Raw genomic sequence first — 56,946 nt, forward strand, 5'->3', positions numbered from 1 at the left:
TCCACCAACACCGGCTACATCCCGGTCAAGAAGTCCGGCTTCGACTTCATGAAGTCCTCCGGTTTCTATGACAAGGCTCCATACAAGGGCCGCGAAGTCGCTATCGCCAGCCTGACCGCTTCCGAGCCGACCCCGATCACCCGCGGCGTCCGCCTCGGCAACTTCACGCAGATCCGCGCCGAATTCGGCAACCAGATGCAGGCCATCTTCGCCAATAAGGTCAGCGTCCAAGAAGGCATCGACAACCTGGTCAAGAACGGCAACGCCGTCCTCGACCGCTTCGAAGCCACCTACAAGGGCAAGCAGCTGCCGTAAGCAGCGCAAGCTCGCGACAGACAGCGTCCGCCGGGAACCCCGGCGGACGTTCGTTATGAGAGCAAGCGTGGCATCGGGATACCAAGCCGGAAGAGACAATGGAAAAGCGTATAACTTTCAGCAAATGGAGCGTCGGCATTCTATTCGCGGTGCCGCAGCTGCTCCTCATCTTCACCTTTTTCTATTGGCCGGCCGGTCAGGCGGTCTTCTGGTCACTGACGCTGCAGCAACCCTGGGGCGGCGGCAACATCTGGGTCGGTCTCGACAATTTCAAGTCCATTCTTGCCAATGCCGACTATTGGAACTCAGTCACGATCAGCATCATTTTCGCGGCCATCAGTACCACTATTTCCATGGGGGCCGCGCTGATACTCGCGGCTCTGACCGACCGGCAGCTGAGAGGCTCAAAATTCTATCGCGTGGTGCTGATCTGGCCCTACGGCATCGCAGCTCCCGCGTCGGCAATGGCCTTCCGCTTCATCCTGGCGCCCGAAGCAGGCTTCATGTCCGTCGTCAATCACTATTGGCCAGGCTTCTGGGACCCGGGCCTCGATGGCACGGCCGCGATGGCATCGATCATCGCCGCTTTCTCCTGGAAATATATCGGCTACAGCTTCATCTTCTTCCTCGCAGCCTTCCAGAGCATTCCCCGCTCTCAGATCGAGGCGGCTGCTATGGACGGCTCGGGCGTGCTTCGTCGCTTCTGGGATATCCAGCTCCCATTGATCACACCGACGATCTTCTTCTTGCTGGTCATCAACATCACCGAGAGCTTCCAGGATTCCTACGGCGTGGTCGACATTATGACCTCCGGTGGCCCGCACAACTCAACCAATCTCATGGTCTACAAAATCGTTTTCGACGGCTTCAAAGGCCTCGATTACTCAGGTGCGGCGGCGCAGAGCATTGTCCTGATGTTGCTGATCATCGTGCTTACCGTCTTCCAGTTCCGCTTCATCGAGAAGCGCGTGCATTACCGTTGAGGCCGACATGATCGAGCGCACACCCATTCTTAATTTCTTCACGCACCTGATCCTGTTCATCGGCTTCGTAGTCGCGGTGGGGCCCTTGGCCATCGTTGCCATCGCCGCGTCCCACAATCTCGCCGACGTCAACAAAGTGCCGATGTCACTGGTCCCCGGCTCAGACTTCTGGGCCAACATGCAAACAGCCTGGACGACTGCCAATCTCGGCCCCAAGCTGCTGAACAGTTTCATTTTCGCTGGGGGTGTCGCGATAGGAAAGGTGTTCATTTCGGCGATCACCGCCTTTTCGCTGGTCTATTTTCGCTATCCGGGCCGCCATTTCATTTTCTGGCTGATCTTCATAACGCTAATGCTGCCGCTCGAAGTGCGTATCGTGCCGACCTACGCAGTCGCGGCGAACGTCCTATCGCCCTTTCAAGGGCTTCTCGACATCACCGGCGTCACCTGGCTCATTCAAAAACTCACAGGCATCGAGGTCTCGCTGAATCTCGGCCTGCTCAACTCCTACCCTGGTCTGATCTTGCCATCGATCGCGACGGCGACGGGCACGTTCCTGTATCGCCAGTTCTTCCTGACGATACCGGATGAGCTGACGGAGGCCGCTCGCATGGACGGCGCTGGAGCGCTGCGTTTCTTCATCGACGTCCTCATACCGTTGTCGCGCACAAACATGGCCGCGCTCGGCACTATCATGTTCCTATGGGCCTGGAACCAGTATCTGTGGCCGTTGCTGGTCACAACAGATCCGGCATATATGACTGCTGTGATCGAGCTCAAATCGCTCATCCCGAACGTCGGTGGCCTTCCGGAGTGGCATATCGCCATGGCCGGTACGCTGATCGTCATGATCCCACCGCTTGCCATCGTCGTGCTGATGCAGCGTTGGGTGGTTCGCGGCGTGATCGCCACCGAGAAGTGACCTTGCTAACCTGCCGCGCGGCATTTGTGAGCGCGGCAGTTTTTTAACGAGAGCATATCGATCTGCATCGTGCAGTAACATCCCGAGCTAGACCGAGCCTTCTCTCCTCTTTGTAACAGATCAAAACCCATGATGCATCGACTTGGCTCCCGTCCGATGCCTTGCAATGCCTGCTTTCGTGTCATTGCCCGCAATCGCCGCCGGCTGACATTCCACGGGATATCCGCTCGTGAGCGGTCTCTGCCATCGGCAAGCTCCGTCGACCTACACAAATAAAAAGCCCGGAAGTCGGGAAAACTTCCGGGCTCAACTACTGAAAATTTATGTTTGAAATCAGCTCGCCAGCACCTTGAGCGGCGTGACGGAGGCAACGGCGTCTAGCCGCAGCCCGGTATCCTGGGCAAATAGATGCGTGTGCTGCTGCGGCAGTTCCAGCGCTACCGACTGACCGGTCTGGCCCGTCGTATGATCGGCAACGGCGACGGCAAAGCTTGAACCGTTGATATCGCAATGGATGACGCGGCCGGCACCGAGTTCTTCGACGAAATCGACCGTTGCCGGGATAGCACCGAGCGTGCCGGCAGGAACGAGGCGTGCATGTTCCGGCCGGATGCCGAGGGCGACCGGCTGGCCGGCATGGCGCTTGCCGATGTTGGCGTCGATGGCGATCGGAATGCCGTCGAAGATGAATTGCTCGCCATTGGCCGCGAAGGTGCCTTCCAGGAAATTCATGGCCGGAGAGCCGATGAAGGAACCGACGAAACGGGTGCGCGGCGTGTTGTAGACCTCGAGCGGCGTGCCGACCTGCTCGACATTGCCCTTGTACATGACGACGAGCTTGTCGGCGAGCGTCATGGCTTCGACCTGATCATGCGTCACGAAGACCGATGTTGCCGACAGGCGCTTGTGCAGCCGGCGGATTTCGACGCGCATCTGCACGCGCAGCTTGGCATCGAGATTGGAAAGCGGTTCGTCGAAGAGAAAGACCTTCGGCTCGCGGATGATGGCACGGCCCATGGCGACGCGCTGGCGCTGACCGCCGGAGAGTTCGGCCGGCTTGCGAGCGAGGAAATCCTCGAGGCCGACGATCTTGGCGGTTTCCTTGATGCGGCGATCACGCTCTGCGCGCGGCACGCCGGCAACCTTGAGCGCATAGCCCATGTTGGCGGCGACATCCATGTGCGGATAGAGCGCGTAATTCTGGAAGACCATGGCGCAGCCGCGCTCACGCGGCTCGAGCTTGTTGACAACCTTGCCGTCAATAATGATCTCGCCCGAGGTGATGTCCTCAAGGCCGGCGATCATGCGCAGCAGCGTGGACTTGCCACAGCCGGAAGGTCCGAGGATGACGACAAATTCGCCCGATCGGAAATTCAGGTCGACGCCATGAACGACCGGGTTGCGTCCATAGGCCTTGCGAACTTGTTCGATGCGGATTTCCGCCATTTTAATCTTCCCCGCCTGTCCATTCTCGGCACGTCAATCGGGTGGACTGCTAGCGAATTTGCATTACAGAACAGTGACAAGCATTCCTATATCATAAGCGGCATCCAGTTTTCCTTACGAGAGTTGCGTGTGGCATCCGCTTATGTAACGCGCGGTAGTGGAACCATTTGACGGCTGGCACCGTATAAGGGTTTTCGCCTTTATAAGACATGCGAGACACAACAGAGGATGGGCGATCGGCCAGGACCATGACGACACCGACAAAAGAGCCGAGCCCCGTTCTCCTATGGTTTCGCAAGGATCTCCGCCTCGACGACAACCACGCGTTACAGGCGGCGGCAACTTCAGGCCGCGCGGTAATTCCCGTCTATATTCGCGAGCCGGGCGTGACGGAGCGCGGGCCGCTTGGCGGAGCGCAGGAATGGTGGCTACATCATTCGCTCGCCGCCCTGCAAACCGCCCTCGATGGCCTCGGGAGCAGGCTTATCCTCCGCCAGGGCAATGCGCTGACGGTGCTCGAAAAACTTATTGAGGAAACCAAGGCTGAGGCCGTCGTCTGGAACCGTCGATACGACCCGGCCGGGATCGACGTGGACACCCAAATCAAGAAGGCGTTGCGGAGCAAGGGTATCGAGGCCAACAGCTTTGCCGGCCAGCTGCTGCATGAACCGACACGCCTGCGCACGGGCGCAGGCGACCATTACAAGACTTACACGCCCTTCTGGCGCGCATTCGAGCAATCCGGCGAACCGCCGTTTCCGATAGAAGCGCCGGCAAAGCTCCTCGCACCCGGCCGCTGGCCGCAATCGGACACGCTCGCCTCTTGGTCAATGCTGCCCACCAAGCCGAACTGGGCATCAGAATTTACGGACATGTGGAAGCCGGGCGAAGCCGCGGCGCAAGAGAAGGTGAAGGACTTCATCGATGGCGCCATCGATGATTATGCGGTCGGCCGCGATTTTCCGGACAGACCGGCAACCTCCCTGCTCTCGCCGCATCTGGCGCTCGGAGAGATTTCGCCTGCCCGTATCTGGCATGCGACGCGCCGACTGGCCGACAATATCGCCAAGGATAACGTCGTCCGCTTCCGCAAGGAGCTGGTCTGGCGCGAATTCTGCTATCATCAGCTCTTTCATTTCCCGAAGCTCAGGACAGAAAACTGGAACGATCGCTACGATGATTTTCCCTGGCTATCCGATACCAAGCTGCTCACAAGCTGGCAGCGCGGGCAAACCGGTTATCCGATCGTCGATGCCGGCATGCGGCAGCTTTGGCGCCATGGCTGGATGCATAATCGTGTCCGCATGATCACCGCTTCCTTCCTGATCAAGGATCTGCTGATCGACTGGCGTGACGGGGAAGCCTGGTTTCGCGATACGCTCGTTGATGCCGATCCGGCCGCCAATACGGCAAACTGGCAGTGGGTTGCGGGCTCCGGCGCCGATGCCTCGCCGTTCTTCCGCATCTTCAACCCGGTGCTGCAGGGCGAGAAATTCGATCCGGAGGGCGGCTATGTCAGGACCTTCGTGCCGGAGCTAGCCACCCTCCACCGCAAATATATCCATCGGCCGTTCGAGGCGCCTGATGACGTGCTCAAGCGTGCGGGCATAGAACTCGGCAAGCACTATCCTCGGCCGATCGTCGATCATGCCATGGCGCGGCAGCGCGCACTCGCCGCCCATGCATCGCTCAAAGATGGCGGATAGGCGCTATTCGGCCGGATGCGCGGTTATGCGCGGCCCTACCGATCTGCGCTTGCTGCCGCTCCCGAGAAAATACCTGAGCGCCTTGAAATAGAGGCCGTAGGGCAGCAACTTCAACAGTTTTGCCCGATAGACCAGGCTCTTCGGGAAACTGATGTCGAAGGATGGGGATTTCAATCCGGCGGCGATCGCATCAGCCGCCTGCTGTGCCGACACGATATCAGGCATCACGACCTTGTTCTGTGCCGTCAATGGCGTGTCGACATAGCCTGGAGTTATGAGCTGGATGTGGATGCCCATGCGGTCGAGCTCGAAGTTCAGGCTTTCGGCCATGTTGATCAGTGCGGCCTTGCTGGCCCCATAGGCCGCACCGCCGGGAAGTCCGCCATATCCGGCAACGGAAGATACAAGGGCAACCTGGCCATATCCCCGAGCCCGCATATGCCGCACCGCCGGAACGAGACAATTGACGACACCGTGAAGATTGACGGCAAAGCTGCGCTCGAAGACTTCGTGATTGAGGTCTTCTCCCCGGGCTGGCAGATAAATCCCGGCATTCAAAACTGCCAGAGCAACAGGGCCATGCTGGTATTCGATCGCGGCGACAGTGTGCTCCATATCCTCCGTGTCGGATACATCGCCATCGAGCACGACGATGCTGCCGGCAAGCGCGCTGGCCTCTGCCTGCAGCGCCAGAAGCTTATCGTGGCTGCGAGCCGTAACGGCAACCTTATATCCCTCTTCAGCCAGTTTCAGCGCAAGCGCGCGGCCGATACCGGAACTGGCGCCGGTGATCCAGACCACTCCATGTTCAGGACGTGCGATGAACGGGCTCATGGCTCTTCTCCTTGGCTGGCGGCCGCCTACATCAAACGCTTTCAACAGCGACCGTCGTGGCATTTTAGAAATAGCGTATCATTGTGGCCGCTTTCGGCCAGACTGACGGCTTCATCGGGAAAACAATGTCACCAATTGGAGACTGCGGGCTTGGATGAAAGAGAGAGGCCAAGAGACCCGCCAAGTCGAATTTTGCGAGGCAAAGGAGTAGCAAGGAACAGAATTTCTTGCCTATGCCGCCTTGTGAAGGGAAAAGACCGTTCTTACAGTAGTTGCGAACAGAAGGCAGATTCCGATGACCGTCCATCCCTCCGTCCTAGAAGCAATTGGCAATACGCCGTTGATCAAGCTCAAGGGCGCCTCAGAGGCGACGGGCTCGACCATTCTCGGCAAGGCCGAATTCCTGAATCCCGGTCAATCGGTGAAGGATCGCGCCGCGCTCTACATTATTCGCGATGCCGAGAAAAAGGGGCTACTGAGGCCGGGCGGCGTCATCGTCGAGGGTACGGCCGGCAATACCGGTATCGGCCTGACGCTGGTTGCCAAGGCACTCGGCTACCGTACCGTCATCGTTATTCCTGAGACACAGAGCCAGGAAAAGAAGGATGCGCTGAAGCTGCTCGGCGCCGAATTGGTTGAGGTTCCCGCCGTTCCCTACAAGAACCCGAACAACTATGTGAAGGTTTCGGGCCGGCTGGCCGAACAGCTCGCAAAGACCGAGCCGAACGGCGCGATCTGGGCCAACCAGTTCGACAATGTCGCCAACCGTCAGGCCCACATCGAGACGACCGCCAAGGAGATCTGGGCCGACACCAACGGCAAGATCGACGGCTTTATCTGCTCGGTTGGCTCCGGCGGCACGCTGGCGGGCGTCGCCATGGGGCTGCATGCCTTCAACAAGGACATCAAGATCGGCATTGCCGACCCGGAAGGTGCCGCGCTCTATGAATTCTACAAGAATGGCGAGCTGAAATCCTCCGGCTCCTCGATCACCGAAGGCATCGGCCAGGGCCGCATTACAGCGAACCTGGAAGGTTTCACGCCCGATTTCGCCTATCAGGTCACCGATGCCGAGGCACTTCCTTACGTCTTCGATCTGGTTGAACACGAGGGCCTGTGCCTCGGTGGCTCTACGGCCATCAATATTGCCGGCGCGGTTCGTCTCGCCAAGGATCTCGGTCCCGGGCATACGATCGTGACCATCCTGTGCGATTACGGCAATCGCTATCAGTCCAAGCTCTTCAATCCCGACTTCCTGAAGTCGAAGGGTTTGCCGCTGCCAAGCTATTTGGAAAAACGGGCTGAAATCGCCGTCCCATACGAAACAACAGCGTGATCATATGACCGTCCATGCCCTTTATCGTGACGATTTCTATCTCTCGACTGCGGAAGCCGTCGTCACCGCGATCCACGAAGATGGGGGCATCGAGCTCGATCAGACCTGCTTTTACGCAACCTCAGGCGGCCAGCCGGGTGATACAGGTTTCCTGGAGCGCGGCGACGGCTCTAGGATCATGCTCGGTCAAACGAAGCATGGGCCGATCAAGGACATCATCATCCATGTTCCACTCGAGGGCCAGCCATTGCCCATCGTGGGCGAGAAGCTGGTGCTGCACATCGACTGGGCGCGGCGCTACAAGCTGATGCGCATGCATACGGCCTGCCATCTTCTTTCGGTGGTCTGCCCCTATCCGATCACGGGCGCGGCAGTCGGCGAAGATGAAAGCCGCGTCGATTTCGACATGAGCGAGACGATCGACAAGGATGAAGTAACGGCGAAATTGATGGCGCTCGTCAACGAAAACCATCCGGTTTTCGTCCGCTGGATCACGGATGAAGAATTGATTGCCAATCCCGGTATCGTCAAATCCAAGAATGTGCGCCCGCCAATGGGCCTCGGTCGTGTCAGCCTTGTCTGTATCGGCGAGGATTCGGCCATCGACAGCCAGCCTTGCGGCGGCACACATGTGTCGGAAACGCAGGAGGTCGGCGCGATCCACATCGCCAAGATCGAGAAGAAGGGCAAGGAAAACCGCCGCTTCCGCATTCGCTTCGGCGCGCCGACCGACGAGAATTGACCGGGCAAGCGCCTATATCTCGATATCAAGACCAATAAACCATAGCAGGGAGTGATCATCATGGCAGCGGACAAGAGCCGTTTCGTCGTATCCGCCGACTGGCTGCAGGCCGAGCTGGGTGCCAAGGATCTGCGCATCCTCGACGCGTCCTTCTATCTGCCGGCACAGAAGCGCGATGCCGATGCCGAATATGCCAGCGGCCATATTCCCGGCGCCGTCCGCTTCGACCAGGACAAGATCGCGGATCATTCGACCAACCTGCCGCATATGGTCCCCTCGCCCGAATTCTTCGCGTCCGAAGTCGGCAAGCTCGGCATCAGCGAGAGCGATCGGATCGTGGTTTATGATGGCCCGGGCCTGTTTGCTTCGCCGCGCGTCTGGTGGCTGTTCCACATCGTCATGGGTGCGCCGAATGTTTTCGTGCTCGACGGCGGTCTGGATGGTTGGAAGGCCGAAGGGCGGCCGCTGGAGACGACGACGCCCAGCTTGGCGCCGGCAACGTTCAAGCCTAAGTTCAACGGCAGCCGCGTCGTCTCGTTTGAAGAGATGCGAGAAATCGTCGACAGCCATTCCGTGCAAATCGCAGATGCCCGCAGTGGCGGCCGTTTCGCAGCGACCGAGCCAGAGCCGCGCGAAGGCATGCGCTCGGGCCATATGCCGGGCGCGAGAAGTCTGCCATCCGGCGTCTTTGCTACGAATGGCAAGTTCAAGTCGCTACCGGAATTGAGGGAAACCATCGAGAAGGCCGGCATCGATCTCGACAAGCCTGTGGTGACGACCTGCGGGTCCGGCATTACCGCCGCCATCATCACGCTGGCCCTCGAATCCCTCGGCCACGGTAACAATAAGCTCTATGACGGCTCATGGTCGGAATGGGGCAGCCGGGCGGATACGCCCATCGTCACAGGTCAAGATTGAGCGTATCGATCGTGAAGACGCCCTCCTCCATCAAGGTTCATATCACGCGCCTGGAAATGACTGCGCCGCCCAAGGCCAGCCTGCCGGTGCCGGTCAATATCCAGACTGCGATCATGCGGGCGCCTGGCATTCCGCTGCCCTTCTATCGCTATCTCTATCGCCAGGTGGGCGCTCGCTGGCATTGGGTGGAGCGTCTGCGCCTCTCCGACGAGCAATTGACCGCTATTCTTCACGACCAACGCAACGATATCAGCGTGCTTTACGTCAATGGCGCGCCGGGTGGATTCTTCGAATATTTCCGCAGGACGAGGAGACGATCGAGCTTAGCCATTTCGGCCTCATCGAACACGCACTCGGCCTCGGTATCGGCAAATGGTTCCTGCTGCAGTCGCTCTACGCCATATGGACGCTGAACCCGCAACGGATCATCACGACCACGAACAATCTCGATCATCCCAGGGCGCTGCAGCTCTATCAGATGTTCGGCTTCTCACCGATTTCGACCGGCGAAGGCATCGTCCGGCCGCTGAGTGACAAGGAACTGCTTGAGCTCGCCAAGAAGAGCTAAGGGTTAGCTTTCGGCAGGAATCGGGTGGTTTCGCTTCTTGTTCGGGCGCATCACATGGCAAGTCTCGAAAGGAGCTTTGCCATGCCTTCCATCGCCTTTGCAGCCATGCCCACCTCCGATGCCGAAGTTCTGTGGAACGGCGGCGTCGATGCCTATGGTCACCGGCCGGAGACCATGATTTCCGATGGTCCCGGCCATCCCTGCCGCCACTGCCTGCGCAATATCGATGCCGGCGAGGAGCTGCTCGTCTTCGCCTATCGCCCCTTCCCGGAATTGCAGCCCTATGCGGAGACGGGACCTATCTTCCTGCACAAGACGCCATGTCAGCGCTACGAAGCAGAAGAAATCCTGCCGCCGGTGCTGACGACCAGCAAGGATTTCATCGTGCGTGGTTATGGCAAGAACGACCGCATCGTCTATGGGAGCGGTGCTGTGACGCCGACCGGCGATATCCCAGCCTATGCAGCTTCGCTGCTTGAGCGGCCCGACATAGCCTATGTCCATGTCCGCTCGGCCCGCAACAATTGCTACCAGTGCCGGATCGATAAAATGGGAGCGCCGGCATACGCGGATGCCGGCGCCTCCATCTGACGTGCACGCGTTGGGCTTTACGCGACGTTCAGAATGCTTTCGGGTGCAACGGCTTCATAGCCGAGCGCCTCGGCCACTGGCCGGTTGGTGATGCGGCCCTTGTGGACATTGAGGCCATTGCGGAGGTGCTTGTCTTCCGCGATGGCGCGCAGGCCACGATCGGCCAAGGCGAGACCGTGATAGATCGTGGCGTTGTTGAGCGCATGGGCCGAGGTGACGGGAACCGCGCCCGGCATGTTGGCGACGCAGTAGTGCACGACGCCTTCCACCACGTAGGTCGGATCGGAATGCGTCGTCGCATGCGAGGTTTCGAAACAGCCGCCCTGGTCGATAGCGACATCGACGATGACCGAGCCCTTTTTCATGCCCGACAGCATTTCGCGCGTCACCAGCTTCGGCGCGGCGGCACCGGGGATCAACACAGCACCGATGACAAGATCGGCGGAAAAGACCTCTTCCTCCAGAGCCTGGATGCTGGAATAGCGTGTATGGACGCGGCCGTTGAAGATGTCGTCGAGCTGACGCAGGCGCGGCAGCGAGCGATCGAGGATGCTGACGTCGGCACCGAGGCCGGCTGCCATCTTGGCCGCATGCAGGCCGACGACGCCGCCGCCGATGATCGCCACCTTCGCCGGCAGCACGCCGGGCACGCCGCCGAGCAGGATACCGAGGCCGCCATTGGCCTTCTGCAGAGCGGTTGCACCCGCCTGGATCGACAGGCGGCCGGCGACTTCGGACATCGGCGCCAGCAGCGGCAGGCCGCCGCGCTCGTCGGTCACGGTCTCGTAAGCAACAGCGGTCACGCCCGAGGCGAGCAAGCCCTTGGTCTGTTCCGGATCAGGGGCCAGATGCAGATAGGTGTAAAGAAGCTGGCCTTCGCGGAGCTGTGCCCATTCCGAGGGCTGCGGCTCCTTGACCTTCACGATCATGTCGCACTTCTCGAAAATATCCTTGGCGCTTGCGGCGATCTTGGCGCCGGCAGCCGCATAGGCGTGGTCATCGGCACCGATGCCGGCACCGGCCTTTGTCTCGACCCAGACTTCGTGGCCATGGGCGACATATTCGCGAACGGATGCCGGCGTCAGCCCGACGCGGTACTCGTGGTTCTTGATTTCCTTGGGGCAGCCAACGCGCATTTCATTCCTCCTCGAATGCTTTTGCGTCTTTCATTTTCTCCAAGTGAAATCAGACCACCACCGTCCCGCAATGTCCTTGCAAAGACGATTTGCGCTGCAGTCATTTTTCGTGATTTATTGCGCAAATAGGAATTTCTTCGAAAGATCTTCGAATGTCCGACCTCGATGCCATCGATCATTCGATTCTGCGGATGCTGCAGCAGAATGCCAGGATCACCAATGCGGAACTGGCCGAGAAGGTCGGTCTTTCCCCCTCCGCCTGTTCACGCCGGCTCGACATCCTGGAAAAGAGCGGCGTCATCGACGGCTATCACGCGCATCTCTCGCACAAGGCGCTTGATTACAAGATGATCGCCTTCGTGCACATCTCGCTATCCGGTCAGTTCGCTAAGACGCTTTCGGAATTCGAAACGGCGGTGAAGCGCTGCCCCAACGTGCTCTCCTGCTACCTCATGTCGGGGGAATACGACTACATACTCCGGGTCGCCGCGCGGGACCTCGAAGACTATGAGCGCATCCATCGCGACTGGCTCTCCGCCCTGCCCCATGTCGTGAAGATCAATTCCAGCTTTGCACTGCGCGAGATCATCGACCGGCCGAATGTCGGCTTGTGATCTTCGTCAGCACATATCCAGCAGCAATGCGCGATGATCGGACACCTCTGGCTCCGCGACAGGATCGAAACGGATGACCTCGACATTCGATGTCACGAGCATGTAGTCGGCAAAACGCGGCTGCTTCTTATAATGCGAGGTGCGCGTGTCGTCATGTCCCCGTGAAGTGACGAGATCGACAAGCCCCAGGCTGCCGAGGATCTCGAAGGTCTCGCTATCCGGCAGCACGTTGAAGTCACCGCAAACCACCAGCCGATCGCCCTCTTGCCGAACCTGGCGAATGATCTCAACCAGCGCTTGCGCCTGATGGCGCCGGGCCGGCGTATCGCCCTTGCCTTCCAGATCCCGAAGGCCATGCATATGAGCAATGGTGACGGGATAGCCGCGCTCATAGTGGAAAAGGCGGATGCAATGGGCATTGCGGGAGCGCGGATGCGGTCCATAGCCATCAGCAGAAAATTCGCCGTGAACGAAACCGGCTCCCTGGCCGATGATCGGATAGGTTCTGCGCACGAAGGTTGCCATTCCGAATTCAGAGTCCAATCGCGTGTCACCGTCGAAGAGATCGCCTCGCGCGACGGGGAGGAAGAAGGCATCATAAGCCGGCAAAGCAGCTTTCAGCTCCTCGAAAAGATTGGCACGCTGCGGAAGCTCGATTCCGTGATCGCGATAAACCAGCCATTCGGATTGTGCGTTGTGTGTGCGGACCACTTCCTGCAGGCACAGAACATCCGCCTCGACATCGACGAGATAGGGTATCAATGGCTCATGCAGCCGCCCGCCCCATGCATTCAAAGAAACGATACGCATATCCCGCACCTCTCATAGTCACATGGCCGATCGCAGCGGCCATCTCGATACGGTACCGATTCGGGACGCCCGGCTACAATTTTAGCGATTATGCTAAACATCCCGCAAGGCACATCTGATATCCAAATCGAGAAAAAGACGGATGAGCCGGGATAACATCATGCAGTTCTCTTCGAAATCTCCCGTTCAGGGCAATCTGAAAATAAAGACACGCGGCTCGCCGCGCCATCACGCGCGGCTCATGGGGCAGGTTCGCTACTTCACCAAGCTTGTCGCCGGCCGCGTCGTCGATATTTCGACAAGCGGCATCGCGCTCGATCTGCAGGCGCCGCTCTATGCAGCGGCGGGCAGCAAGGTTCGCGTCGAGTGCGACGATATCGGCCTACTGGATGGTTTCGTGCGCTGGGCTCACAACGGCCGCATCGGCATCGAGTTCGATCGCTCGTCCAATGCCTCGGCTAAGGTCGCCTCCTATTTCCGCTTTTTCCACAAGGACATAAAGCCGGTTCTCAAGCGCTGATCGAATGTCGGCGCAAGCCGGCTACGATCCACAATAAGCCTGTCACATTCCTGGTGCACACCTTCAAAAATCGTCCTAATCTCGCTCGCCCGAGAGATGATCGACGGACCATAGCCCCATCGTTGAAGGAGTGCCTTATGTCTTCCATTCTGGATTTGCCCAGCATGTCGCGCCGTTCCCTGCTGCAAGGCCTCAGCGCCACGGCGGCGCTGATCGTGCTGCATCCTTTCGCAGCCCGCGCTGCGAGCAATCAGGCGCATCTGCGCCTCATGGAAACGACCGACATTCACGTCAACGTCTTCCCCTATGACTACTATGCCGACAAGCCGAACGACACGATGGGCCTGACGCGTACCGCAACGATCATCGACAATATCCGCGCCGAGGCCACAAACTCGCTCCTGATAGACAATGGTGACGTGCTGCAAGGCAATCCGATGGGCGATTACATGGCCTATCAGCACGGCATGAAGGATGGCGACGTCCATCCGGTCATCAAGGCGATGAACACGCTCGGCTACTCTGTGGGCACGCTCGGCAACCACGAATTCAACTATGGCCTCGATTTCATGTTCAAGGTGCTGGCCGGCGCGAATTTCCCGTTCGTCTGCGCCAACCTGACCAAGGGCAAGCTCGCCTCCGATCCCACCAAGGACGACCTGTTCTTCAAGCCCTATCTGATCCTTGAAAAGAAGATCAAAGACGGCGCCGGCAATGAAAGCCCGATCAAGATCGGCTTCATCGGCTTCGTGCCGCCGCAGATCATGCTTTGGGACATCAAGAATCTCGAAGGCAGGGCGCAGACGCGCGATATCGTCGAAGCCGCCAAGGCCTGGGTTCCGGTCATGAAGGCCGAAGGCGCCGATATCATCATCGCCCTCTCCCATTCCGGCATCGACGGCAGCGGCCCGAGCGAGAAGATGGAAAACGCTTCGCTTTACGTCGCTGCGGTCGACGGCATCGATGCCGTCTTCACTGGCCACCAGCATCTTGTCTTCCCCGGCCCAAAGACCTGGGATGGCATCAAGGACGCCGATCCGGTCAAGGGAACGCTGCACGGCAAGCCTGCCGTCATGGCCGGCTTCTGGGGCTCGCATCTCGGCCTCATCGACCTGCTGCTCGAAAAGGATGGCAAGAGCTGGAGGATCGTCGACTTCACCTCCGAAGCACGCCCGATCTACCATCGCGACGACAAGAAGAAGGTCATCGCTGACGTCACCGACAAGAAGGAAGTCGTCGAAGCCGCCAAGGCCGAGCATGAGGCGACGCTGACCTATGTCCGCACGCCCGTCGGCAAGACCTCTGCGCCGCTCTATTCCTACTTCGCGCTGGTCGCCGACGATCCCTCTGTGCAGATCGTCAGCCAGGCGCAGATCTGGTACATCAAGAACATACTGAAGGAGACGCAGTACAAGGACCTTCCGGTTCTGTCGGCTGCAGCGCCCTTCAAATGCGGCGGGCGCAACGGCGCCGACTATTATACGGACGTTCCCGCGGGCAATATCGCCATCAAGAACGTCGCCGATCTCTACCTTTATCCGAACACCGTCCAGGCCGTTGTCATCAATGGCGCGCAGGTCAAGAATTGGCTGGAAATGTCGGCCGCGATGTTCAACCAGGTTCAGCCGGGTGCCAAGGATGCGGACCTGATCAACAGCAGCTTCCCGTCCTACAACTTCGACGTCATCGACGGCGTGACCTACCAGATCGATGTCTCGCAGCCGCGCCGCTTCGGCGATGACGGCAAGGTTCTGAATGCCGATGCAAACCGCATCCAGAACCTGCAGTTCGATGGAAAGCCGATCGACCCCGCACAGAAGTTCTTGGTCGTCACCAACAACTACCGCGCCGGCGGCGGGGGCAACTTCCCGGAAATCGCGGCGGACAAGGTCGTCTACCAGGCGCCGGACACCAACCGTGACGTCATCGTGCGCTATGTCCACGAGCAGGGCACGATCAACCCGACCGCCGACGGCAACTGGACCTTCAAGCCGCTGGCGGACACGACCGTGCGGTTCCAGAGCTCGCCGAAGGCAAAGGATTTTCTCGATCAGGTCAAGAGCGTCAAGATCGAAGACGCCGGCGAAGGTGCCGACGGCTTCCGCAACTACCGGCTAGTGCTGTAAGCACGAATGCTATCGTCCTCTCCTCTCATTTGGGGAGAGGACTTTTTCACTCCGCCGCCAGACGCTTGTCTCCCGGATGGAACATCTCGACAGCAGACTTGAAGTCCTCCTGATTCGGGCATCGCGACAGACGATCACGGAAAGCTTCGATCATCCAGGCAGCCGCAGGGCCAGGGGGATTGTCCACCTTACGGATGGCATAGAGCGGATATTCACTCTGGTCGTAGGCATCGAGAGCCAAAGGCACCAGCCGTCCCTTCTGCAGGTCCTCCATGATGAACGAGGCCGGCAGGCCGCCCCATCCCAAACCACCGCGGATCAGCTGATGCTTCGTGGCGATATCGCTGAGATGCCAGATCTTGTAGGACAGGACGTTGAAATCCTTGCCATTGGTGAGATTTGACGCGTCGGTGACAACCAGTTGCACTTCTTCGCGCACGTCGGCAAGCGTCAGCGGCCGTCCCAGCAAAGCGAGCGGATGCGTCGGAGCGGCAACCGGCATCATGAAGGAATGTCCGATGCGCTCGATAACCAGGGCATCATCCTGCTTCAACACCGAGCCGCCGATACCGATCGTAGACTTGCCGCTGGCAACCAGCTCCAGCATCGAACCAAGTTCGCCGGTGTCGAGGCGCAGGGAAACATAAGGGAAGCGATCGCGAAATTCCCGCAGCACATCGACCGTGGCATGCACCGGCACCATGACGCTGATGGCAACAGCCACCTCCGCCTCAAGGCCGCTCTTCAGGCCCTTCACGCGTGCGCGCATCACCTGCAGATCGGAAAGAATGCGGCGCGCATCCTCCAGCATTACTCTGCCCGCATCCGTGAGCTTCGGCTGGCGCGAGCCGGAGCGCTCGAACAGCGGCATTTCGAGCTGAGCCTCCAGATTGGCAATCGTGTAGCTGATGACCGACTGTGCGCGGTTCAGCATTCGTGAAGCGGCCGAGAAGCTGCCTGACTCGGCGACGGTCAGAAAGACCTGCAATTGGTCGAGGGTGGGATTGGGGAGCATCTGCCATCCATTCTATCGATAATTCCGATCCATATTATCACAGTTTTTCTCGATAGCACTGACGACTTATTTATGGAGGCGAACGTGATCGGACTCTCCCAGCCGATTTAGCAACTCATTGAAAAGGAAAACGGATATGTCCTCCATTCTGCTTCTGACCTCCAGCCCGCGTCCGGACTCGCTCTCCACGAAGATCGCCACCGAACTGGCCGAGAAGATCAAGGCCAACAATCCGGGCAAGACGCTCGTCAAGCGCGACCTCGCTGCCGACAACCTGCCGCATATCGATGGCCCCTTCACCGCCGCCATCCGCACGCCGGCCGACGCCCGCACGCCCGAGCAGCAGGAACTGGTCAAGGTTTCCGACGCACTCGTCGACGAGCTGCTGGCAGCCGACACGCTTGTTATCGGCACCGGCCTCATCAACTTCAATATCTATTCCTCGCTGAAGACCTGGATCGACAACATCGCTCGCGCCGGCCGCACCTTCACCTACACGGAAACCGGCCCGAAGGGTCTGGCGACCGGTAAGAAGGCCTATATCGTGCTCGCTTCCGGCGGCGTCTACTCCGAAGGCCCGGCTGCCCCGCTGAACCATGCCGTTCCCTACCTGAAGTCGGTTCTCGGCTTCATTGGCATCACCGATGTCGAGACCGTTTACATCGAAGGCGTTGCTTTTGGTCCGGAAGCTGCCGAAAAGGCCGTCGGTGCCGCCCAGGCCCGCGCGTCGGAGCTGGCTCTCGCCGCTTAAGCGACTGCATTTTTTTGATGATGACAGGCGGCCGGCTTCAACCGGCCGCTTTGCTATTCCGCCTGCGGCAGCGCCTTTACGAACCGCTTTACGGTCTCCAGAATTTCGGTCGAAAGAGCCTCGTCATCCGCCACGCGCGCAAGGCCGAGCGCGCCGGTCATCATGCAGGAGGCGATGATCGCTTTGCGTCTTGCTTCGGCTGTCTCCGGTTTCGGCATGCGCGCCGTCATCGCATCGAAATTCCGTCGCAGGCCTTCCGTCGCAACGGCCCGGACCATATCGCTGCTGCGCGCCATATCCGCCGTCAGCGCCGCATAGGCACAGCCCTCGCCGCAATGATCGCGGTGACGTTCGCTGAGATAGGTATCGACATACTCGTTGAGCGAGATGCTTGCGGGATCGATCCCCTTTTCCTCCTGCTGTCGCCGCCACGACCCGATCGCCGATTCCACGGCTTCCGCGACCAATTCGTCGCGAGAGGCGAAATGCTTATAGAAGCCGCCGACTGTAAGCCCCGCCTCCTTCATGAGGTCGGCAACGCCGATCCCTTCCAATCCCTTCTCACGCAAACGCTTGGCAGCGAGCGTCACGATGCGTTCGTGCGTCTTCTGCTTTTCCAATTGTGAGCGGCCCATCGAAAATCCTTTCGTGCCCGGCTTGACAAAATGGATTACGATCATAATCCTTATAGAGAACGATCATAATCCAGATCGTGACAAAAGCCAACAGGAGCTACGAACATGCGTCTCAAGAACAAGGTTGCCGTCATCACCGGTGGAAATAGCGGTATTGGCCTTGCCACCGCCCGCCTCTTCCTCGCCGAAGGCGCCAAGGTCGCCATAACGGGCCGCAACGCCAAGACACTGGCTGCGGCGGCCGAGCAACTCGGCGGCGATGTGCTGGCGTTGCAGGCCGACACCACCGATATCCCGGCCATGGAAAAGGCTTTTGCCGAGGCTGCGGAGAAACTTGGGAAATTTGATGTGGTCTTTGCCAATGCCGGCATTGCCGGGGATACGCCGCTCGGCAAAACCACGCTTGAGCAGTTTGAAACCATCGTTCGCGTCAATTTTACCGGCGTCTTCTTTACCGTGCAGGCCGCCTTGCCATATCTGAACGACGGCGGCTCCGTCATCCTGAACGGCTCCGTCCATGCCGTTCTCGGCATTCCCGGCGCTTCGGCCTATGCCGGCACCAAGGGCGCCGTTCGCGCCATGACACGCAATCTTGCTTCCGAGCTTGCGCCCCGCGGCATCCGCGTCAATCAGGTGACGCCCGGCGCCACCAAGACGCCGATCTGGGAACCGCGCGCCAGCACGCCGGAGGCGCTGGATGCGCTGCAGGCCCGATTTGGCAGCCTCAGCCCGCTCGGCCGCATGAGTGAAGCCGACGAAATCGCGAAAGCTGCACTCTATTTCGCCTCCGACGATTCCGCCAACGTGACGGCCATCGAGATCACGGTCGACGGCGGCGCGATCAACGCCCCGTCCGGCGCGAAGCTCTTCCGCACGGCTTGAAGCCTGCGAATTATCAGCCATCAATTTTCAATGAGTGTTATGGGCCGCCAAAGCAGATGCAGAGGCGGCCTTGCGTCTGATGCATGTTAAAGGAGTTTGGCTGCTTCAGACCTGGCGAACCTTTTCGCCGTCGCCGAAGAGGCCGGCGCCATTCTGGTCGATGATCTGCTGGCCCTTGCGGAAGGTCGATTCCACGGCATCATCAGACGAGGTGAAGACATCGGCGCGGATGAAATTGCGCACCAGGATCTCACCATTTACATCCTTCTCAATCCGGCCCATGAGGCGGAACTGATTGCCCTCGCGCTGCGGCGTCGCATAGATCGTGCAGCCGGCATGTACCTGAGGTTCGACGCTAACAGTCGAGCCGCCGGATTTTTCAGTGCCAGCCTGCGATGCGCCACCGGTGAAAATCGAAAGGATATTTGAAAAGAACGAAGCCATGGATCGCCTTTAGCATGAAGGTTGCAAGGTCGCAAAGTCAAATGATCAGGTTTGCCAGGATCTCGTTTTCGGTGATGTCCTCGTAGCCCATGCCGGAACTTTCAAAATTGGCGATAAGCTGCTTGAAATTATCCGGATTTTTCGTCTCGATGCCGATCAGGATGGAGCCGAAATTGCGGGCGCTCTTCTTCAGATATTCGAAGCGGGCGATGTCGTCTTCCGGGCCGAGCATGTTGAGGAAATCGCGAAGCGCGCCGGGACGCTGCGCCAGACGCAGGATGAAGTATTTCTTCAAGCCCGCATAGCGCATGGCACGCTCCTTGACATCAGGCAGGCGCTCGAAATCGAAGTTGCCGCCGGAGACGACGGCAACGATGGTCTTGCCGCGGATGCTGTCGCGATCGAGCTTTTCCAGCGCCGTGATCGCCAGGGCGCCGGCTGGCTCCAGCACCACGCCTTCCACATTCAGCATATCGGTGATGGTGACGCAGATGGCGTTCTCCTCGATGAGCTTCACCTGCTCGGCCGCAAAGTCCTTCAGGGCCGCGAAATTCAGCTCGCCGATACGACCGACGGCAGCGCCATCGACGAAATTGTCGACCTTGGCGAGCGTGACCACTTGCCCCGCCTCGATGCTGCGGCGCAGGCTCGGCGCTCCGGCCGGCTCGGCGAAGGTGAATGCATCACGCGGGAGCTTATCGGCAAAATAGCCGGTAATCCCGGCAGCTAGGCCACCACCGCCGACGGGAAGAAGGACGTGATCGGGGATAACGCCATCAGGCAGCTGCTCGGCGATCTCGGCAGCGACCGTCGCCTGTCCCTCGATGATATCGGCATGATCGAAGGGAGGCACCATGACGCCGTCGATGCTCTCGACGTGATCGCGCGCGGCCTGATAGCATTGATCGAAGAAATCGCCGAAGAGCTTGATGGTGATGAACTCACCGCCGAAGATACGGGTCTTGTCGATCTTCTGCTGCGGTGTCGTCACGGGCATGTAGACCACGCCGGGCACACCGAAATGGCGGCAGACGAAGGCGAAGCCCTGGGCGTGATTGCCGGCGGATGCGCAGACGAAGGTCTTTCCCGTACCACCCTCGGCAATCACCTTGCGAAAGAAATTGAAGGCGCCGCGGATCTTATAAGAGCGAACCGGTGTGAGATCCTCACGCTTCAGCCAGATGTCGGCGCCATAGCGCGCGGAAAGATGCTCGTTCAGCTGCAGCGGCGTTGCGGGAAAGAGGCCACGCATGGCCTCTGTGGCTTCGAGAACAGTCTGGTTGTCCACGGCTTGTCCGTCCTTCTTCAATCACCCCCGCTATGACACAGGAAAGATGAGCAAAGAAAGCCTCTTTATCGCGCTTTCGGTCCTGCAATGGCAAGATTGGCCGCACCGAACAAGTCATTAACCATTTATGCCCCTGACTGTCGAAACCCCTAAATCTGTGAATTGACAGCCAAGCTCCCCCTGCGTCCAATATGACACAGCCATCATGATGATGGTTAGAGGCCCGCCTTAAATCCGATCGTCGGCTACGGCGGGCTTCGCTTATCCATGCTGGCATTAACTTATACTTGCACATAAGATTGAGAATCGCGCAAAAGATGTTTATCCCAGTTTTGTTCAAGGGGAGAACATCGTCATGCGCCTTATGCGCCCAGCTATAATCGCTTTCACTCTTGCGGTGCTTGCTTCCTGCGCCTCGCAGGAAAAAAGCTTCGAGAAGAACATCCCCATTATGAAGGAAAGCCCGACGGCACGAGCGCAGGTCATCGACAAGTGCATGTCGCAGCGCCTGCCACCGGAAACGCTGGATGAAATCGCTTTCTACGTCAAATCTCAAAGAAGCGACGCAAAGCGGCTCTTTTGTCAGCGACTGATGAACGGTGTGGTATCGGGAAAGATCAGCTATGCCGATTTTAAGGCCATGTTCCAACAGAAGAAGGTGACACCGGCGCTTGTCAGCGTTCTCAAGGGTCGCTGAGCCGAGCATGTCAGGCTGACGCCGATCGGCTCCCTCCTGCAAAACAATCCTTGACTGAATCGCTCAAGTGCTTGATGGGGAAAGGCGCGCGGACGTGGCGAAACTGGTAGACGCAAGGGACTTAAAATCCCTCGGCCTTTGGCTGTACGGGTTCGACCCCCGTCGTCCGCACCAAAAATCAAATTTCATCAAAATCCCAATGAAAAGAGGCGCAGCCTTCGCCGCGCCTCTCTCAATCGATATGCAGATTCAAATCAAGCCGTGAGCTTGGCAGCGATCTTGGCGACGTGCGCGCCTTGATATTTTGCCGCTTCCAGCTCGATTTCGGAAGGCTGGCGGGAGCCATCGCCATTGGTGATCGTCGAAGCGCCGTAGGGCGAGCCACCCTTGACTTCTTCCGTGCCCATCTGGCCCTGGAAAGCATAAGGGAGGCCGACAACGGCCATGCCGTGGTGGAGAAGCGTCGGAATGAAGCCGAGGATGGTGGATTCCTGGCCGCCGTGCTGGGTTGCGGATGAGGTGAAGACCGAGCCGACCTTGCCGACGAGCTTGCCGCCGAACCACAGGCCGCCGGTCTGATCCCAGAAATTGCGCATCTGCGAGGCGACCGTGCCGAAGCGCGTACCGGCGCCGACGATGATAGCGTCATAGTCTGCCAGTTCGTCCGGGGTTGCGATCGGGGCTTCCTGATCGAGCTTGAAGTAGGATGCCTTGGCGACTTCTTCCGGAACGAGTTCCGGTACGCGCTTAACGGTGACGTCGGCGCCGGTGGACTTTGCACCTTCTGCGACGGCATAGGCCATCTTCTCGATGTGACCGTAGGAAGAATAATAGAGAACCAGAACCTTAGCCATAAGAACGTCTCCCGTTTGTTGGACGCGTTGAATGTCGGGGAATCTTGTATCAGCGATGCGACAAGGGCGCAGCCCCCACGCTCAGAACGCACTGTTCATCCTGCGTAGACGCAATTTCATTTGCAATATTTGCCGGGACCTGCGGTCGAGTGAAAACGAGCGTTTGCAATCGCTGCAAACAGCGCTACCTATCTCGAACACTTTTGAACGCGCCGACTGCGCATTGTCCTGGATATCTTCATGTCGAACGAAATCATTGTCACAGCCGCCATGCTGGCCATCGGCGACGAACTGCTCTCCGGCCGGACCAAGGACAAGAATATCGGCCATCTTGCCGATGTGCTGCTGCTGGCCGGCATCGACCTGAAGGAAGTCCGCATCGTGGCCGACGATGAAGATGCCATCGTCTCGGCGCTGAATGCCTTGCGCGGCCAGTATGATTACGTCTTCACGTCCGGTGGCATCGGCCCGACCCATGACGATATCACCGCCGATGCCGTCGCCAAGGCCTTTGGCGTGCCCTGCGAGCACGATGCCGAAGCCATGCGGATCATGGGCGAAATGTACGCACGGCGCGAGATGGAATTCACCGAGGCTCGCCAGCGCATGGCCCGGATGCCTGTGGGATCGAAGCATATCGCCAATCCGGTCTCGACTGCGCCCGGCTTCAACATCGGCAACGTCTACGTCATGGCCGGAGTGCCGCAGGTTTTCCAGGCGATGCTCGACAATGTCATACCGACGCTAAGGACCGGCGCAAAGGTGCTATCAACAGCGATTTCCTGCCCCTATGGCGAAGGCGAGATCGGCACGCCGCTCGGCCTCATCCAGAAGGCGCATCCTGAAACCAGCATCGGCTCCTACCCGCGCTATGTCGGCCAATTCTTCTCGACCGAGATCGTCGTCAGGGGCCGCTCGGCGGAATTGGTCGAAAGTGTCGCAGCGGAAGTACGCGCAATGATCGAAGCCATCCGACAGTCGAAAGCCAAGGAAAATCAGTCGGCTGAGGCCTGACCTTTAACGAAGGTGTGTACGTTCCAGGGAACTCTGAGACCATTCGGAGCATTATCTTGTAGCGGAATGCTGATATCATGATCCGATCCAACCCTTCCGCATGGGAGATCTCTTCATGTCCTACAAAACGATAGTGACCGTTCTCGACAATCCCGACAATACGCGCATCGCTGCCGCGTTTTCGGCGGCGCTCGCAAAGGAGCACGGCGCCCATGTCGTCGGGCTTCATGCGGAAATCGTCTCGACCGTGCCGCTGGTGGCGCCGATGGAGATTCCGGACCCCGTTGCGGTTCAGGCACTTCAGGATGTCGCCCATAATCAGGCGGTCGAAATCGAACGGGTGTTCCGCTCAAGAATGGAAGCCGCTGGTATCGACTATGAATGGCACAGCTTTGCCAGTACGGTCGGCTACGGCACCGAACCGCTGATCGAAAGTGCCCGCAGTGCCGATCTGCTGGTGGCCGTGCAGCCGGACCCGTCGAAATATGCCGATACCCAGGTCGATGTCGAAACCTTCCTGTTCGACAGCGGCCGGCCGGTCCTGTTGATCCCCTATATTCTCAAGGAGCCGAAGCCCGTCCGCCGCGTGCTGATCGCCTGGAACGGCTCCAAGGAAGTGGCCCGCGCCACCTTCGACGCCCTGCCCTTCCTCAAGGCTGCGGATTCGGTCGAGATCCTTTCCGTCAGCACGTCGGAAAAGGACCCGCATCCGTCCAAGGAAACCGGCGTCCGGATAGCCGCGGCGCTGACGCGCCACGGTGTTCGCGCCAAGTTCGAAACGGCAGCCTGCACCGGCAAGTCGACGCCGTCGCAGGTCATCGAAAACCGCCTGGCGGATGACAGCATCGACCTGCTTGTTATGGGCGCCTATACGCATTCCTGGCTATGGCAGATGATCTTCGGTGGCACGACGCGCACTCTGCTGCAATCGATGACAGCAATGACGCTGCTGGCCCGCTGAGCGGCTGAAAGCTCAAATCCTGTGTCAACCGGTGCAAATGTGCATCGGTTGGCCGCTTCGCGGCTATTGCCTTTTGCCCGTAAATCCAGCAGAAAGCAGCGACCGATGACAGAATTCCCGCCAGGGAACCGTTCGCGCGGTCGAAGGGGCATGATCCCGAAAAGCCCAGGCTTTCCCGGATAAGATCCCGTTCAGGCAGATAGCAAGCGAATCGCGTTCCGGATTTGGTTCTTGGTCCGCGCCCGCCGCGGGGTCTGCTCAGGGTCACCGGCGCTGCCGGTGCGTCGTTATTCCATGCCCCGGAGCTTTCTGCCATGTCCCTGCCCGATAAAGCCTTTCCCGTATCCTGGGATCAGTTCCATCGCGATGCGCGCGCGCTTGCCTGGCGGCTTGCCGGCCTGAACCGTGAATTCAAGGCAATCGTCTGCATCACCCGCGGCGGCCTCGTGCCGGCGGCCATCATCTCTCGCGAGCTCAATATCCGGCTGATCGAGACGGTGTGTGTCGCTTCCTATCACGATTATTCCAGCCAGGGCGAAATGAACCTGCTCAAGGGCATCGCACCGGAACTATCGGTCAATGGCGGCGAAGGCGTCCTTGTCATCGACGATCTCACCGATACCGGCAAGACGGCTCTCGAAGTCCGCGCCATGCTGCCCAAGGCGCATTTCGCCTGCGTCTACGCCAAGCCGACCGGCGTTCCCACGATCGACACCTTCATCACCGAGGTTAGCCAGGACACCTGGATCTACTTCCCCTGGGACATGGGCTTCACCTATCAGGAGCCAATCGCCAAGGGCCATCGCGGCTGATCTCCCGCTGCCGGCACGCGAATCAGTCACGATTCACGCGCCGTCGCGAAATGCGATTCGAATAGTGGTAATAGAGGTGGGCGCTACGGCGCCCACTAGATTTAGTGGGCATCACAAAGGCGAGAAAGCGTGAGATTCAAGGCTTTCCGCGCGAATCATGATGCGCCACGGCATGAATTTGCGGCGCTGCCAATGGCATCGAGGTCACGGTCACAATTTTGTCGCTTTCGACACCGCCGGTGATGATACTTGCTGCACCAACGGTCGCGCGAAGGGCGAGCATCCCTCCTCAAGCTCTTGAATCTCTTAGCCTACTGGCATTTCCCCAGTTTCCACAGGCGAGCCCACAAGATATTGTGGTTAGCAATCCATTACAAACCACCCCTTGACGGAATCGGGTCTTTCAAAGTTAATGGACGACGTTGCGGCGGCGACTGGACCAGGCGGGGTTACGAGGACTGGTTCTCAATTCGAAATCGGATTTGGATTCAACGCGATTCACCTGTGCAGGTGGCCCGCCGTGAGGGTTTTTGTGTCGATCTCGAGCTGCCGAAAAAATACATGCGGGGACTGGCGGCAATAAGCTGTTAATACTATATTTAGTGTTTGCAGCCACCATCACCACAAGATACAGGAAAGACATCTCCGGGTGACACCTCCTGTCAAAGAGCGGATCGGAAGCTGGCTGCGCGTTGAATTCGCAATGCCGGAATGAGAATTTTTGCGCCCTGTTTTCATGCAGGCGCATACCAACGAATGAAGGATTGGGACCATGCGCATCGAACGTCGTTTTACGAAGGCCGGCCAGTCACCCTATGCGGACATCGAATTCCGCAAGGCGACGAGCGAGATCAAGAATCCTGACGGTTCGATCGTGTTCCGCCTCGAAAATATCGACGTACCCGCGCAGTTTTCGCAGGTCGCGGCCGACATTCTGGCGCAGAAATATTTCCGCAAGGCGGGCGTGCCTGCCAAGCTGAAGAAGGTCGAGGAAAACGACGTTCCTTCCTTCCTGTGGCGTTCCGTGCCCGACGATGCGGCCATGAAGGACCTGCCGAAGGATCAGCAGAGCGGTTCCGAAACCGATGCGCGCCAGGTCTTCGACCGTCTCGCCGGCACGTGGACCTACTGGGGCTGGAAGGGCGGCTACTTCTCGTCCGAAGAAGACGCCTCCGCGTTTCGCGACGAGCTTGCCTATATGCTCGCCACCCAGCGCGTCGCGCCGAACTCCCCGCAATGGTTCAACACCGGCATGCACTGGGCCTACGGCATCGACGGCCCCGGCCAGGGCCACTATTATGTCGACCCCTTCACCGGCAAGCTCACCAAGTCCAAGTCGGCTTATGAGCATCCGCAGCCGCATGCCTGCTTCATCCAGTCGGTCGAGGACGATCTCGTCAACGAAGGCGGCATCATGGACCTGTGGGTTCGCGAAGCCCGCCTCTTCAAGTATGGCTCCGGCACCGGGTCGAACTTCTCGATGCTGCGCGCCGAGGGTGAAAAGCTTTCCGGCGGCGGCCGTTCTTCCGGCCTCATGAGCTTCCTGAAGATCGGTGACCGCGCTGCCGGCGCTATCAAGTCGGGCGGCACGACCCGCCGCGCCGCCAAGATGGTTGTCGTCGACATCGACCATCCGGATATCGAGGACTACATCAACTGGAAGGTCAAGGAAGAGCAGAAGGTTGCCGCCCTCGTGACCGGCTCGAAGATCGTCGCCAAGCATCTGAAGGCGATCATGAAGGCGACCGTCAATTGCGAAGGCGACAATGACGATTGCTTCGACCCAGCCAAGAACCCTGCCCTGAAGCGCGAGATCCGTGCTGCCAAGAAGGATCAGGTTCCGGAAAACTACGTCCAGCGCGTCATCCAGTTCGCTCGCCAGGGCTACAAGGATCTCGAATTCAAGACCTACGACACGGACTGGGACTCGGAAGCCTATCTGACCGTATCCGGCCAGAACTCCAACAACTCCGTCTCCATCAAGGACGACTTCCTGCGTGCCGTCGAGAATGACGGCGACTGGAACCTGACCGCCCGCAAGGACGGCAAGGTCGTCAAGACGCTGAAAGCCCGCGACCTCTGGGAGTCCATCTCCTACGCCGCCTGGGCATCGGCCGATCCGGGGCTGCATTTCAATACGACGATGAACGACTGGCACACCAGCCCGGCTGCCGGCCCGATCCGCGCATCCAATCCGTGCTCGGAATACATGTTCCTCGACGACACGGCCTGCAACCTCGCCTCGCTGAACCTGATGACCTTCAAGGACGCAGCGACGAAGCGCATCAACATCGCCGACTACGAACATGCCGTCCGCCTCTGGACCGTCGTTCTCGAAATCTCTGTCATGATGGCGCAGTTCCCCTCGCGCCGCATCGCAGAACTTTCCTACGAATACCGCACGCTCGGCCTCGGCTATGCCAATATCGGCGGCCTGCTGATGTCGTCGGGCATTCCCTACGACTCGGACGAAGCCCGCGCCATCGCCGGCTCGCTGACGGCGATCATGACCGGCATCGCCTATGCGACCTCGGCCGAAATGGCGTCCGAACTCGGGACCTTCCCGATGTTCAAGCCGAACCGCGAAAACATGCTGCGCGTCATCCGTAACCATCGCCGCGCCGCCTACGGCGAGACCTCGGGCTATGAGAGCCTGTCGGTCAATCCGGTGGCGCTGATCCATTCCGACAATCCGGACCAGGATCTCGTCGCCCATGCCAAGGCTGCCTGGGACAAGGCGCTGGAGCTCGGCGAAAAGCATGGCTACCGCAACGCCCAGGCAACCGTGATCGCGCCGACCGGCACGATCGGCCTCGTCATGGATTGCGACACGACCGGCATCGAGCCGGACTTTGCCCTGGTGAAGTTCAAGAAGCTCGCCGGCGGCGGCTACTTCAAGATCATCAACCGCGCCGTTCCGGAAGCCCTGCGCACGCTCGGCTATTCCGAAAGCCAGATCGCCGAAATCGAGGCCTACGCTGTCGGCCACGGCAACCTGAACCAGGCTCCGGCCATCAACCCCTCGACGCTGAAGGCCAAGGGCTTCACCGCTGAGAAGGTCGATGCCGTCAACGCTGCGCTGAAGAGCGCCTTCGACATCAAGTTCGTCTTCAACCAGTGGACGCTCGGCGCCGACTTTCTGAAGGGCACGCTGAAGGTTTCCGACGAGCAGATGGCCGATATGAGCTTCAACCTGCTCGACCATCTCGGCTTCTCCAAGAAGGACATCGAAGCCGCCAACATCCATGTCTGCGGTGCAATGACGCTGGAAGGCGCTCCGTTCCTGAGACAAGAGCATCTGGCCGTCTTCGATTGCGCCAACCCCTGCGGCAAGATCGGCAAGCGTTACCTCTCGGTCGAAAGCCATATCCGCATGATGGCGGCCGCTCAGCCGTTCATCTCGGGCGCCATCTCCAAGACGATCAACATGCCGAACGAGGCGACTGTCGAGGATTGCAAGAACGCCTACATGCTCTCCTGGAAGCTCGGCCTCAAGGCCAACGCTCTTTACCGCGACGGCTCCAAGCTCAGCCAGCCGCTGAACGCCTCGCTGATCGAGGATGACAGCGACGAGGATGCGCTGGAAGAATTCCTGCAGGCACCGGTAGCGGCCCAGGCCGTCACCATCACGGAAAAGATCGTCGAGCGCGTGATCGAGAAGGTCGTGCGTACGCAGGAAAAGCTGCCGAGCCGCCGCAAGGGCTATACCCAGAAGGCCAAGATCGGCGGTCACACCATCTTCCTGCGCACCGGCGAATATGACGACGGCCGTCTCGGCGAAATCTTCCTTGATATGAACAAGGAAGGCTCGGCTCTGCGCGCCTTCATCAACAACTTCGCGATCTCCGTCTCGCTCGGCCTGCAGTATGGCGTGCCGCTCGAGGAATATGTCGACGCCTTCACCTTCACCAAGTTCGAGCCGGCCGGCATCGTCACAGGCAACGACGCGATCAAGAACGCCACGTCGATCCTCGACTACGTGTTCCGCGAACTGGCGATCTCCTATCTCGGCCGCCACGATCTCGCTCATGTCGACACGTCCGACTTCAACAACACGGCGCTCGGCCGCGGCGTTTCCGAAGGCAAGGCCGATGTTGTCTCAAAGGGCCTGACCCGCGGCTACAAGCCGACGCTGGTTCCGACCGGCGGCGAGCGTCCGGCAGCCGAAGCCAAGGGCGCCGCATCAGCCGCCCCGGCCCGCGCCGCCTCCCTCGGCACGGTGACGGCTTTTGCCGGCAACACGGTCCGCAAGCTGGAACCGGCAAGCTCGGTCTCGACCTCAGAAGTCGTCGCCTTCAAGCGCGATTATGAGGAGCGTGCGAAGGAACTGGCCGAAGAGATCGCAGAGGAAGTCATCTCCGAATCCGCGACGGGCCTCTTCACCGATAACGCGGCAAGCGAGGCTGCCAACGCAAAGACGGAAGCCAAGAAGCTCGAATCCGAACGCCGCGCCCGCTCCATCATGCAGGGCTACACCGGCAACATGTGCACCGAGTGCCAGAACTTCACGATGGTTCGGAATGGAACTTGCGAGAAGTGCGACACGTGTGGGGCGACGAGCGGCTGCAGCTGAGTATTGGCACAACAAGAGCCTGGGAAGCCAGTGGATTGTCCCAAAACGGTTGAGTGTGTTTCAATCAATAATTTTCCGGGCACTTCGGTGCCCGGAAAATGCACCAAAGAACAAAACAGGAATCCGCTATGACAATTCAGCAGGTTGCTGTCGGCGAATGCTTTTAACGGCACCGATGTCGCTGTTCGTGCGTTGGCGCAACGCACATTTCTTCAGCTCCATTCTGACAACAACCCTCTATCGGCTACGGCATCTTTTGGTATCAGCACCGGCATGCCGGCGCAGTGGCGGACGCTGCCGATCCCGTTGCAGCAGGCGCCAAAGGATTTGCCTTCGATGGCTGGAAAGTAGTTGCCTGCCTTCCGCCGCTATGGCTGGAGCATGCGAGGCCTGATCCGCATCAATGCAGCGAATTGAAATGCGAGGCATCCCGTCCGTTCAGCTCGCGCCATTGCAGAGGCGTCAGCCCCTCCCAGTCGCGAAAGGCGCGATAGAAGGAACTGCGATCCTGATAGCCCAGAAGACACGCGACCTCGTCGATGTCGGTGGACGGGTTGGACAGCAGTTGCCGTCCGAGTTCCTGGCGCGCTTCCGACAGAAGCTCGCGGAAGGTCTTACCCTCTTCGGTGATACGCCGTTGCAGCGTTCGCTCGCTCATGTTGAGATCCTGCGCTATCTGCGACAACTCCGGACGTCCGCTTGCAAGCGATCGCTTCAGGACGACTTTCACCTGGTCGCCAACGGAACTGCGGGCCTGCAGCTCACCCATGGCGGCAGCAAGTGCCGGCGTGAGGATTTCCAGGAGTTCGGGATTGTGGCCCGGAAACGGCCGGTCAAGATCGGCCGATTTCAAGACGAGCCTGTTCTGCAGAGCACCATACTTCACGGGACACCCGAAAAAGAGCTGGTACAGATCGCTCTTTGGCCCGGAGCGCATGAACTCGACCCGAACCGGTGTCAGGGCTTGGCCGGTTCCGCGGCGACCAAGCTCGACCAGGAAGGCGAAGGCAACGTCGATGGCGATCCCGGGCTCAAGCTCGGTCGCGTAAACCCAGTTGCTTGCGATCGAAACCTCGCCTTTGTCCTCATGGAAACTCAACTGCTCGGGCGTGCAGAGCCGCTTGAAGCGCGCGACCCGGTAAAGCGCATCGCGATAATCCCTGGCGTGAAAGGCAGCCAAGGTCGATGGCGGATGAACTGCCGTGTCTGCCTCGCGGACGAGCCGAAGTCCGAGTGCAGGCTCCGGCATCAACTCCTCGAGCGCCCTGAAGATCGAAAAATACTGCGAGGTCGTCACCATGCCATTCTCGCCCAGATGCAAGGTGGCGGGCAAACGGGCCTGACGCAGAACCGCAGACGGTGGCAAGCCGACCCGCTCGACCGCACGCCAGAAGGCCTGCGGCACCTTGCATTTGTCTGCTGGCATCACACTCATCTCAGTCGATCCTCTAAGCCCGATCTCGCAGAAGTACGCTCGTCTGTCATCCGCTGGCGGGAATGTTAGCGCATCTGGCTCATGATGATGCGATCAAACATCCGATCACCGAGCCATTTACGGATCGCAATCATCGGCTTGGCATATTTGCCGGCGACATACCGCGTCCGCGGCCTTTTCGCATGCACGGCAGCCGAGACGACATCAGCGATCACTTTCGGATCCGTGCCGCGCCCATGACCATAGGTCGCCCTCGTGGTCTTGGCGACCGCCTGCGAGACCTTGGCATACGCGCCTGCTCCGGAACGTTTCACGAGACCGTCGGCGACCACATCACCGAATCCCGTCTCGATGAGGCCCGGTTCGACGACAACGACGTCGATGCCGAACGGGGCCAGTTCCAACCGCAGGCTGTCCGACCAGCCCTCAAGCGCATGCTTGGTGGCATGGTACCACGCGCCGAGCAACGTATAGATCTTGCCGCCCATCGAGGTGATGTTGACGATGGTGCCGGAGCCCCTCTGGCGCATCGCGGGCAAGAGAAGCTGGGTCAGGCGCGCCGGGCCGAAGACATTGACTTCGAACTGATATCTCGCCTCGTCCATGGCGATGTCTTCGACAGGACCATACAGTCCGAAGCCTGCATTGTTGACAAGAACATCGACGCCGCCGCTTTCTGCCAGGATGGTGCTAACGGCAGCGTTGATCTCGTCATCGTCGGATACGTCCATCTGCAGAGCGCGTGCACCAAGGCGTTCGAGATCCAGCATCTTATCGACGCTGCGCGCCGCTACATAGACCCTGAAGCCATCGCTGATGAGGCGTTTGGCGATTTCCTTGCCCATGCCGGAGGATGCGCCGGTCACGAGCGCTGTTTTCTTGCGTGTATTGCTCATATCTGCCTCTCTGTTCGCAAGATCACAAATAGAAGCTCGCTGGCGGCAGATCATTGGCGAAACATGCCATCACTGTTGCATATTACGCCAATCGCGTTAATTAGCATCGCCAGCGCCTGCGGACGAAACGGGTCAGGCACTAGTCATGCGCCAGGATATCGCCAATGGGATGGGAAGCGCTCGGGCAATGGGGTGAGGACGCGGTTCGCCTCGAACCACTCACCGGTGGAGTTGCCAACGATGTATGGAGCGTTCGCATCCATGGACGGATTGCCGTCGCTCGTCTCGGCTTCAGAACCGACGCTGATCTCGCCTGGGAAACGGAGCTACTCCAATACCTCGACCGCGAAGGCATGACCGTTCCGACGCCGATCCCGACGACGGATGGCCGGCTCTTCGTGGATGGTCTGGTGGTAATGAAATACATGGAGGGCGGGCCGCCCGAAACGGGGGCCGATTGGCGTCGCGTTGCCGAGACGCTCCGCAAGCTGCACCGATTGACGCGAGGCTGGCCGCAGCGTCCCGGTTGGAGATCGTCAACCGACCTTCTGCATGTCGAAACCGGAACGAGGGTCAACCTTACCGCAATGCCATCCGAGGGCGTCACCCGATGCCGAGCAGCTTGGGCGCGGCTCGTCGGGCGTCAGACATGCGTCGTCCATGGAAATCCTAACAACCCTGGCAATATCCGCATGACTGCAGATCGCGTCGCTTTGATCGACTGGGATGAGTCACATGTCGACGTTCCAGACCTCGACCTCGTGTTGCCCGACAACGCTGCCGATCTTGACGATGGTGCATATGATATCGCCGCACAGGCATCAGCCGCATGGGAAGCTGCTGTCTGTTGGCAGGACGAATACTCGGTCAAGCGGCTTGCCGAAGTTCGAGCGGTCTAAGCGGTTTCGGCGGATTGCGAAGCTCCTGCACAAGCGTTCGGCTTTATGAGCACTCGTCCCTACATCCAATTGCCCGATTTCGGCCACGAAACCGGCGGGAAATGATCCATTTTCATTGAAATTGTTGCTGCAGCAACATGCAGCAATATTCGGTCTGCCGAGCCTCAAACCCGTCATGCACGGTGCCCGGCCTTTCGACGCATTTTATCGCTGAATCTGGCCCTCGGGGCATCGGAGATAGCAGTTCAATCGTGTGAGGCACCGCTTTGAAAATCGGCAGCGATATCGCGAGCATTCAATATCTGCGGGCCATCGCCGCGATTTCCGTTCTTTGCTTCCATGTCTGCGAAACATATGGCCTGGAGTTCAAGAGCGGAGCAGCTGGGGTCGATATATTCTTCGTCATCAGCGGCTTCATCATGTGGGTCACGACCGACGGAAGATCGCTCGGTCCGCAGGAATTCATGTGGCGCCGGCTCATCAGGATCGTGCCGCTTTACTGGATCGCGACGGCGGCAACCTTCATCGTTGCCGTGCTGAAGCCGCAATTCTTCTTCGACACGAATTCGAGCATCGAGAACTTGATTGGCTCGCTGTTTTTCGTGCCCTTCATGAAGGACGAAGCCCTGCACCCTGTCGTCGAGCAGGGATGGACGCTGTCCTACGAGATGTTCTTCTATCTCATTTTTTCAATTTCGCTGCTTGTGCCGGAATTCAGGCGGCTATGGTTCCTGATGGTGGCCCTGGTGACCATTGTGATTGCGCATTACCTGCTGCCTCCCGGCTACCTCAGTGTTTTCACACAGCCGGTCATTCTGGAATTTGCCGCCGGCATCATCATCGGGCGCCTGTGGAAACAGGGTTTTCGACTGCCTTTTCCCGCCGCCGTCGGCTTGATGATCGTCGGCGTTGTGCTGCTTGTGGCGAGCGACCCGCTGATCCATTTGGAGCGGGCGGTACGCTGGGGCATACCGGCAGTGTTGCTGCTGTCAGGCGCTGTTTTTGCCGAGCGGGAACGAGGCGTGCCACAGCTGGCGTTCCTGCATTTCCTGGGGGATGCCTCCTATTCCATCTATGTTTGGCACGTCCTGACCGGCATCCTGGTCACTGCACTGCTTTTGCGCATCGGAGTGCCGCACGATATGCAGCCGATGCCTATCGCATTGGGTTCGCTGGCCTTTGCCATCGTTTGCTACCTGGGCATCGAGCGCCCGATACAGCGAAAAATCCGATCATCGCGCCCGCAGCCGGCCTATCGCAGCTGACGCATGAAAATAGACGGCGGGATCACGATGGGGATCGACCACTCGAGAAAACTTACGGCACCGCTCCGGATAGTTTTGCAGTCCCATCGATAACCGGGCAAGACGGCGGCACCGGTCGATCGAACAGAACGGCAATGCCGCAATCCGAGGCGAACATCCCTTCATCATCATGCCCCACGCCGGGTACCTCGACGACCTTCTGATCGAGATCGGAAGGATGCCGCTTCTTCATATAGTCGAAATAGGTGAGCCCGCGTGCAAGCCGATACGGCCCTTGCGCCATCGCCCCGCAGGAGCGGTCGATGAAATGGGTATAGGGATTCGTGTCCGCCTGCCCCAGCAGATAGACCACGTTGCGCGCGGCATATCTCGTTTCGAGAAGCTTCGGGTCCTGTGACGATACGTATGGTGGTGCGCCGGCGAGTCCGTATCGCCATTGCGTCGCCTTCGGGCAGGAAGCCAGCCCTGCCTGCTGATCCGGTAAGGCCGGCCGCTCGTTGTCGAAATAAAGATAGCTCGAGGGATTGGCCACGAGATAGCGGACGGCGATGCCGGCGCTCGTCAGATTTTCCGCCTCCCGTCCGGCGACGGCATAGCGCTGGACCAATTGTGCTCCGGCCGAATGCCCCATCACGACAATGGTCTTCAGCGAAGGGTACAGGCGACGGTCAGCGAAATGCTGCAGCAGGGCATCGAGCGCGGCGAAAGAACTGATCGGCGCCGGCTGGCGGGCGGGTTTTCCGGCTTTCCAGCCATTCTGCGTCCAGGCCAGCGTCTGCGCAGACAGCGAGAAAGCGTTCAAATCCGGTCTTATCAGGAATTGCGGCGCAACCACCATCGTACCGTCAGCGAGATCGCCTGCCTTTGCGAGCACCTCCTGCCCGGTCGCATAATAGGCATCGGCGTTTCGGAGCGTGCCGTGGACGATGATCAGCACCTTCGTCACGTCGGGCGACGCCGCTTCGATCGCATGATCCGCGTAGACGGGCAACTCACCCATCCCCTCGGGCGTATTAAGAAGCAGGCGCTGATCCGCAATCTCCTTGACTGGCTCATTGAGCCGCTGGTGTTGGGAAGCCGCATTGGCGGACCAAGCTCTGGATGATACCCCGACTGTGGCAAGCGCCGCGCTCAGTAACAGAACGCAAGCCAGATCCTCAACCTGCCGCAAAACGCGTCCCAATAAACTTGGATGACTGCTGGCTGAAACGGATAGCATCTTCGATCCTGTAGACCTTCGTTCGCTCTAAATATCAGCATTCCTTATGCGCACCGGCATTACTGATCCTTACAGCGACGCCTTTATAAACGTCAGGTCAAACCGAAATCCGTCGCATCCGCCAAAAATTTTTCCAAACAAATAATCGAATGTCGCGAGTGCCGATTTTTAACTACCCAAGACAGCTGGGAATGTGACTGATGAATGGTTGGTCGATGGCACGTCCCGCCCATATATGACAGTGCATATCAGGCAGGCCCTGCAGAGGCCTACGCAAATCAGCCAGACCTGACGCCATTTATATGGACAAGTTCCAGCGGCCAGAAAACAATGGGATCGTCAATGCGACATTGATCGAGACCTCAAAGATTTCACGACGTTTATCTAACGTATTTCAACATGATAGCGACCGCCTGAATGCGATCGCTTGGGATAGTTCTGATGGAAACATGGCTGCTAGTATCGAATTGCCAAACATTCGGTCTCGCGAATTCCTTGAAGCTTCTCGGCCCTCGCTTCCATATAGACGCGGTCGACATATGGGCGTTCAGAAAGAATATTGGAAAATATAAGGAGAAACTGTCCCAATATTTCAGGGTCATTATTCATCCGCAGTTTCGCGACATGGATTTCGACTTCGGTAGCGCTCAGAACCTCGACTTCATTCCCTCTATCAACTTCGATGCCTACCATCCTGATATCTGCTACGCCTTCTCGGACGGTCCGCTCGAGGGCCCCATGGGATCCTATCATTCCATGATCGTTCTGGCTTCATACGAAGCTGGCCTGAGCGTCGAAGCAACGCGCAAGCTCTTCAGACGTGATATCTTCGAGGCCTGCGGATTTTTCACGCGTTGGGAGCAAGAGCGGACGCAACTCTTTCGGCATTTTTCCGAACATGGCTTGGATATTTCATCGTCTTTCGTGCAATGGTCCCGCGGTGAGCCTTTCATGTATTCCGTCAATCATCCGAAGATCCGCTGTATCTACGATATTGCCCGAATATTCCTACGACGGTTAGGAGTCGATACCACCGACGGCGAAGTTCTGCCTGCCGATAATCTTCTGAACGGGCCGTGCTATCCCGTATATCCAGAGATTGCCGAGACGTTTGGTGCAGGGGGATCCTACCTTTTCAAATTGCCGAATGAATATCGCCTCATCTCGCTCGAGCAATTTATCGAATTCAGTTTCGCGATCTACTCGAGGCTCCCGCCCCGGTCGATCCTGGTCGAGCATGCGGTTCGCCCTCGATACGATAACGTCAAGGCAGTCATAGCGGAGGCAACTCGATGACAAATCCTTATGCGGCGATAGAAAGTTACCAGCTCTGGCGGCGCTCGATATCGCGCATCGAACCTCATCTTTTCGATCCAGTCGTCGATCCGAAATTCCGCATTAACAAGACGATGAAGATAGCTACGGCGGGCAGCTGCTTCGCTCAACATATTTCTCGTCAATTGCAGCGGATCGGATTCTATTATTTCGTAGCCGAAGATGGCAGAGGATTATCCGAAAACGAACGAATCCGGCGCAATTTCGGGGTCTTCTCGGCACGCTATGGCAATCTCTACACGGCCCGACAGCTGCTGCAATTATATGAAGAAGCTTTCGAGGGACGGGAGCTCTCTGAAGATTCATGGAAGCGGGCTGACGGGCGGTATGTGGATCCCTATCGGCCGCAGATAGAGCCTGACGGGTTCGAAACGGTCAAAGCGGTGAAAGATGCGCGGGTCGAACATCTTGCTGCCGTCCGCTCGGTTTTTACGAGGGCGGATGTGCTGGTCTTCACCCTTGGTCTTACCGAAGCATGGCGATCCAAGGTTGACGGCTCTGTATATCCTCTCGCGCCGGGCGTCGTAGCGGGCTCCTTTGATAGTAAGCGTCATGAGTTCGTCAATTTCGGTGTCACTGATGTTGAAGCCGATCTCCTCACTTTCCTGCGGAAGCTCAAGGCAAAGAGCCCGCACATCAAAGTGTTGCTGACAGTTTCCCCTGTACCGCTGATCGCTACGTATGAAAATAGAAACGTGCTCGTATCGACCACCTACAGCAAGTCTGTTCTAAGAGTCGTCGCTGATCAAATCGTTTCTCGCTTTGACTGGATTGATTACTTTCCCTCTTATGAAATCATTACTGGAAGCTACGCTGGCGGCCTTTACTACGAAGCCGACCATCGAGAGGTGAATTCACGTGGCGTCGCACATGCGATGCGTTGCTTCGTCAACAATTATACATCCGATCCGTCGCATCCAACGGACCAGCAGAACGCGGCGAGCCAGCCGATCACACCAGACCCCGTACGCCGGGACGTCATCTGCGACGAAGAGGCAATCGACGCAGTACGTGTATAACATAACTGAGCCTGCCTTGTTCTTTGGCAGCTATGCAAGGCTTGGCACATGGCGAAATCGGTTCGTCTTTGAATTGATGATTTCGATGCTGAACAGGGAGCCACTGATATGTCCGATGCCTTTGAATCCTTTATTGCCAGAGAGCGGTTCGTTGGGCCGCATAAGTTCGATGTCCATATTGAGGATGAGTTGGCGCGCCAGTGGTACAACTACCCCGATCAATGGCAGAGCGAACGGCAGTGGTGGGTTGACACCATCAAGCCGGGTTCAACGGTGCTCGAATGCGGCGCGCATCAGGGCCTTACAACAGTTATCCTTGCCCTCTGCACGGGACCAACGGGCGTGGTTCATGCTTGGGAGGCATCTCCCAGTAACGCAGCGATGATCGAGCGCAACGCAAAGCTGAACAATCTCCGCAATATTATAGTTCATCCGCGCGCAGCCGGAGACAGAGGTGGATTGCTCCCGGTCCAAGATAGCATGGGTTCATTCATGGTCCTGCCCTCGGACCAGGATCCACGTATGTCGACGAAAGTGGAAGTCGTTAGGCTTGACGATGATTATGATCATTCCAAAAAGGTCGACTTCCTGAAGATCGACGTGGATGGCGCCGAGCTGGAAGTTATGCTTGGGGCACAGCGAATCTTGTCTGATCGGCCCTTCATCAACCTTGAGCTGCACAACTTCCTTTTCGACGATCCGGCGAAAACAGTCTCCAAAATCGTCGAAATATTTCATGACCTGAAATACAGCTTCAAAGTAGACGCTTATGACGACAACTGCATCGTCGACGTCGGCACAACCCTCAATGTCTCTTGGCTGATGAGGTTTAAATTCGTGCAGCTGTTCTGCACACCCGTCTGAAATTTTCGCTTTGGCAGGTTCCACCGAAGGTATTTGGACGCACCGGAATATGTCTTGTTACCCGACTTATAGGAAGCGCCCAAGCTTGCCGCGGCGTGATCGTGCGATCTGCGACGTTCATGTCGCGTGCAACGACACCCGCGGCAATCGTTTACCAGGCAATTACATGACACCCTTTGGCCAATTCGCCGAAAACTTGCGACAGAGCGCCCCACCCATGGCATAAGGCCCCCGAAAAACTTTCTTTGGGCCTCGCGTAACCATGATTCGTATCGAAAATATCAGCAAGCAGAATAGCCATCGCATCCTCTTCATCGAGGCATCCGCGGCGCTCAACAGGGGCGAGAGCGTCGGTCTCGTCGGGCCGAACGGCGCAGGCAAGACGACGCTTTTCAGGATGATTACCGGCCAGGAGCAGCCCGACGAGGGGCAGGTTTCCGTCGATAAGGGCGTCACCATCGGTTATTTCAATCAGGATGTCGGTGAGATGGAGGGACGCAGTGCCGTCGCGGAAGTGATGGAGGGCGCCGGTCCCGTCAGCGCCGTTGCCGCCGAACTTCGCGAACTCGAAGCAGCAATGAGCGATCCGGACCAGGCCGACAGGATGGATGAGATCATCGAGCGCTATGGCGAAGTGCAGGCGCGCTATGAGGAACTCGATGGTTACGCGCTTGAGGGCCGCGCCCGTGAAGTGCTTGATGGCCTGAGCTTCAGCCAGGAGATGATGGACGGCAATGTCGGCGGGCTGTCTGGCGGCTGGAAGATGCGTGTGGCACTTGCCCGCATCCTCCTGATGCGCCCCGACGTCATGCTGCTTGACGAGCCGAGCAACCATCTCGATCTCGAAAGCCTGATCTGGCTCGAATCCTTCCTGAAGGGCTACGAAGGAGCGTTGCTGATGACCTCGCACGACCGCGAGTTCATGAACCGCATCGTCACCAAGATTATCGAAATCGATGGCGGCAATCTCACCAGCTATTCGGGCGACTATGAATTCTACGAGCAGCAGCGCGCGCAGAACGAGAAGCAGCAGCAGGCGCAGTTCGAGCGCCAGCAGGCGATGCTCGCCAAGGAAATCAAGTTCATCGAGCGCTTCAAGGCACGTGCCTCGCATGCCTCGCAGGTGCAGAGCCGCGTGAAGAAGCTGGAAAAGATCGATCGCGTCGAGCCGCCGAAGCGCCGACAGACCGTCGCCTTCGAATTCCAGCCGGCGCCGCGCTCGGGCGAAGACGTGGCCGTGCTGAAGAACGTCCACAAGAAGTATGGCAGCCGCACCATCTATGAAGGACTGGATTTCATGGTGCGACGCCGCGAGCGCTGGTGCATCATGGGCATCAACGGCGCCGGCAAATCCACACTCCTGAAGCTGGTTGCGGGCTCGACGCAGCCGGACGAGGGCAGCGTTGCGCTCGGCGCCAGCGTGAAAATGGGATATTTCGCCCAGCACGCCATGGATCTGCTGGATGGAGAGCGCACCGTGTTTCAGCAGCTCGAGCATGATTTTCCGCAGGCCGGTCAAGGCTCGCTGCGGGCGCTGGCCGGCTGCTTCGGCTTCTCTGGCGACGATATCGAAAAGAAATGCCGGGTGCTGTCGGGCGGCGAGAAGGCGCGGCTCGTGATGGCGATCATGCTCTTCGATCCGCCGAACCTGCTGGTGCTCGACGAGCCGACCAACCATCTCGATCTCGACACCAAGGAGATGCTGATCGAGGCGCTTTCGCAATATGAAGGCACGATGCTGTTCGTCTCGCACGACCGGCATTTCCTGGCGGCGCTCTCCAACCGGGTACTGGAGCTGACACCCGAAGGCATCCATCAATATCCCGGCGGCTACACGGAATATGTCGAGCGCACAGGTTACGAGGCACCCGGCCTCAGAAGCTGATGCCTTGCCGATTGGGCACTATTGCGTATTCACTGATGGGGCGGCACCGGCGTTGATGACGGCGACGGGCGTTGTCCTGCCGCGCACGCGGATTTCGATGCGGCGTCGTGCCTCGACGGCGCCGCTTTGGCCAGACGTGACGGTATCGCCGGGCAAGATCAGCTGTGCGGCGGACATCGGCAGGATAGTGGCGCTCTTCAGCTTCGGATTGGCCTTGAGCACATTGGCAACAGCAATGGCGCGGGCGAGGCCGAGGCCGGCATTGTCAGCCGGCAGCAGGGCGGAAACCGGCAGCTTGCCGTCCATCGCGCCGATGATCGTATCGTCGAGATTGGATTTTTCGCGCGCCACCGGTTGCTCGTCCGTGTGGCCGATCACTTCGACGATATTGGCGCCATAGAGGCTCAGATTGCTGGCGATTTCATCCGTGATGGTCGTGCTGAGGAGCTGGGAGAAGGTGCCCGTGAGTTCGGCGCTCCCCGACTGGAAATAGTTCTTCTTGGCATCGTCGAGATTGATGATGGGCGGCCAGTCGTGTGCGCCCTTCCCGCCCGCGTTGCCGGCCAAGAGCTTGTTGACCTCATCGGGTGCCGCCGCCAGCGAGACGCCATGTTCTTTTAGAACGGCGGCAACCTTGGAAAGCGATTGCAGATCGGCCGTTGTCGCCCCCTCATCCGCCATGCTGTCGAGTGTTTCTTTCGCCAGCACCAGTTCCCGCCATTGCTTGTCCACCACGGCCTTGTCGGCAGCGGAGAGATCGCCGGAGACGACCTTGGACTGGAGAAGCACGATCTCAGCCGCCTGCTCAGCTCGCTTCTTCTCCAGCGCAGCGACTTGCTGCTCGACCTTCTCAAGCTTCCGCTCGACCTCGTAGCGCTTGTTTCTCTCAGCGGAAATCATGGCGGCAGCCACGAGCAGCAGGCAGAAAACCAGAAGCAGCATGGATTCGGCCATCGTCAGGCCAAGGATGAGGCCACGATTATAGCCCTTGTGCTCCAGTTTCGGCTTGTTGTCCGAGCCTCCAGCTACCATAGATGCCACCAGCGTTTTCGCGGCACGGCCTCGGGCTCAGCCGCGATATCGCCATCGGGCTTCGGCAGCGGCGCTTGCCCCATCGCTTCGGCCACACGACCGAGCGCCAGCTCGATATTGCGCAATGGCTGTAATTGCGCCTCCGACATCTCCTTGATGGCGGCAATCGCTGGTGCCAGCTCGGCGCGTACGACGTCCTCCGGCGCGCGGATTTCCTCGAGCTTCTTGCCGACATTCTCGACGGCAGTACCGAATGTGCCGATGATCTCCGAAAGCTGCGATGTCGTCGTCGTCAACTGGGCGGCTGCGTCGTTGATCGGGGTTACCGCCTGCTTCGCCAGCAATTCCAGGATCTTGTTGATCTCCTGGCCATTGCGCTCGGCCTGCCGCGCGATCTCCTCGAACCCTTCCGACAGCATCTGATTGCTGACGCGGCGGTAATGGGAGAATTCGCGCGAGGAGGAATCGAGTTCCGTGCGGACACGCCGCGTCATCTCGGCAAGCTCATGGCGTACGCTGCGTTCGATGTCGATCGGATCGCGCCGCATCTGGTTGAAGAGGATGCGCAGCGTCACGCCGGCAATCGTCGAGGTAACCGCGATGCCGAAATTGCGGACGATGGTTTCGATCGATGTTTCCCCGGCAAAGAGATAGAGCGATACGCCGAGACTCGATAGGGTGAAGAGAAAACCCATGTAATAGAGGTTGTCGCCCGCCTGCTCATTGTGCAGCCGGAACCCGGCAACGGCCAGCGATACGATGAAGTAGATCCCCATCAACACCAGCGGCACGCCGGTCACGACAGGCAGTGACCAGCCCATGAGCTTCGACGACCAGATGAAAATCATGCCGCCAATGGTGATGGAGGCGAATAGCACCATCGGCCCATAATCCCGGACGAGATATCTGGCGTCGGTATTGGCCATCAGCGTATCCCCTCCAGCCGCACGAAGCCGCCAAAATCACCTTTGTTGTTCTTGATCCATTGCGCCCAGAAGTTCGCAAGATCCTCCATGCTGAACTTCATGTTGGGCCTTTGAAAGGCAAGGATCTTGACCGTGACACCGTCCAGTGACGTGCGGAAACGGTCATTTGCCGGGCTTTGCTGGTATTTCTGATAGGAGACCCCATCTCGATAATTCGAGAAGGCGGCCGTGTGCTCGATCATGTCGGAGGCAATGTAGAGCCGCTTCGAGATGCCGATCGGTGCATTTGCGAAAACCTCCAGATTGATCTTCTGAATGGCGGCCATGATCGGCGACAGTCGGCCGGACTCGCCCGCCGTCAGCTTGCCGGCGATATCGGCGAGCGGCTTCTGGAAACCCTTCTCCCATCGCGCCTGCGCCAGCCGCGGATTGCTGGTCCATTCGTCGACGTTCGCGCCACTTCCGGGATTGCAGCCATGGAAGGTCTGGATCAGCTCACCTTCCTTTTCGGTGAGCGCATAGATATCGATGGCGCCGCCGATCGGCACGTCCGCGACGATCTTCTGGAATTGGTTGCGCAGATCGAGCGCCGTCGTATCTGATATCGGATCGGTGACATCGAGCAGGATAGCCGTTTCCGCCTTCGGGCCATCCACGGGGCAGAGCGAGGCCTGGTCGACGGCGACATTGCCGCTTGCCTTGTAGCGCAGCCAACCATAGGCGCCGACGATCCCGAGGGACAGGACGGCGAGACAAACCGTTGCGATGATGAGACCGGCGGATCCGCCGCGCCGGCTACGCCGCTTGCGTCGCGCCAAGGATGCTCTCCGGGAAAAGATTATCGAGCTGATGGTATTTTTCGATGGCGCGCTCGAATTCGTCGCCGATCCGCTTGATCTGCTCCGAAAGCTCCGCTTGGGCGCTCTGGATACGCGAGCCCAGCACTTTGTCGTCCCATTCCTCTTCCGTGCGAATAACGGGCGTCAGGCGCTCCATCTTGTAAGCGGCTTTGAAGTATGACGGCTCCGGCTCGGTGCGCACGGCCCGGTTCGCATCGCGATAAGAGGTGAGCAGCACATTGGCGGCACGCTCGAGATGGTTCTGGTGTTCGGCAAAGAGGCCTGCGGTCCTGGCGCGATGCGCGATGATGGCAGCCGTTTCCTGCCGGCGCAGCGAGAGGTCGCGGATGATCTCCTCGATCTTGCTGTTGTGCTCGTCGCGGATCTCGCGAAGATCTTCGATCAGATCAAGCTTGCGGTCGATGTAGTTGTCTCTGGCCGCATCGAGACGCTTCTGGACGCCGGCAAAGCCGGGATAGGGGTCGGTGAGATAGCAGCCATCGATGAAGGCGACGAGCGAGAACATCAGACCAATGGCAAAGAGCATCCAGGAGTTCAGCTCCTGCAACCCGAGCGGTGCGGTCTTGAGCCGCTGGATCACCTCGGCACCGGCTCCGCTCAGGATCGTTGCAGAGACCTCGCGATAATGCGCTAGCGCGATATTGATGCCCAAAGCCACGGCGACATAGGCGACAAGCCCCAGCAGGCCGAGCAGCTTCAGCGCAAAGGAGCGATGCACCAGAAAACGGACGCAGAAGAAAGAGAACATCAATGCCGTGCCGATGTTCAGGAAGGCGAAGGCGGCCGCCTCGGTTACACCACCGACGAGACCCTGCTCGCTTCCTTTGGCGAGAAAACTGCCGTTCATCACCATTTCGATGAGCACGAGGAAGACGATCAGCGAGACCTTGAAGCCCCAGGCTGCCCTGCTTGAAACCTTGGCGGCCCGCTGCAGCTTATGTCTGGCCTTGAAGCCCACCATTTCATCCTCGGCCGTCTTCAGCTTGCGGCGCAGGCCATGAAGCTCGTCCACGCCGCTTGCCACTTCCGCCTTGAAATCCGAAACGCTTGATGCGTTCGCCTGGCGGATCAGTCCGAACTGGCCCTCGAAATCGAGGTTGCGCAAGCGGCTGTCAAAAGTCTGGAACTGATCTTCGAGGATTTGGTAGGAGCTTTTCTTTTCCGCCTCGACCCAGGCGATGATGCGCTGCTCCGTCTCGTCATGCGATTGCGCATCCGGCGGCGGCCGGTTCTGACGCCCGGCAGCGGCACCCTTTTCCTTCAGGTCGAGAGTCGTGCCCAGCTTTTCGATATCGACGACGGGAAACACATCCGTCGAGGCACGGAAATCATGGCTGGTCTCCCGAACGCTATCCCAGAGACGGTTGAGGGCTTCGAAACGCAACGATCTTCCCCGGCGAATTCATCAACTTAGAAAGGACAATTAACAAATCGATACCGCACCGGTTGTCCACGGTCCAGAGCGATATGGCAGAGGTTAGGATGCGATTGTGGTAAAGACTAGCCCGACCCCGTGTCGATCGGAAAACACTGACGTGAGTAAGGACGACACTTTCATCCGATGGCGGACTGCTGCTATGCCATGGTCACGTTCGGGATTGCCTTCCAGAAACCTGCCCGGCGCAGCCCTTCCCGATAGATGTCACGCTGCCATTGCTCCTTGAACGGCACGACGGAAAGCCATCGATCAACATCGAAATCCGGGTTGGTTCTTTGGACGCGCCGAACGAAAAAGCCTGCCTTTTCCTCATGCCCGAGCATCGCCCAGCTGGCCGCGGAAATCCTGTCCGCCAGGCGTGCATTCGCCATTCGGCCAATATAATCGAGGGCAGCTTCGAAGCGACCGAGCGTATAGCTCGCCACGGAAGCAGTCCAAAGATAGGTATCGGGGCTTACCGGATTGAGCGCCATGGCGCTTTCAATCTTCGTCAGCGCCAGATCCGGCCGGGACGCATGAAGCAAAGCCTCTGCATGGTCGGCAATGATGCCGGCATGGCCCGGATTAAGGGCTTCAGCCAGTTTCAAGGCCTCGATGCTCTCCTCACTCGCCTTCCGGAAGACCTTCGTCATGCCAAGCTCGCGATAGCCGTCGGCGATATCGCGCCGCGCTGCGATGGCCTGCATCGCATAGCTTTCCGCCTCGTCCAGCAAGGCCGCATCGCCACCGAAGGTCAGTACCCATTCTTTGGAGTAGGTGCGGGCCATTGAGCTCAAGGCAGGCGCGAAGTGGCCGCCGATGCGCAGCGCCATCTCAAGCTCCCCACGCGCCCTCTGCAGATCGGGTACGGAGAGGCGCTCGATGTAACGCTTGCCGGCGAGATAGCGCTGATAGGCCGCTGGATTTTCCTCGAAATGCGACCTCATCATCTCCCGCCTTTCGATCTGCCCTGCAAGCGACAGCACGATATGACGTGCGACCGCCTGTCTCCGCTCTTCGGGCGAGGATTGTCCGAGGCTGGTGCGCTCGGCCCAGATGATTTCATCGCTTGCGGCGTCGACCAGTTGCGAAAACAGCAGCGGTCCGTTGTCGCGAAGGCTAAGCCGCATCTCGAGAAGGTAGGAGCGATCCCATTGGTCGAAAGTTGCAACGGCACGTTCCCCAGCCCTGCCAACCCGGACCGCCGTGTAACGATCCGCAATCTGAAGACTGTCCAGCGCGCAGAAACCGATTGTGATATCGTTCACGAGGGATGAGGCATCATAATCTTTCCCTTGACCCTCCGTGGAAGGCAGGAGCAGGAGGGGTATCTTCACCCTCGCTCGCGCAGCTGAAATCCGTTCATGGTGGGCATCCCCGGCTCGAATTTCCGAAGCATAATCCCGCTGCGCCGACCATGAGGCCAGCAGCGCGGCACGCTGCGCGAAAATCTGCCTGAAGTGCTCCACCTCACCTTCCGCATCGAATATCCGCAACAGGATGCGATGAATATCGCGATCTTCGGGATCTATACCAAAGACCAGGAGTGCCGCCTCTCTCACCAGAGCGACATCCGCCATACCATTGGCTTCGGCGGCAGCGGCATTCAGCGCCGCCTTCAGTGCCGACAGATGCCTGCCGCTTTGCGCCTCCCGCCAATGAAAGAAAACCGCGCTCTGGCAATCGGTGCCCTGCAGGAATTCCGCCGCGAGCGTCCTCACCAGCGATTGCAATCTTACAAAGATCGGTCTGCCATCATCCGTGCGCGCGAACCAGAGATCGGAGGTGGTTGGAGGCGCGTCGAGTTCGACGGCTGTCTCGCTGAAACGCAGAAATGATCTCCCGAGTGCTTCCTGACGAACCCTGACACGCGAAACCAGCTTGCGCAGATTGACCTGCGCACTGCCATTGTCGTCTCCCCACAAAAACCGGGCGATCGCGCTGCGCGACGCGCGCGACGTTGGTTCCAGCATCAGATAGACCAGGATCAACAGACCCTTTTCGGGAAAGGCGACCTCGTGACCATCGCCGTCCAAAAGCTTCAAACCGCCAAATGTATGGAGTGAAAACATAATCTGTTCACAAAATCCGGGTGAAGCAGCGACGGCTGAGAAGGTATTTCCTTTACCTGTTAACCCCATTCGCGCTCGGACGAGTATGGTGAAATTTCGATAAGGCTGTAGTGTGTCGGAAGGTCTGGCGATTTTCAATTCCAATTGCCGACAATCTGATAAACCACTCGCTAAATCACGGGCACGCCATATCTTGGCAGAGCATGCGACTTCATTCGGAGCATCAAATCATGACGCCCTCTCCCTTCAAGAATATCTGTGTCTACGGCGCCGGCGCACTCGGCGGGGCGATCGCGGCCAAGCTCGCCTCCTCCCATGAGGGCCAGACAAAGGTTTCCGTCGTAGCGCGCGGAGCCCATCTGGAGGCCATTCGCGCCGGCGGCATAAGCCTGTGGGAAGCCGATGCGGATAGTCCCCTCGTCGCGCAGATGACCGCAACGGCCGATGCTGGCGAACTTCCGCCGCAGGATCTTGTCATCACCGGCCTCAAAGGCCATCAGCTTGCCGCAGCTGTCCCCGGCATTGCGAAACTGCTGCATTCGGGCACCCGCGTCGTCATGATCCTCAACGGCGTTCCATGGTGGTATTTCCACCGGGACCGTCAAAGCGGCCATGCCGAGTACCAGATGGAAGAGCTTGATCCGAACGGCGATCTCTGGCGCCTGATCGGGCCGGAGCGCGTCATCGGCTGCGTTGCCTATCAGGGAGCGGAAGTCGTCGCAGCCGGCGAGGTCAAGCTCGCCAACAACGGACATTTCATTCTTGGCGAACCTTCCGGCGAGACGACGGGCGATATCGAAGCCATCGCAGCACTGCTGCAGCGGGCCGGCGTCAATGTCACGATTTCCTCGCGCATACGCGACGATATCTGGAGCAAGCTCATGGGCAACGCCGCCTTCAATCCGATCAGTGCGCTGACCCGCGGTTTGATGTCCGATATCATGGACGATCCCGCGCTCGCGACCATGGTCGGTCAGGTGATGAGCGAGGTAAAAGCCGTTGCCGAGGCTTTGGGATCGAACATCGCCATGTCCGTGGAGGAACGTCTTGAGCGTTCCCGTCAGATCGGACCCGTACGCACCTCGATGCTGCAGGATCTTCTTGCCGGCAAGGCGCTGGAAATCACGCCTCTCGTTGGTGTGGTCGTTTCGCTCGGAAAGCTCGTAAATGTGCCGACACCGGTCTCGGCGACGATCCTGGCGCTGGTGACGCAGCTCGACCGCAAGAACCGGCAAGGCGCCGAGTAAGCGGCGGCAGACTACACCAGATAATTTTTCGATGCTCCGGCAGCGGTCCACAGGCCAGTCTCCGGAGGAACTCCGGGCATGTCGGTTCTTTATATTTCACTTACGCCTTCGTCCTTGGCCCCGAATGGATTTCCTATGGGAGCCGGCGTTACGCTCACGGTGGAATATGGAGACAATCCCATGCTCGACACGCACGCCCCCAATCTTACGGAATCCATCCGCGTCCTCGTTCATAACAGCGACGAGAAGCATCATCGTGTTGCGGCATCGGCAGCAACAACGAAAAGATCACGCAAGCGCCCGCTTCATTCGCGCCAGGTCCGGGAAAAGCGCACCTTTCAGGCGATGTTCGCCTTCGGGCTGCTGCTCGGCGCCCTCGAGCTGTACATCGTGCTGCATTACCTCTGAGATTTCACAGATGAGTAGACCGACTTTTCGAAGGCGCATCGGCGGTGCGATCACCGCCCTTGTCACGCCTTTCCGCGACGGCGTTTTCGATGGCGTCGACATGATGGCCCATATCGAGTGGCAGCTGCTAAGCGGGATCGATGGGCTTCTCGTCTGTTCGCTGATTGGCGAAGGCCCGACGTTGACTGAGGCCGAGCGCATTCGTGCCATCGAAATCTGCATCGAACTTTCGGAAGACAAGGTGCCCGTCATCGTCGCGACCGGAACCAACGACACGAAGACGACCCTGGAGGAAACGATACAGGCACAGCGCCTTGGCGCCGATGCGGCCTTCGTGACGGTCCCCTATTATTCCAAGCCGACGCAGAAGGGGATCATCCATCATTTCGAGCAGCTGACGGCGCAGACCGAGCTGCCCATCATCGTGCATAACCAGCCATCGCATACCGCAGTCGATCTCGCTCCCGCAACCGTCGCGCGGTTCGCCGAAATTCGAGGGATTATCGGGATCGCCGATAGCAGTAGCGACATCTCGCGCGTCGACCTCTGGCGCCCCCTTCTGCCGGAGCGGTTCGGCCTGTTTACCTCGAATGACGCCAGCGCATTCGGCTTTACGGCCGCAGGCGGTCATGGCTGCTTCTCGGGTGCGGCCAATATCGTTCCGCGGCTCTTTCAATCGATGCAGCATTCGGCTGCCTGCGGCAATGTCGGCGCGGCACAATCCATCGACGAGCGGTTGCAGCCATTGTTCAGCGCGCTCGCCCGCGAAAGCGAGCCGGCGACGGTCAAGCACGCCCTGTCACTGGTGAGAGATATCGAGGCGGAGGTTCGCCTGCCATTGATCGGCGTCGGCATAGAGACGGCTGCGGCCATCCAGGCGGCAATCACCCCGTTTCAACTCGACGGCAGTGGCCGGTTTGCCTCGCGTCATGGCTATCGCCTAGGATTGTGAAATCGCCTCATCCCTATGAGATTTTTATATTTTTGCCATTTCAGGCAAATGGAAAACCTAGCAACTCCCCCATAGATTCAACAGCGTAGCACCGGAAATGGTCTTATCGGACCCATGGTGCTGGTGACACTGAAAGGAACTATGATGTCACGCTACAGGCATGTCGGCCTATCCGCCGACCCTCTCCAACGCCTTCGTGCCGCCGTGTTTGCGCGCAACGAGCGGCTCTTCTCTTCGGACGCATTGCTGGACGGAATTCGCTCCGTCGCTCCGCGCCTCGGACTTGTCCTTCTGATCGCTGCCGCTCTGCAAATGGCGCTGTATCTGACCGGACACTGAGTGAAATCGAAGAGATCCAAGAGGAAATAACAATGGCAAACGCACAGCATATTCAGCGGCGCTCGGCTCACAGCACGATTTCCCCGGCTCCGGCCCGCTTCATCATCGGCCGCGACCGCCGCGGCAGCTGGATCGTTCAGGACCGGCAAGGCCTTGTCGGCGGCCTGTTCCGCAATGAAGCAGCTGCCCTGCACTTCGCAGCTGAAGAATGCAACCACAATCCGGCTGATATCTGCCTGGCGCCCGAAGGTGCTGTCCTCGATCTGGACAGCTTCGTCCAAGCCGCTTCCAATCTGCACTGAATTGACCCTTGGCAGGCTTCGACAGCATCTCGCCCAACGCTTCCTTAACCGCCCTTAGGTAAGCTTTCGGCCAGATATCCAAAGAACAGAAAGCCATGTCGAAGCCTGCCTTCCGCTACAGCCACTACGATCTCGGGGAACAGCGCGCCGGAACGGTGATCGAAATCACGCTCTCGGCCGTTGCCAATGTCAGGCTGATGAACGGCTCGAATTTCGAGCGCTTCACCGAAACGCTGAAGCATCAGTTTCTCGGCGGTGTCGCCAAGAAATCGCCGATACGGCTGGTCATTCCGGAGGCCGGCCATTGGCATCTGGTGGTCGATATGGAAGGTCATAAGAGCCTGGCGGAATCGAGCGTCAAAATGGTGGACAGGGTAACCGTTCCACGCATGCAAAAAGCATAGCGGCAATCCGTCACCGTCAGGTGATATATGGACTAGCGTTCACCGCGTTCCTTGCGCAGCTTCGACCACCAGTCCAGCCGCTTGCGGATCTCACGCTCGAAACCCCGCTCCGGCGGATCGTAGAAGGTCTGGCGACCCATCTTCTCCGGAAAGTAATTCTGGCCTGAAAAGGCATCTGGCTCGTCGTGATCGTAGCGATAACCATCGCCATAGCCTTCGGTACGCATCAGCTTGGTCGGTGCATTGAGGATATGCTTGGGCGGCAGCAGCGAGCCGTTCTGCTTGGCGGCCTGGGTCGCGGCCTTGAAGGCCGTGTAGACGGCATTGGATTTCGGGGCGGTGGCGAGATAGACGCAGGCCTGGGCCAGCGCCAGCTCACCTTCCGGCGACCCCAGATAATCATAGGCGTCCTTGGCAGCATTGCAGATGACAAGCGCCTGCGGATCGGCAAGACCGATATCCTCCACCGCCATGCGCACCAGTCGGCGTCCAAGATAGAGCGGATCCTCGCCGGCATCGAACATACGGGCGAGATAGTAGAGAGCGGCATCGGGGTCGGAACCGCGGACAGATTTATGCAACGCCGATATCAGATTGTAGTGACCGTCCTGCGCCTTGTCATAGACGGGCGCGCGGCGCTGGACAATTTTGACCAGCATGTCGGGATCGAAAAGCTCGTCCTTGCGGGCAGCACGCCAGACTTCTTCCGCCAGCGTCAGCACCGAGCGGCCATCGCCGTCGGCCATGCGGATCAGGCTGGCGCGAGCATCCTCCGTCAGCGGCAGCGGCTTGCCTTCCACCGTTTCGGCGCGGCGCAGCAGTTCTTCCAGGCTTTCCTCATCATGCGAACGGAAGGTCAGAACGCGGGCCCGGGAAAGAAGAGCCGCGTTGAGTTCGAAAGACGGATTTTCCGTGGTTGCGCCAACGAGAATGACGGTGCCGTCTTCCATAACGGGCAAGAAGCTATCCTGTTGGGCGCGATTGAAGCGATGGATCTCGTCAACGAACAGCAGGGTCTGGCGGCCATCCATGCGGCGCAGCCTTGCCGCCTCGAACACCTTCTTCAGATCGGCAACGCCGGAGAAGATCGCCGAAATCTGTTCGAAGGCGAGACCCGCCTCGCCCGAAAGCAGTCTTGCAACGGTCGTCTTGCCGGTGCCTGGCGGCCCCCAGAAGATCATCGATCCCAGCGAGCCCGCCTCGATCATCCGGCGCAATACGCCGTCCTCGCCCGTCAGATGTGCCTGACCGGTGACTTCGGCCAATGTTTGCGGCCGCAGACGGTCGGCGAGAGGCCGCTTATTGGCGACCTCCTCCGGTATCCGCGGTGCAAACAGGTCATCGCTCATCGGAAGAACTGCCTGATACGCTGGCCGTCGCGCTCGATCTCGACGCGCCAGAAGCTGGGGTTTGACGTGACGGTCTTCTGAAGGATTTCCGTCGTGTTGATCGCCACCCCATTTATGGAAATGACGATATCGCGGGCGGCAAATCCAAGCCGGTCGGCCGGCGAATTCGGCTTCAGGCTTTCGATGACGACACCCGTGGAATCCGGCGGCATATGCAGGTCATCGGCAACGCGCGGTGAAAGATTGGCAACGGTCGCGCCGGAGAAAGGATTGTTACCCTCGATCACCCGCTCGTCGCGCGGCGTGGATTCGGGGGCGGCGGCGAGCGTCATCGTGGCCTGATGCTCCTTCCCATTGTCGAGCACCGTCAATGCCACTGTCGCACCAAGGCCAGCCGTCGTCAGGCGATAGCCTAGCGCATCGGGATGCTCGATTGAAATGTTATTCAGCGCCGTGATCACCTCACCGGGCTTCAGGCCCGCCTTGGCCGCCGGACCGCCATCGACGACCTTGGTCACCAGCGCACCGCGCACCTTGTCAAGGCCGAGTGCTTCGGCAACATCGGATGTCACCGGCTCGAAGGAGGCGCCGATATAGGGCCGCTCGAAAGACTTGTCGCCACGATCGGCGGCGGCGAGGAAGACCTTGACCAGATTGGCGGGGATGGCGAAGCCGATACCATTGGAGCCGCCGCCCTGGGAGAAGATCGCCGTATTCAGCCCGATCAGCTCGCCGGTCATGTTGACGAGCGCGCCGCCCGAATTGCCGGGGTTGATCGAAGCGTCGGTCTGAATGAAGAAGCCGACCTCGTTCTTGACCTGATTGCGGGCAAGGGCCGAAACGATGCCGCTCGTTACCGTCTGTCCCACGCCGAAGGGATTGCCGATGGCGAGCACGAGATCGCCGACCTCGATGCCATCGGAATTGCCGAGCGGCAGAACCGGGAAAGTCTCATTCTTCGACTGGATCTTCAGGACGGCGAGGTCCACACGATCGTCCTTCAGCACGACCTTGCAGGGAAATTCGCGGCCGTCCGAAAGCGCGATCTTGATGTCGTCAGCGCCGTCGACAACGTGGTTATTGGTGATGACGGTGCCATTTGCCTCCACGATGACGCCGGAGCCCAGCGACGACTGCTTCTCGGTGCGATTCGGCATGCGCTGTCCGAAGAATTGCTCGAAGAAGGGATCGCCGGCAAAGGGGGACTGACGCTGCACGACACGCTCGGCATAGACGTTCACGACAGCGCCCGCCGTCTGTTTGACCAGCGGGGCGAAGGAAAGCTGCATCTGAGTCTGGCTTTGCGGCAGCGTCTTCGCTGTCTGAGCCTCAGCGGAAAGCGGCATCGCCATGACGAGGGCAATCATCGAAACGGCAGTGCGCTTTAGGAGGAGGTGCATGAAATTTCCCTTTTTAATTCTCTTTAAACAACGTTGTAGCGCCCGAAGCTAGAAAGAAAAGGGGGCGGAACCATGAAGCATAAATGGAGTTTTGCAGCGATAAAAAACAGGCTCGCTGAACAAAAACATGCTGTCATGCATTTCGCGTTGGGAATCGTTAAAAGGGAACCAGACATGCGATTGATCCATCTTGCCGCCGCCACTTTTCTCGTCTCTCTGGGTATGGCCGGCACTTCCCGTGCCGCCAGCTTCGATTGCGAGGCGCAGAATCTGAAGCCGGACGAGAAGACGATATGCGACGTTCGCGCTCTCAACGATGCCGATGTGAAAATGGTGACGACCTTCGACCTGCTCTCGGGCCTCCTCGCCATGGGTGCACGGGGCACGATGCAGGACCAGCAGACGGAGTGGCTGAAGAAGCGGCAGGCTTGCGAGGCGGATGTCGCCTGCTTGAAGACGTCCTACGAGGAGCGCCTGAAGGTGCTGAACGACACCTACAAGCAGATCAATCGGCCGCTGTAAGAGTTTGGTTTGAATGGCTTAAAGGTTTTCGCTGGGATGTCCCCTCGCCCCGCCTGCGGGGAGAGGGCTAGGGTGAGGGCCAAGCACAGCGACAGCCAAATTCCGCCGCTGCGATAAAGCTCGAAGGCCCCTCATCCGTCCTCTCGCGGCCGAGCCATGCTCGACCGTTCGAGTCCACCTTCTCCCCGCTGTGCGGGGAGAAGGGGTCTAGTTACTTCCCACCCAGATCGCGAACTGCGCCGCGATCCGCGCTGGTCGCGAATGCAGCATAGGCCTTCAACGCCGTGGTGACGTTGCGCTTGCGCACTTCCGCCGGATGCCAACCCCTAGCATTCTGGGCTTCGCGGCGAGCGGCAAGCTCCTTGTCGTCGACGCGCAGGCTGATGATGCGGTTCGGGATGTCGATGTCGATCATGTCGCCTTCGCGCACCAGACCGATCGTGCCGCCATTGGCCGCTTCCGGAGAAACGTGACCGATCGACAGACCCGAGGTGCCGCCGGAGAAGCGGCCGTCGGTGATCAGCGCGCAGGCCTTGCCAAGGCCTTTCGACTTCAGATAGCTCGTCGGATAGAGCATTTCCTGCATGCCGGGACCGCCCTTCGGGCCTTCGTAGCGGATGACGACGACGTCGCCGGCCTTGATCTCATTGCTGAGAATGCCCTTGACGGCAGCATCCTGGCTTTCGAAGACCTTGGCCGGGCCGGAGAACTTCAGGATCGATTCATCGACACCGGCTGTCTTCACGATGCAGCCATCGAGCGCCAAGTTGCCCTTGAGGACAGCCAAACCGCCATCCTTGGAGAAGGGATGCTCGACGGAGCGGATGACGCCCTTCTCGCGATCGGTATCGAGCTCCTCCCAGCGGGCGTTCTGGCTGAAGGCAACCTGGGTCGGAATGCCGCCCGGAGCCGCGCGGAAGAATTCGCGCACCGTCTCGCTGTTGGTGCGGGTGATGTCCCAGCGATCGATGGCGTCGCCGATGGTCTCGGAATGCACGGTCGGGCAATCGCGGTTGATGAGACCGCCCTTATCGAGCTCGCCGAGGATCGACATGATACCGCCGGCGCGGTGCACGTCTTCCATGTGGACGTCGTTCTTTGCCGGTGCAACCTTGGAGAGGCATGGTACGCGGCGCGACAGCGCATCGATGTCGGCCATGGTGAAATCGACTTCGCCCTCATGCGCGGCCGCCAAGATGTGCAGAACCGTGTTGGTCGAGCCACCCATGGCAATATCGAGCGCCATGGCATTCTCGAAGGCCTGCTTGGAGGCAACGGAACGCGGCAGGATCGATGCATCGTCCTGCTCGTAATAACGGCGGGCGAGATCGACGACCAGATGGCCGGCTTCGACGAAGAGGCGCTTGCGGTCGGCGTGGGTGGCGAGCGTCGAGCCGTTGCCAGGCAGCGATAGGCCGAGCGCTTCGGTCAGGCAGTTCATCGAATTGGCCGTGAACATGCCCGAGCACGAGCCACAGGTCGGACAGGCGGAGCGCTCGATGACCTGAACATCTTCATCGCTGATCTTGTCGTCAGCGGCGGCAACCATGGCGTCGACGAGATCGAGCGCATGCTTCTTGCCGTGCAGGACGACCTTGCCGGCCTCCATCGGGCCGCCGGACACGAAGACCGTCGGAATATTCAGGCGCAGCGAGGCCATCAGCATGCCGGGGGTGATCTTGTCGCAGTTGGAGATGCAGACCATGGCGTCGGCGCAATGCGCATTGACCATATATTCGACGCTGTCGGCGATCAGCTCGCGCGACGGCAGCGAATAGAGCATGCCGTCATGGCCCATGGCGATACCGTCGTCGACGGCGATGGTGTTGAATTCCTTGGCAACACCGCCGGCGGCCTCGATTTCGCGCGCGACCAGCTGGCCGAGATCCTTAAGGTGAACGTGGCCGGGCACGAACTGAGTGAAGGAGTTGACCACCGCAATAATGGGCTTGCCGAAATCGCTGTCCTTCATACCCGTTGCGCGCCAAAGGCCGCGCGCACCGGCCATGTTGCGGCCGTGGGTGGTTGTTCTGGAACGATAAGCTGGCATGGTGTCTTCCTCGTCATCTTGGAAATTGTGCGGCGCCGGGCATCGGCCAAGGGTTTCAGGCCGAAGAGCGCCGGCAACTCCGCTTTTTGGAATTGTCGTAATCCAATCGTGCAGTACTGTCACTATCAACTCAAGCGAATCCGGTACGCCGCCGGGCAAGGGCCACGTCCGGGCAAACAAGTCGCTCGACCAAAGTTGGGAACGAAACAGCCCGATCACAAGCGCACACAAAAAGTTGCTTTCACTTCCAAAGAAATGCCGGCCTAAGAGTGTAACAAAACCTGTGTCCGTTGCGTATCGCTCATATCGAAGCTGCTATCGCATAAAGGAATTGTTCCATGGCCGCCTATCGCCCGCCGAAAATCGCATCCTCCGAGATCACACCCCGCTCGATCTATCTGAAGCGGCGCGAGTTCCTGACGGCGGCCGCGGCCGGTATCGGCGTGGCGGCTATCGGCGGCAAGACGGCGCTGGCCGAAGCCCTGACGGCGACCAAGAGCAATTACACGGTCGATGAGAAGCTGACGCCGCTCAAGGACGTCACCACCTACAACAATTTCTACGAATTCGGCCTCGACAAGTCCGATCCGGCCAGCCTCTCAGGCAAGTTCAAGCCGCGTCCCTGGACGGTCAAGGTCGACGGCATGGTCAACAAGCCCGGCACGTTCGATATCGATGCGCTGATCAAGGAGTTCCCGCCGGAAGAGCGGGTCTATCGCATGCGCTGCGTCGAAGCCTGGTCGATGGTGATCCCATGGGACGGCTTCCAGCTTTCCGCCCTGCTCGACAAGGTGGAGCCGCAGGGCAGCGCCAAATATGTGGCCTTCGAGACTGTCGTGCGGCCGGAAGAAATGCCGGGGCAATCGGGCCTCCTGCAATCTCTCAACTGGCCCTATGTCGAGGGGCTGCGCCTGGACGAGGCGCGCAATCCGCTGACGCTGCTTGCCGTCGGCCTCTATGGCGAGACCCTGCCGAACCAGAACGGCGCGCCGATCCGGCTCGTCGTGCCGTGGAAATATGGCTTCAAGGGCATCAAGTCGATCGTGCGCATCACGCTCACCGACAAGCAGCCGCTGAATACATGGCAGGCGACCAACAGCCAGGAATATGGCTTCTACGCCAACGTCAATCCGGCTGTCGATCATCCGCGCTGGAGCCAGGCGACGGAACGGCGCATCGGCGAAGGCGGCTTCTTCGGCTCCAATCGTCACCCCACCCTGCCCTTCAACGGCTATGCCGATCAGGTTGCCAGCCTCTATAGCGGCATGGATCTCAGGGTGAATTTCTGATGGCCCTCTCCTTCGCTCTCCCAAAACGCTGGCAACCCGCCTCCGTCTGGGCGCTCTACTTTGTCGG

Annotated in this window: 53 protein-coding genes, 1 tRNA gene and 1 pseudogene (2 of these 55 cut by a window edge); 35 read left to right on the plus strand and 20 right to left on the minus strand. The window is 59.1% G+C overall.

What is annotated here, in order from left to right; all coding sequences use genetic code 11:
- The 3 genes from AC13QY_RS23370 to AC13QY_RS23380 all read left to right on the plus strand — a co-directional run.
- Positions 1-315, plus strand: the final stretch of a protein-coding gene (locus tag AC13QY_RS23370) for an extracellular solute-binding protein (RefSeq protein WP_113352634.1). Its footprint begins 1,038 nt before the window's first position; only the last 315 of its 1,353 coding nucleotides appear in the window; its start codon lies beyond the left edge, outside the window; the stop codon is at positions 313-315.
- Positions 316-413: 98 nt separating this feature from the next.
- On the plus strand, positions 414-1,298 hold the full coding sequence (locus tag AC13QY_RS23375) for an ABC transporter permease subunit (protein ID WP_113352635.1): 885 nt from the start codon (positions 414-416) through the stop codon (positions 1,296-1,298).
- Positions 1,299-1,305: 7 nt separating this feature from the next.
- Positions 1,306-2,220, plus strand: a complete 915-nt coding sequence (locus AC13QY_RS23380) for an ABC transporter permease subunit (protein ID WP_113352636.1) — start codon at positions 1,306-1,308, stop codon at positions 2,218-2,220.
- A 333-nt stretch (positions 2,221-2,553) separates the two neighbouring features.
- On the opposite strand, the gene AC13QY_RS23385 is transcribed toward AC13QY_RS23380, so the two are convergent.
- Entirely contained in the window at positions 2,554-3,666 is a 1,113-nt protein-coding gene (locus AC13QY_RS23385) for a sn-glycerol-3-phosphate import ATP-binding protein UgpC (RefSeq protein WP_113352637.1), read from the minus strand.
- A gap of 248 nt (positions 3,667-3,914) precedes the next feature.
- On the opposite strand from AC13QY_RS23385, the gene AC13QY_RS23390 reads away from it, so the two are divergent.
- On the plus strand, positions 3,915-5,372 hold the full coding sequence (locus AC13QY_RS23390) for a cryptochrome/photolyase family protein (RefSeq protein ID WP_113352638.1): 1,458 nt from the start codon (positions 3,915-3,917) through the stop codon (positions 5,370-5,372).
- Positions 5,373-5,375: 3 nt separating this feature from the next.
- On the opposite strand, the gene AC13QY_RS23395 is transcribed toward AC13QY_RS23390, so the two are convergent.
- Complete coding sequence (locus AC13QY_RS23395; RefSeq protein ID WP_113352639.1) at positions 5,376-6,206, minus strand: SDR family NAD(P)-dependent oxidoreductase; 831 nt, start codon at positions 6,204-6,206, stop codon at positions 5,376-5,378.
- A gap of 295 nt (positions 6,207-6,501) precedes the next feature.
- On the opposite strand from AC13QY_RS23395, the gene AC13QY_RS23400 reads away from it, so the two are divergent.
- The 5 genes and pseudogenes from AC13QY_RS23400 (at position 6,502) to AC13QY_RS23420 (ending at position 10,361) form a co-directional block, all read left to right on the plus strand.
- Positions 6,502-7,542 carry a cysteine synthase A gene (locus AC13QY_RS23400; protein WP_113333507.1) on the plus strand — a complete coding sequence of 347 codons (1,041 nt, stop codon included), beginning with the start codon at positions 6,502-6,504 and terminating at the stop codon, positions 7,540-7,542.
- Positions 7,543-7,546: 4 nt separating this feature from the next.
- Positions 7,547-8,284 (plus strand): alanyl-tRNA editing protein, encoded by a 738-nt coding sequence (locus tag AC13QY_RS23405; protein ID WP_113352640.1) that lies wholly within the window; start codon positions 7,547-7,549, stop codon positions 8,282-8,284.
- Positions 8,285-8,344: 60 nt separating this feature from the next.
- On the plus strand, positions 8,345-9,202 hold the full coding sequence (gene sseA, locus AC13QY_RS23410; protein WP_113352641.1) for a 3-mercaptopyruvate sulfurtransferase: 858 nt from the start codon (positions 8,345-8,347) through the stop codon (positions 9,200-9,202).
- Between the two features lie 8 nt (positions 9,203-9,210).
- Positions 9,211-9,770, plus strand: a pseudogene (locus AC13QY_RS23415) (GNAT family N-acetyltransferase).
- Positions 9,771-9,851: 81 nt separating this feature from the next.
- Entirely contained in the window at positions 9,852-10,361 is a 510-nt protein-coding gene (locus tag AC13QY_RS23420) for a DUF1203 domain-containing protein (protein ID WP_113352689.1), read from the plus strand.
- Between the two features lie 17 nt (positions 10,362-10,378).
- Here AC13QY_RS23420 and ald read toward each other — a convergent pair whose 3' ends face one another.
- Positions 10,379-11,497, minus strand: a complete 1,119-nt coding sequence (gene ald, locus AC13QY_RS23425; RefSeq protein WP_113352642.1) for an alanine dehydrogenase — start codon at positions 11,495-11,497, stop codon at positions 10,379-10,381.
- Between the two features lie 152 nt (positions 11,498-11,649).
- On the opposite strand from ald, the gene AC13QY_RS23430 reads away from it, so the two are divergent.
- Positions 11,650-12,111 (plus strand): Lrp/AsnC family transcriptional regulator, encoded by a 462-nt coding sequence (locus tag AC13QY_RS23430; RefSeq protein ID WP_075852386.1) that lies wholly within the window; start codon positions 11,650-11,652, stop codon positions 12,109-12,111.
- 6 nt (positions 12,112-12,117) lie between these two features.
- Here AC13QY_RS23430 and AC13QY_RS23435 read toward each other — a convergent pair whose 3' ends face one another.
- Entirely contained in the window at positions 12,118-12,921 is an 804-nt protein-coding gene (locus AC13QY_RS23435) for an endonuclease/exonuclease/phosphatase family protein (protein ID WP_145631295.1), read from the minus strand.
- 160 nt (positions 12,922-13,081) lie between these two features.
- On the opposite strand from AC13QY_RS23435, the gene AC13QY_RS23440 reads away from it, so the two are divergent.
- Both AC13QY_RS23440 and AC13QY_RS23445 read left to right on the plus strand, forming a co-directional pair.
- Positions 13,082-13,441, plus strand: coding sequence for a PilZ domain-containing protein (locus AC13QY_RS23440; protein ID WP_145631297.1), 360 nt, complete (start codon positions 13,082-13,084; stop codon positions 13,439-13,441).
- Positions 13,442-13,578: 137 nt separating this feature from the next.
- Positions 13,579-15,567, plus strand: a complete 1,989-nt coding sequence (locus AC13QY_RS23445; protein ID WP_145631299.1) for a bifunctional 2',3'-cyclic-nucleotide 2'-phosphodiesterase/3'-nucleotidase — start codon at positions 13,579-13,581, stop codon at positions 15,565-15,567.
- A 46-nt stretch (positions 15,568-15,613) separates the two neighbouring features.
- On the opposite strand, the gene AC13QY_RS23450 is transcribed toward AC13QY_RS23445, so the two are convergent.
- Complete coding sequence (locus AC13QY_RS23450; RefSeq protein WP_113333513.1) at positions 15,614-16,582, minus strand: LysR family transcriptional regulator; 969 nt, start codon at positions 16,580-16,582, stop codon at positions 15,614-15,616.
- 136 nt (positions 16,583-16,718) lie between these two features.
- Here AC13QY_RS23450 and AC13QY_RS23455 point away from each other — a divergent pair, with 136 nt between their 5' ends.
- Positions 16,719-17,333, plus strand: coding sequence for an FMN-dependent NADH-azoreductase (locus AC13QY_RS23455; RefSeq protein WP_113333514.1), 615 nt, complete (start codon positions 16,719-16,721; stop codon positions 17,331-17,333).
- A gap of 53 nt (positions 17,334-17,386) precedes the next feature.
- Here AC13QY_RS23455 and AC13QY_RS23460 read toward each other — a convergent pair whose 3' ends face one another.
- Positions 17,387-17,968 (minus strand): TetR/AcrR family transcriptional regulator, encoded by a 582-nt coding sequence (locus AC13QY_RS23460; protein WP_145631302.1) that lies wholly within the window; start codon positions 17,966-17,968, stop codon positions 17,387-17,389.
- A 105-nt stretch (positions 17,969-18,073) separates the two neighbouring features.
- Between AC13QY_RS23460 and AC13QY_RS23465 the strand changes: the two genes are divergently transcribed.
- Entirely contained in the window at positions 18,074-18,850 is a 777-nt protein-coding gene (locus AC13QY_RS23465; RefSeq protein ID WP_145631304.1) for an SDR family NAD(P)-dependent oxidoreductase, read from the plus strand.
- Positions 18,851-18,955: 105 nt separating this feature from the next.
- On the opposite strand, the gene AC13QY_RS23470 is transcribed toward AC13QY_RS23465, so the two are convergent.
- A complete protein-coding gene (locus tag AC13QY_RS23470) occupies positions 18,956-19,294 on the minus strand; it encodes an HlyU family transcriptional regulator (RefSeq protein ID WP_015339645.1) in 339 nt (112 codons plus the stop codon).
- Between the two features lie 37 nt (positions 19,295-19,331).
- Positions 19,332-20,546 (minus strand): threonine ammonia-lyase, encoded by a 1,215-nt coding sequence (gene ilvA / locus AC13QY_RS23475; RefSeq protein ID WP_233788715.1) that lies wholly within the window; start codon positions 20,544-20,546, stop codon positions 19,332-19,334.
- A gap of 391 nt (positions 20,547-20,937) precedes the next feature.
- Here ilvA and AC13QY_RS23480 point away from each other — a divergent pair, with 391 nt between their 5' ends.
- Entirely contained in the window at positions 20,938-21,279 is a 342-nt protein-coding gene (locus tag AC13QY_RS23480; protein WP_069611935.1) for a hypothetical protein, read from the plus strand.
- A gap of 88 nt (positions 21,280-21,367) precedes the next feature.
- Positions 21,368-21,453 (plus strand) — tRNA-Leu (locus AC13QY_RS23485).
- Positions 21,454-21,533: 80 nt separating this feature from the next.
- On the opposite strand, the gene wrbA is transcribed toward AC13QY_RS23485, so the two are convergent.
- Positions 21,534-22,133, minus strand: coding sequence for an NAD(P)H:quinone oxidoreductase type IV (gene wrbA, locus AC13QY_RS23490; protein WP_113333517.1), 600 nt, complete (start codon positions 22,131-22,133; stop codon positions 21,534-21,536).
- A 240-nt stretch (positions 22,134-22,373) separates the two neighbouring features.
- Here wrbA and AC13QY_RS23495 point away from each other — a divergent pair, with 240 nt between their 5' ends.
- The 4 genes from AC13QY_RS23495 to AC13QY_RS23510 all read left to right on the plus strand — a co-directional run bounded on the left by AC13QY_RS23495 (position 22,374) and on the right by AC13QY_RS23510 (position 29,493).
- Positions 22,374-23,147: a competence/damage-inducible protein A gene (locus AC13QY_RS23495; protein ID WP_113352648.1), complete on the plus strand. Its 774-nt coding sequence runs from the start codon at positions 22,374-22,376 to the stop codon at positions 23,145-23,147.
- A 115-nt stretch (positions 23,148-23,262) separates the two neighbouring features.
- Positions 23,263-24,108, plus strand: a complete 846-nt coding sequence (locus AC13QY_RS23500; RefSeq protein ID WP_488493955.1) for a universal stress protein — start codon at positions 23,263-23,265, stop codon at positions 24,106-24,108.
- A gap of 314 nt (positions 24,109-24,422) precedes the next feature.
- Positions 24,423-24,920, plus strand: coding sequence for a xanthine phosphoribosyltransferase (gene gpt / locus AC13QY_RS23505; RefSeq protein WP_069611931.1), 498 nt, complete (start codon positions 24,423-24,425; stop codon positions 24,918-24,920).
- A gap of 772 nt (positions 24,921-25,692) precedes the next feature.
- A complete protein-coding gene (locus tag AC13QY_RS23510) occupies positions 25,693-29,493 on the plus strand; it encodes a vitamin B12-dependent ribonucleotide reductase (RefSeq protein ID WP_488493956.1) in 3,801 nt (1,266 codons plus the stop codon).
- A 400-nt stretch (positions 29,494-29,893) separates the two neighbouring features.
- Here AC13QY_RS23510 and AC13QY_RS23515 read toward each other — a convergent pair whose 3' ends face one another.
- Complete coding sequence (locus tag AC13QY_RS23515) at positions 29,894-30,928, minus strand: AraC family transcriptional regulator (RefSeq protein ID WP_488493957.1); 1,035 nt, start codon at positions 30,926-30,928, stop codon at positions 29,894-29,896.
- Positions 30,929-30,993: 65 nt separating this feature from the next.
- The gene (locus tag AC13QY_RS23520; protein ID WP_488493958.1) at positions 30,994-31,824 is read right to left on the minus strand and encodes an oxidoreductase; all 831 of its coding nucleotides are present in this window, start codon (positions 31,822-31,824) and stop codon (positions 30,994-30,996) included.
- Between the two features lie 164 nt (positions 31,825-31,988).
- Here AC13QY_RS23520 and AC13QY_RS23525 point away from each other — a divergent pair, with 164 nt between their 5' ends.
- The gene (locus tag AC13QY_RS23525; RefSeq protein WP_488493959.1) at positions 31,989-32,723 is read left to right on the plus strand and encodes a phosphotransferase enzyme family protein; all 735 of its coding nucleotides are present in this window, start codon (positions 31,989-31,991) and stop codon (positions 32,721-32,723) included.
- 266 nt (positions 32,724-32,989) lie between these two features.
- Positions 32,990-33,988: an acyltransferase family protein gene (locus tag AC13QY_RS23530; RefSeq protein WP_488493960.1), complete on the plus strand. Its 999-nt coding sequence runs from the start codon at positions 32,990-32,992 to the stop codon at positions 33,986-33,988.
- A 52-nt stretch (positions 33,989-34,040) separates the two neighbouring features.
- On the opposite strand, the gene AC13QY_RS23535 is transcribed toward AC13QY_RS23530, so the two are convergent.
- Entirely contained in the window at positions 34,041-34,988 is a 948-nt protein-coding gene (locus tag AC13QY_RS23535; protein WP_233788739.1) for an alpha/beta fold hydrolase, read from the minus strand.
- A 660-nt stretch (positions 34,989-35,648) separates the two neighbouring features.
- On the opposite strand from AC13QY_RS23535, the gene AC13QY_RS23540 reads away from it, so the two are divergent.
- The 4 genes from AC13QY_RS23540 (at position 35,649) to AC13QY_RS23555 (ending at position 40,310) form a co-directional block, all read left to right on the plus strand.
- On the plus strand, positions 35,649-36,503 hold the full coding sequence (locus tag AC13QY_RS23540; protein WP_113352653.1) for a WcbI family polysaccharide biosynthesis putative acetyltransferase: 855 nt from the start codon (positions 35,649-35,651) through the stop codon (positions 36,501-36,503).
- Positions 36,500-37,561 (plus strand): GSCFA domain-containing protein, encoded by a 1,062-nt coding sequence (locus tag AC13QY_RS23545; RefSeq protein WP_113352654.1) that lies wholly within the window; start codon positions 36,500-36,502, stop codon positions 37,559-37,561. The genes AC13QY_RS23540 and AC13QY_RS23545 overlap by 4 nt, the downstream gene beginning before the upstream one ends.
- A gap of 108 nt (positions 37,562-37,669) precedes the next feature.
- Positions 37,670-38,425: an FkbM family methyltransferase gene (locus AC13QY_RS23550; RefSeq protein ID WP_113352655.1), complete on the plus strand. Its 756-nt coding sequence runs from the start codon at positions 37,670-37,672 to the stop codon at positions 38,423-38,425.
- Positions 38,426-38,687: 262 nt separating this feature from the next.
- The gene (locus tag AC13QY_RS23555; protein WP_152094251.1) at positions 38,688-40,310 is read left to right on the plus strand and encodes an ABC-F family ATP-binding cassette domain-containing protein; all 1,623 of its coding nucleotides are present in this window, start codon (positions 38,688-38,690) and stop codon (positions 40,308-40,310) included.
- Positions 40,311-40,328: 18 nt separating this feature from the next.
- On the opposite strand, the gene AC13QY_RS23560 is transcribed toward AC13QY_RS23555, so the two are convergent.
- The 5 genes from AC13QY_RS23560 to AC13QY_RS23580 all read right to left on the minus strand — a co-directional run bounded on the left by AC13QY_RS23560 (position 40,329) and on the right by AC13QY_RS23580 (position 46,617).
- On the minus strand, positions 40,329-41,342 hold the full coding sequence (locus AC13QY_RS23560; RefSeq protein WP_183812259.1) for an OmpA family protein: 1,014 nt from the start codon (positions 41,340-41,342) through the stop codon (positions 40,329-40,331).
- Complete coding sequence (locus AC13QY_RS23565; RefSeq protein WP_152094253.1) at positions 41,336-42,268, minus strand: hypothetical protein; 933 nt, start codon at positions 42,266-42,268, stop codon at positions 41,336-41,338. The genes AC13QY_RS23560 and AC13QY_RS23565 overlap by 7 nt, the downstream gene beginning before the upstream one ends.
- Positions 42,268-43,086 carry a hypothetical protein gene (locus AC13QY_RS23570; RefSeq protein ID WP_113352658.1) on the minus strand — a complete coding sequence of 273 codons (819 nt, stop codon included), beginning with the start codon at positions 43,084-43,086 and terminating at the stop codon, positions 42,268-42,270. The genes AC13QY_RS23565 and AC13QY_RS23570 overlap by 1 nt, the downstream gene beginning before the upstream one ends.
- Positions 43,064-44,512 carry a hypothetical protein gene (locus tag AC13QY_RS23575; protein ID WP_152094254.1) on the minus strand — a complete coding sequence of 483 codons (1,449 nt, stop codon included), beginning with the start codon at positions 44,510-44,512 and terminating at the stop codon, positions 43,064-43,066. Before AC13QY_RS23575 ends, AC13QY_RS23570 begins: the two co-directional genes overlap by 23 nt.
- Positions 44,513-44,703: 191 nt before the next feature.
- Entirely contained in the window at positions 44,704-46,617 is a 1,914-nt protein-coding gene (locus tag AC13QY_RS23580; protein ID WP_152094255.1) for an AfsR/SARP family transcriptional regulator, read from the minus strand.
- A gap of 230 nt (positions 46,618-46,847) precedes the next feature.
- On the opposite strand from AC13QY_RS23580, the gene AC13QY_RS23585 reads away from it, so the two are divergent.
- The 6 genes from AC13QY_RS23585 (at position 46,848) to AC13QY_RS23610 (ending at position 50,269) form a co-directional block, all read left to right on the plus strand.
- Positions 46,848-47,864 carry a ketopantoate reductase family protein gene (locus AC13QY_RS23585; protein ID WP_488493961.1) on the plus strand — a complete coding sequence of 339 codons (1,017 nt, stop codon included), beginning with the start codon at positions 46,848-46,850 and terminating at the stop codon, positions 47,862-47,864.
- Positions 47,865-48,044: 180 nt separating this feature from the next.
- Complete coding sequence (locus AC13QY_RS23590; RefSeq protein WP_152094257.1) at positions 48,045-48,272, plus strand: hypothetical protein; 228 nt, start codon at positions 48,045-48,047, stop codon at positions 48,270-48,272.
- A gap of 10 nt (positions 48,273-48,282) precedes the next feature.
- Entirely contained in the window at positions 48,283-49,224 is a 942-nt protein-coding gene (gene dapA / locus AC13QY_RS23595; RefSeq protein WP_152094258.1) for a 4-hydroxy-tetrahydrodipicolinate synthase, read from the plus strand.
- A 144-nt stretch (positions 49,225-49,368) separates the two neighbouring features.
- Complete coding sequence (locus tag AC13QY_RS23600) at positions 49,369-49,563, plus strand: hypothetical protein (RefSeq protein ID WP_152094259.1); 195 nt, start codon at positions 49,369-49,371, stop codon at positions 49,561-49,563.
- Positions 49,564-49,595: 32 nt separating this feature from the next.
- Positions 49,596-49,865 carry a hypothetical protein gene (locus tag AC13QY_RS23605; protein WP_113352664.1) on the plus strand — a complete coding sequence of 90 codons (270 nt, stop codon included), beginning with the start codon at positions 49,596-49,598 and terminating at the stop codon, positions 49,863-49,865.
- Positions 49,866-49,960: 95 nt separating this feature from the next.
- Entirely contained in the window at positions 49,961-50,269 is a 309-nt protein-coding gene (locus AC13QY_RS23610; RefSeq protein ID WP_113333532.1) for a DUF1883 domain-containing protein, read from the plus strand.
- 32 nt (positions 50,270-50,301) lie between these two features.
- Here the strand turns inward: AC13QY_RS23610 and AC13QY_RS23615 are convergent, their stop codons facing one another.
- Positions 50,302-51,618 carry a replication-associated recombination protein A gene (locus AC13QY_RS23615; RefSeq protein WP_112341028.1) on the minus strand — a complete coding sequence of 439 codons (1,317 nt, stop codon included), beginning with the start codon at positions 51,616-51,618 and terminating at the stop codon, positions 50,302-50,304.
- Positions 51,615-53,018, minus strand: coding sequence for a DegQ family serine endoprotease (locus tag AC13QY_RS23620; protein WP_113333533.1), 1,404 nt, complete (start codon positions 53,016-53,018; stop codon positions 51,615-51,617). Before AC13QY_RS23620 ends, AC13QY_RS23615 begins: the two co-directional genes overlap by 4 nt.
- 174 nt (positions 53,019-53,192) lie before the next feature.
- Between AC13QY_RS23620 and AC13QY_RS23625 the strand changes: the two genes are divergently transcribed.
- Positions 53,193-53,540: a lysozyme inhibitor LprI family protein gene (locus AC13QY_RS23625; RefSeq protein ID WP_113352666.1), complete on the plus strand. Its 348-nt coding sequence runs from the start codon at positions 53,193-53,195 to the stop codon at positions 53,538-53,540.
- A 211-nt stretch (positions 53,541-53,751) separates the two neighbouring features.
- Here AC13QY_RS23625 and ilvD read toward each other — a convergent pair whose 3' ends face one another.
- A complete protein-coding gene (ilvD, locus tag AC13QY_RS23630) occupies positions 53,752-55,590 on the minus strand; it encodes a dihydroxy-acid dehydratase (protein WP_113352667.1) in 1,839 nt (612 codons plus the stop codon).
- Positions 55,591-55,928: 338 nt separating this feature from the next.
- Here ilvD and msrP point away from each other — a divergent pair, with 338 nt between their 5' ends.
- Entirely contained in the window at positions 55,929-56,879 is a 951-nt protein-coding gene (gene msrP / locus AC13QY_RS23635) for a protein-methionine-sulfoxide reductase catalytic subunit MsrP (protein ID WP_113352668.1), read from the plus strand.
- Positions 56,876-56,946: the start of a protein-methionine-sulfoxide reductase heme-binding subunit MsrQ gene (gene msrQ, locus AC13QY_RS23640; RefSeq protein ID WP_113333536.1), read on the plus strand. Its footprint extends 586 nt past the window's final position; the window shows 71 of its 657 coding nt (coding positions 1-71); it begins with the start codon at positions 56,876-56,878; the stop codon falls past the right edge of the window. The genes msrP and msrQ overlap by 4 nt, the downstream gene beginning before the upstream one ends.

The organism is Martinezella sp. CNPSo 3795, from assembly GCF_057784475.1.

Coding starts and splice junctions, on each gene's coding strand:
- ilvD (WP_113352667.1), bottom strand. CDS start 55,590: ATGCCAGCTTATCGTTCCAGAACAACCACCCACGGCCGCAACATGGCC.
- ilvA (WP_233788715.1), bottom strand. CDS start 20,546: ATGCGTGGCCTCTTTCCCGCAACGCCGCTGCAGCTGAACGAGCATCTT.
- dapA (WP_152094258.1), top strand. CDS start 48,283: ATGAGTAGACCGACTTTTCGAAGGCGCATCGGCGGTGCGATCACCGCC.
- AC13QY_RS23405 (WP_113352640.1), top strand. CDS start 7,547: ATGACCGTCCATGCCCTTTATCGTGACGATTTCTATCTCTCGACTGCG.
- AC13QY_RS23445 (WP_145631299.1), top strand. CDS start 13,579: ATGTCTTCCATTCTGGATTTGCCCAGCATGTCGCGCCGTTCCCTGCTG.
- AC13QY_RS23460 (WP_145631302.1), bottom strand. CDS start 17,968: ATGGGCCGCTCACAATTGGAAAAGCAGAAGACGCACGAACGCATCGTG.
- AC13QY_RS23390 (WP_113352638.1), top strand. CDS start 3,915: ATGACGACACCGACAAAAGAGCCGAGCCCCGTTCTCCTATGGTTTCGC.
- AC13QY_RS23480 (WP_069611935.1), top strand. CDS start 20,938: ATGCGCCTTATGCGCCCAGCTATAATCGCTTTCACTCTTGCGGTGCTT.
- AC13QY_RS23510 (WP_488493956.1), top strand. CDS start 25,693: ATGCGCATCGAACGTCGTTTTACGAAGGCCGGCCAGTCACCCTATGCG.
- AC13QY_RS23375 (WP_113352635.1), top strand. CDS start 414: ATGGAAAAGCGTATAACTTTCAGCAAATGGAGCGTCGGCATTCTATTC.
- AC13QY_RS23470 (WP_015339645.1), bottom strand. CDS start 19,294: ATGGCTTCGTTCTTTTCAAATATCCTTTCGATTTTCACCGGTGGCGCA.
- ald (WP_113352642.1), bottom strand. CDS start 11,497: ATGCGCGTTGGCTGCCCCAAGGAAATCAAGAACCACGAGTACCGCGTC.
- AC13QY_RS23385 (WP_113352637.1), bottom strand. CDS start 3,666: ATGGCGGAAATCCGCATCGAACAAGTTCGCAAGGCCTATGGACGCAAC.
- AC13QY_RS23520 (WP_488493958.1), bottom strand. CDS start 31,824: ATGAGCAATACACGCAAGAAAACAGCGCTCGTGACCGGCGCATCCTCC.
- AC13QY_RS23605 (WP_113352664.1), top strand. CDS start 49,596: ATGGCAAACGCACAGCATATTCAGCGGCGCTCGGCTCACAGCACGATT.
- AC13QY_RS23600 (WP_152094259.1), top strand. CDS start 49,369: ATGTCACGCTACAGGCATGTCGGCCTATCCGCCGACCCTCTCCAACGC.
- AC13QY_RS23440 (WP_145631297.1), top strand. CDS start 13,082: ATGCAGTTCTCTTCGAAATCTCCCGTTCAGGGCAATCTGAAAATAAAG.
- AC13QY_RS23435 (WP_145631295.1), bottom strand. CDS start 12,921: ATGCGTATCGTTTCTTTGAATGCATGGGGCGGGCGGCTGCATGAGCCA.
- AC13QY_RS23580 (WP_152094255.1), bottom strand. CDS start 46,617: ATGTTTTCACTCCATACATTTGGCGGTTTGAAGCTTTTGGACGGCGAT.
- AC13QY_RS23545 (WP_113352654.1), top strand. CDS start 36,500: ATGACAAATCCTTATGCGGCGATAGAAAGTTACCAGCTCTGGCGGCGC.
- AC13QY_RS23620 (WP_113333533.1), bottom strand. CDS start 53,018: ATGCACCTCCTCCTAAAGCGCACTGCCGTTTCGATGATTGCCCTCGTC.
- sseA (WP_113352641.1), top strand. CDS start 8,345: ATGGCAGCGGACAAGAGCCGTTTCGTCGTATCCGCCGACTGGCTGCAG.
- AC13QY_RS23610 (WP_113333532.1), top strand. CDS start 49,961: ATGTCGAAGCCTGCCTTCCGCTACAGCCACTACGATCTCGGGGAACAG.
- gpt (WP_069611931.1), top strand. CDS start 24,423: ATGTCCCTGCCCGATAAAGCCTTTCCCGTATCCTGGGATCAGTTCCAT.
- AC13QY_RS23380 (WP_113352636.1), top strand. CDS start 1,306: ATGATCGAGCGCACACCCATTCTTAATTTCTTCACGCACCTGATCCTG.
- AC13QY_RS23420 (WP_113352689.1), top strand. CDS start 9,852: ATGCCTTCCATCGCCTTTGCAGCCATGCCCACCTCCGATGCCGAAGTT.
- AC13QY_RS23555 (WP_152094251.1), top strand. CDS start 38,688: ATGATTCGTATCGAAAATATCAGCAAGCAGAATAGCCATCGCATCCTC.
- AC13QY_RS23560 (WP_183812259.1), bottom strand. CDS start 41,342: ATGGTAGCTGGAGGCTCGGACAACAAGCCGAAACTGGAGCACAAGGGC.
- AC13QY_RS23550 (WP_113352655.1), top strand. CDS start 37,670: ATGTCCGATGCCTTTGAATCCTTTATTGCCAGAGAGCGGTTCGTTGGG.
- AC13QY_RS23395 (WP_113352639.1), bottom strand. CDS start 6,206: ATGAGCCCGTTCATCGCACGTCCTGAACATGGAGTGGTCTGGATCACC.
- AC13QY_RS23495 (WP_113352648.1), top strand. CDS start 22,374: ATGTCGAACGAAATCATTGTCACAGCCGCCATGCTGGCCATCGGCGAC.
- AC13QY_RS23515 (WP_488493957.1), bottom strand. CDS start 30,928: ATGAGTGTGATGCCAGCAGACAAATGCAAGGTGCCGCAGGCCTTCTGG.
- AC13QY_RS23540 (WP_113352653.1), top strand. CDS start 35,649: ATGGAAACATGGCTGCTAGTATCGAATTGCCAAACATTCGGTCTCGCG.
- AC13QY_RS23455 (WP_113333514.1), top strand. CDS start 16,719: ATGTCCTCCATTCTGCTTCTGACCTCCAGCCCGCGTCCGGACTCGCTC.
- wrbA (WP_113333517.1), bottom strand. CDS start 22,133: ATGGCTAAGGTTCTGGTTCTCTATTATTCTTCCTACGGTCACATCGAG.
- AC13QY_RS23525 (WP_488493959.1), top strand. CDS start 31,989: ATGGGATGGGAAGCGCTCGGGCAATGGGGTGAGGACGCGGTTCGCCTC.
- AC13QY_RS23565 (WP_152094253.1), bottom strand. CDS start 42,268: ATGGCCAATACCGACGCCAGATATCTCGTCCGGGATTATGGGCCGATG.
- AC13QY_RS23590 (WP_152094257.1), top strand. CDS start 48,045: ATGCTCGACACGCACGCCCCCAATCTTACGGAATCCATCCGCGTCCTC.
- AC13QY_RS23585 (WP_488493961.1), top strand. CDS start 46,848: ATGACGCCCTCTCCCTTCAAGAATATCTGTGTCTACGGCGCCGGCGCA.
- AC13QY_RS23625 (WP_113352666.1), top strand. CDS start 53,193: ATGCGATTGATCCATCTTGCCGCCGCCACTTTTCTCGTCTCTCTGGGT.
- AC13QY_RS23535 (WP_233788739.1), bottom strand. CDS start 34,988: ATGGGTGAGTTGCCCGTCTACGCGGATCATGCGATCGAAGCGGCGTCG.
- AC13QY_RS23465 (WP_145631304.1), top strand. CDS start 18,074: ATGCGTCTCAAGAACAAGGTTGCCGTCATCACCGGTGGAAATAGCGGT.
- AC13QY_RS23615 (WP_112341028.1), bottom strand. CDS start 51,618: ATGAGCGATGACCTGTTTGCACCGCGGATACCGGAGGAGGTCGCCAAT.
- msrP (WP_113352668.1), top strand. CDS start 55,929: ATGGCCGCCTATCGCCCGCCGAAAATCGCATCCTCCGAGATCACACCC.
- AC13QY_RS23430 (WP_075852386.1), top strand. CDS start 11,650: ATGTCCGACCTCGATGCCATCGATCATTCGATTCTGCGGATGCTGCAG.
- AC13QY_RS23500 (WP_488493955.1), top strand. CDS start 23,263: ATGTCCTACAAAACGATAGTGACCGTTCTCGACAATCCCGACAATACG.
- AC13QY_RS23450 (WP_113333513.1), bottom strand. CDS start 16,582: ATGCTCCCCAATCCCACCCTCGACCAATTGCAGGTCTTTCTGACCGTC.
- AC13QY_RS23400 (WP_113333507.1), top strand. CDS start 6,502: ATGACCGTCCATCCCTCCGTCCTAGAAGCAATTGGCAATACGCCGTTG.